Annotated in this window: 57 protein-coding genes (1 of these 57 cut by a window edge); 32 read left to right on the top strand and 25 right to left on the bottom strand. The window is 61.9% G+C overall.

The genetic code is table 11. The features are described 5' to 3' along the window. From JHD77_RS18010 to JHD77_RS17985, 6 genes are all read right to left on the bottom strand, one after another. Positions 1–595, bottom strand: partial view of a restriction endonuclease subunit S gene (locus JHD77_RS18010; protein WP_071557652.1) — the 5' portion only. The gene continues 131 nt to the left of window position 1, outside the view; 595 of the gene's 726 nt are visible here — the first part of the coding sequence; it begins with the start codon at positions 593–595; the stop codon falls past the left edge of the window. After that, positions 595–2,832, bottom strand: a complete 2,238-nt coding sequence (locus tag JHD77_RS18005; RefSeq protein WP_172042057.1) for a type I restriction-modification system subunit M — start codon at positions 2,830–2,832, stop codon at positions 595–597. Before JHD77_RS18005 ends, JHD77_RS18010 begins: the two co-directional genes overlap by 1 nt. Positions 2,833–2,914: 82 nt before the next feature. Further along, positions 2,915–4,681 (bottom strand): type I restriction-modification system subunit M/S, encoded by a 1,767-nt coding sequence (locus JHD77_RS18000; RefSeq protein WP_031756786.1) that lies wholly within the window; start codon positions 4,679–4,681, stop codon positions 2,915–2,917. Positions 4,682–4,716: 35 nt separating this feature from the next. After that, positions 4,717–4,971, bottom strand: a complete 255-nt coding sequence (locus JHD77_RS17995; RefSeq protein ID WP_031756789.1) for a hypothetical protein — start codon at positions 4,969–4,971, stop codon at positions 4,717–4,719. A gap of 361 nt (positions 4,972–5,332) precedes the next feature. After that, positions 5,333–6,634: a hypothetical protein gene (locus JHD77_RS17990; RefSeq protein WP_031756791.1), complete on the bottom strand. Its 1,302-nt coding sequence runs from the start codon at positions 6,632–6,634 to the stop codon at positions 5,333–5,335. 317 nt (positions 6,635–6,951) lie between these two features. After that, a complete protein-coding gene (locus tag JHD77_RS17985) occupies positions 6,952–7,851 on the bottom strand; it encodes a hypothetical protein (RefSeq protein ID WP_031756793.1) in 900 nt (299 codons plus the stop codon). A gap of 124 nt (positions 7,852–7,975) precedes the next feature. Here JHD77_RS17985 and JHD77_RS17980 point away from each other — a divergent pair, with 124 nt between their 5' ends. The 8 genes from JHD77_RS17980 (at position 7,976) to JHD77_RS17950 (ending at position 15,377) form a co-directional block, all read left to right on the top strand. Beyond that, the gene (locus tag JHD77_RS17980) at positions 7,976–8,680 is read left to right on the top strand and encodes a hypothetical protein (RefSeq protein ID WP_223697247.1); all 705 of its coding nucleotides are present in this window, start codon (positions 7,976–7,978) and stop codon (positions 8,678–8,680) included. Further along, the gene (locus JHD77_RS32405) at positions 8,673–9,623 is read left to right on the top strand and encodes a hypothetical protein (protein ID WP_126624947.1); all 951 of its coding nucleotides are present in this window, start codon (positions 8,673–8,675) and stop codon (positions 9,621–9,623) included. Before JHD77_RS17980 ends, JHD77_RS32405 begins: the two co-directional genes overlap by 8 nt. 365 nt (positions 9,624–9,988) lie before the next feature. After that, positions 9,989–10,600, top strand: a complete 612-nt coding sequence (locus JHD77_RS32400) for a Mu transposase C-terminal domain-containing protein (RefSeq protein ID WP_223697245.1) — start codon at positions 9,989–9,991, stop codon at positions 10,598–10,600. Continuing rightward, positions 10,597–11,502 carry an ATP-binding protein gene (locus JHD77_RS17970; RefSeq protein ID WP_031756797.1) on the top strand — a complete coding sequence of 302 codons (906 nt, stop codon included), beginning with the start codon at positions 10,597–10,599 and terminating at the stop codon, positions 11,500–11,502. The genes JHD77_RS32400 and JHD77_RS17970 overlap by 4 nt, the downstream gene beginning before the upstream one ends. A gap of 9 nt (positions 11,503–11,511) precedes the next feature. After that, positions 11,512–13,404 carry a TniQ family protein gene (locus JHD77_RS17965; protein ID WP_049950162.1) on the top strand — a complete coding sequence of 631 codons (1,893 nt, stop codon included), beginning with the start codon at positions 11,512–11,514 and terminating at the stop codon, positions 13,402–13,404. After that, positions 13,397–13,753, top strand: coding sequence for a hypothetical protein (locus tag JHD77_RS17960; RefSeq protein ID WP_031756800.1), 357 nt, complete (start codon positions 13,397–13,399; stop codon positions 13,751–13,753). Before JHD77_RS17965 ends, JHD77_RS17960 begins: the two co-directional genes overlap by 8 nt. A gap of 12 nt (positions 13,754–13,765) precedes the next feature. After that, positions 13,766–14,122, top strand: coding sequence for a DUF6957 family protein (locus JHD77_RS17955; RefSeq protein WP_049950163.1), 357 nt, complete (start codon positions 13,766–13,768; stop codon positions 14,120–14,122). 115 nt (positions 14,123–14,237) lie between these two features. Beyond that, the gene (locus JHD77_RS17950; protein ID WP_191519383.1) at positions 14,238–15,377 is read left to right on the top strand and encodes a hypothetical protein; all 1,140 of its coding nucleotides are present in this window, start codon (positions 14,238–14,240) and stop codon (positions 15,375–15,377) included. On the opposite strand, the gene JHD77_RS17945 is transcribed toward JHD77_RS17950, so the two are convergent. Then, complete coding sequence (locus JHD77_RS17945; protein ID WP_031756804.1) at positions 15,371–16,324, bottom strand: hypothetical protein; 954 nt, start codon at positions 16,322–16,324, stop codon at positions 15,371–15,373. The genes JHD77_RS17950 and JHD77_RS17945 overlap by 7 nt on opposite strands. A 128-nt stretch (positions 16,325–16,452) precedes the next feature. On the opposite strand from JHD77_RS17945, the gene JHD77_RS17940 reads away from it, so the two are divergent. From JHD77_RS17940 to JHD77_RS17920, 5 genes are all read left to right on the top strand, one after another. Next, positions 16,453–17,619 (top strand): competence protein CoiA family protein, encoded by a 1,167-nt coding sequence (locus JHD77_RS17940; protein WP_071557653.1) that lies wholly within the window; start codon positions 16,453–16,455, stop codon positions 17,617–17,619. 219 nt (positions 17,620–17,838) lie between these two features. After that, positions 17,839–18,921, top strand: coding sequence for a hypothetical protein (locus tag JHD77_RS17935; protein ID WP_031756807.1), 1,083 nt, complete (start codon positions 17,839–17,841; stop codon positions 18,919–18,921). A 23-nt stretch (positions 18,922–18,944) separates the two neighbouring features. Beyond that, on the top strand, positions 18,945–19,505 hold the full coding sequence (locus JHD77_RS17930; RefSeq protein WP_031756809.1) for a transcriptional regulator: 561 nt from the start codon (positions 18,945–18,947) through the stop codon (positions 19,503–19,505). A 287-nt stretch (positions 19,506–19,792) separates the two neighbouring features. After that, entirely contained in the window at positions 19,793–20,125 is a 333-nt protein-coding gene (locus tag JHD77_RS17925; RefSeq protein WP_031756811.1) for a YegP family protein, read from the top strand. A gap of 6 nt (positions 20,126–20,131) precedes the next feature. Next, positions 20,132–20,764 (top strand): hypothetical protein, encoded by a 633-nt coding sequence (locus JHD77_RS17920; RefSeq protein WP_126624882.1) that lies wholly within the window; start codon positions 20,132–20,134, stop codon positions 20,762–20,764. Between the two features lie 1,070 nt (positions 20,765–21,834). Here JHD77_RS17920 and JHD77_RS17915 read toward each other — a convergent pair. Continuing rightward, a complete protein-coding gene (locus JHD77_RS17915; RefSeq protein ID WP_003100265.1) occupies positions 21,835–22,608 on the bottom strand; it encodes a lysophospholipid acyltransferase family protein in 774 nt (257 codons plus the stop codon). 11 nt (positions 22,609–22,619) lie between these two features. After that, positions 22,620–23,156 (bottom strand): D-glycero-beta-D-manno-heptose 1,7-bisphosphate 7-phosphatase, encoded by a 537-nt coding sequence (gene gmhB, locus JHD77_RS17910; protein ID WP_003120688.1) that lies wholly within the window; start codon positions 23,154–23,156, stop codon positions 22,620–22,622. 330 nt (positions 23,157–23,486) lie between these two features. On the opposite strand from gmhB, the gene JHD77_RS17905 reads away from it, so the two are divergent. Beyond that, positions 23,487–25,193, top strand: a complete 1,707-nt coding sequence (locus JHD77_RS17905) for a di-heme-cytochrome C peroxidase (RefSeq protein WP_003111371.1) — start codon at positions 23,487–23,489, stop codon at positions 25,191–25,193. A gap of 56 nt (positions 25,194–25,249) precedes the next feature. Here the strand turns inward: JHD77_RS17905 and glyS are convergent, their stop codons facing one another. Beyond that, positions 25,250–27,304, bottom strand: coding sequence for a glycine--tRNA ligase subunit beta (glyS, locus tag JHD77_RS17900; protein WP_031637465.1), 2,055 nt, complete (start codon positions 27,302–27,304; stop codon positions 25,250–25,252). Beyond that, positions 27,304–28,251 carry a glycine--tRNA ligase subunit alpha gene (glyQ, locus tag JHD77_RS17895; RefSeq protein WP_003097276.1) on the bottom strand — a complete coding sequence of 316 codons (948 nt, stop codon included), beginning with the start codon at positions 28,249–28,251 and terminating at the stop codon, positions 27,304–27,306. The genes glyS and glyQ overlap by 1 nt, the downstream gene beginning before the upstream one ends. Positions 28,252–28,355: 104 nt before the next feature. On the opposite strand from glyQ, the gene JHD77_RS17890 reads away from it, so the two are divergent. The 4 genes from JHD77_RS17890 to JHD77_RS17875 all read left to right on the top strand — a co-directional run bounded on the left by JHD77_RS17890 (position 28,356) and on the right by JHD77_RS17875 (position 31,089). Beyond that, positions 28,356–28,907: a DNA-3-methyladenine glycosylase I gene (locus tag JHD77_RS17890; RefSeq protein ID WP_003097280.1), complete on the top strand. Its 552-nt coding sequence runs from the start codon at positions 28,356–28,358 to the stop codon at positions 28,905–28,907. A gap of 143 nt (positions 28,908–29,050) precedes the next feature. Further along, positions 29,051–29,938 (top strand): lysophospholipid acyltransferase, encoded by an 888-nt coding sequence (locus JHD77_RS17885; protein ID WP_003097282.1) that lies wholly within the window; start codon positions 29,051–29,053, stop codon positions 29,936–29,938. Between the two features lie 84 nt (positions 29,939–30,022). Then, entirely contained in the window at positions 30,023–30,289 is a 267-nt protein-coding gene (locus JHD77_RS17880; RefSeq protein ID WP_003100272.1) for a PilZ domain-containing protein, read from the top strand. Positions 30,290–30,435: 146 nt separating this feature from the next. Further along, positions 30,436–31,089, top strand: coding sequence for a 7-cyano-7-deazaguanine/7-aminomethyl-7-deazaguanine transporter (locus JHD77_RS17875; RefSeq protein ID WP_031756813.1), 654 nt, complete (start codon positions 30,436–30,438; stop codon positions 31,087–31,089). A 65-nt stretch (positions 31,090–31,154) separates the two neighbouring features. Here the strand turns inward: JHD77_RS17875 and JHD77_RS17870 are convergent, their stop codons facing one another. From JHD77_RS17870 to def, 6 genes are all read right to left on the bottom strand, one after another. After that, positions 31,155–31,427 (bottom strand): hypothetical protein, encoded by a 273-nt coding sequence (locus JHD77_RS17870; RefSeq protein ID WP_003107049.1) that lies wholly within the window; start codon positions 31,425–31,427, stop codon positions 31,155–31,157. Positions 31,428–31,719: 292 nt separating this feature from the next. Next, positions 31,720–32,037 carry a tetratricopeptide repeat protein gene (locus tag JHD77_RS17865; protein WP_003120685.1) on the bottom strand — a complete coding sequence of 106 codons (318 nt, stop codon included), beginning with the start codon at positions 32,035–32,037 and terminating at the stop codon, positions 31,720–31,722. A 148-nt stretch (positions 32,038–32,185) separates the two neighbouring features. Continuing rightward, a complete protein-coding gene (gene trkA / locus JHD77_RS17860) occupies positions 32,186–33,559 on the bottom strand; it encodes a Trk system potassium transporter TrkA (RefSeq protein ID WP_003107053.1) in 1,374 nt (457 codons plus the stop codon). 27 nt (positions 33,560–33,586) lie between these two features. Beyond that, entirely contained in the window at positions 33,587–34,891 is a 1,305-nt protein-coding gene (rsmB, locus tag JHD77_RS17855; RefSeq protein WP_023092224.1) for a 16S rRNA (cytosine(967)-C(5))-methyltransferase RsmB, read from the bottom strand. Continuing rightward, positions 34,888–35,832 (bottom strand): methionyl-tRNA formyltransferase, encoded by a 945-nt coding sequence (gene fmt, locus JHD77_RS17850; RefSeq protein ID WP_023089593.1) that lies wholly within the window; start codon positions 35,830–35,832, stop codon positions 34,888–34,890. The genes rsmB and fmt overlap by 4 nt, the downstream gene beginning before the upstream one ends. A gap of 54 nt (positions 35,833–35,886) precedes the next feature. Then, positions 35,887–36,393 (bottom strand): peptide deformylase, encoded by a 507-nt coding sequence (def, locus tag JHD77_RS17845; RefSeq protein ID WP_003107059.1) that lies wholly within the window; start codon positions 36,391–36,393, stop codon positions 35,887–35,889. A 138-nt stretch (positions 36,394–36,531) separates the two neighbouring features. On the opposite strand from def, the gene JHD77_RS17840 reads away from it, so the two are divergent. From JHD77_RS17840 to JHD77_RS17830, 3 genes are all read left to right on the top strand, one after another. Further along, positions 36,532–37,557, top strand: coding sequence for a LysM peptidoglycan-binding domain-containing protein (locus tag JHD77_RS17840; RefSeq protein ID WP_003097294.1), 1,026 nt, complete (start codon positions 36,532–36,534; stop codon positions 37,555–37,557). Between the two features lie 134 nt (positions 37,558–37,691). Continuing rightward, positions 37,692–38,780, top strand: a complete 1,089-nt coding sequence (gene dprA / locus JHD77_RS17835; protein WP_003123764.1) for a DNA-processing protein DprA — start codon at positions 37,692–37,694, stop codon at positions 38,778–38,780. Between the two features lie 40 nt (positions 38,781–38,820). Then, complete coding sequence (locus tag JHD77_RS17830; protein ID WP_003097300.1) at positions 38,821–39,378, top strand: L-threonylcarbamoyladenylate synthase; 558 nt, start codon at positions 38,821–38,823, stop codon at positions 39,376–39,378. Positions 39,379–39,387: 9 nt separating this feature from the next. Here JHD77_RS17830 and JHD77_RS17825 read toward each other — a convergent pair whose 3' ends face one another. After that, positions 39,388–40,365 carry an NADPH:quinone reductase gene (locus tag JHD77_RS17825; protein WP_003111202.1) on the bottom strand — a complete coding sequence of 326 codons (978 nt, stop codon included), beginning with the start codon at positions 40,363–40,365 and terminating at the stop codon, positions 39,388–39,390. 190 nt (positions 40,366–40,555) lie between these two features. On the opposite strand from JHD77_RS17825, the gene hemF reads away from it, so the two are divergent. From hemF to JHD77_RS17800, 5 genes are all read left to right on the top strand, one after another. After that, positions 40,556–41,473 (top strand): oxygen-dependent coproporphyrinogen oxidase, encoded by a 918-nt coding sequence (gene hemF, locus JHD77_RS17820; RefSeq protein ID WP_003097311.1) that lies wholly within the window; start codon positions 40,556–40,558, stop codon positions 41,471–41,473. 57 nt (positions 41,474–41,530) lie between these two features. Further along, entirely contained in the window at positions 41,531–42,355 is an 825-nt protein-coding gene (gene aroE, locus JHD77_RS17815) for a shikimate dehydrogenase (protein ID WP_003111201.1), read from the top strand. A gap of 110 nt (positions 42,356–42,465) precedes the next feature. Next, positions 42,466–43,452 carry a phospholipase gene (locus JHD77_RS17810; protein ID WP_003097316.1) on the top strand — a complete coding sequence of 329 codons (987 nt, stop codon included), beginning with the start codon at positions 42,466–42,468 and terminating at the stop codon, positions 43,450–43,452. Continuing rightward, on the top strand, positions 43,433–44,719 hold the full coding sequence (locus JHD77_RS17805; RefSeq protein WP_031756814.1) for a peptidylprolyl isomerase: 1,287 nt from the start codon (positions 43,433–43,435) through the stop codon (positions 44,717–44,719). The genes JHD77_RS17810 and JHD77_RS17805 overlap by 20 nt, the downstream gene beginning before the upstream one ends. After that, positions 44,716–45,318 (top strand): hypothetical protein, encoded by a 603-nt coding sequence (locus JHD77_RS17800; protein ID WP_003131389.1) that lies wholly within the window; start codon positions 44,716–44,718, stop codon positions 45,316–45,318. The genes JHD77_RS17805 and JHD77_RS17800 overlap by 4 nt, the downstream gene beginning before the upstream one ends. A 3-nt stretch (positions 45,319–45,321) precedes the next feature. Here JHD77_RS17800 and JHD77_RS17795 read toward each other — a convergent pair whose 3' ends face one another. The 3 genes from JHD77_RS17795 to betC are packed head-to-tail and all read right to left on the bottom strand — an operon-like array spanning position 45,322 to position 49,328. Beyond that, positions 45,322–46,872: a SulP family inorganic anion transporter gene (locus JHD77_RS17795; protein ID WP_031756816.1), complete on the bottom strand. Its 1,551-nt coding sequence runs from the start codon at positions 46,870–46,872 to the stop codon at positions 45,322–45,324. A gap of 4 nt (positions 46,873–46,876) precedes the next feature. Continuing rightward, a complete protein-coding gene (locus JHD77_RS17790) occupies positions 46,877–47,800 on the bottom strand; it encodes a choline ABC transporter substrate-binding protein (protein WP_023100067.1) in 924 nt (307 codons plus the stop codon). Positions 47,801–47,816: 16 nt separating this feature from the next. Then, on the bottom strand, positions 47,817–49,328 hold the full coding sequence (betC, locus tag JHD77_RS17785) for a choline-sulfatase (protein WP_031756819.1): 1,512 nt from the start codon (positions 49,326–49,328) through the stop codon (positions 47,817–47,819). A 112-nt stretch (positions 49,329–49,440) separates the two neighbouring features. Between betC and JHD77_RS17780 the strand changes: the two genes are divergently transcribed. Together JHD77_RS17780 and JHD77_RS17775 are read left to right on the top strand one after the other, a co-directional pair. After that, positions 49,441–50,355 (top strand): choline sulfate utilization transcriptional regulator, encoded by a 915-nt coding sequence (locus tag JHD77_RS17780; protein WP_003122286.1) that lies wholly within the window; start codon positions 49,441–49,443, stop codon positions 50,353–50,355. A gap of 10 nt (positions 50,356–50,365) precedes the next feature. After that, on the top strand, positions 50,366–50,743 hold the full coding sequence (locus tag JHD77_RS17775) for a DOPA 4,5-dioxygenase family protein (protein ID WP_003114635.1): 378 nt from the start codon (positions 50,366–50,368) through the stop codon (positions 50,741–50,743). Here the strand turns inward: JHD77_RS17775 and JHD77_RS17770 are convergent. The 4 genes from JHD77_RS17770 to trpB form a co-directional block, all read right to left on the bottom strand. Then, complete coding sequence (locus JHD77_RS17770; RefSeq protein ID WP_003097330.1) at positions 50,722–51,087, bottom strand: Hpt domain-containing protein; 366 nt, start codon at positions 51,085–51,087, stop codon at positions 50,722–50,724. The two genes, JHD77_RS17775 and JHD77_RS17770, sit on opposite strands and share 22 nt — an antisense overlap. 7 nt (positions 51,088–51,094) lie before the next feature. Then, positions 51,095–51,718 (bottom strand): response regulator transcription factor, encoded by a 624-nt coding sequence (locus JHD77_RS17765; protein WP_003111192.1) that lies wholly within the window; start codon positions 51,716–51,718, stop codon positions 51,095–51,097. Between the two features lie 185 nt (positions 51,719–51,903). Continuing rightward, a complete protein-coding gene (gene trpA / locus JHD77_RS17760) occupies positions 51,904–52,710 on the bottom strand; it encodes a tryptophan synthase subunit alpha (RefSeq protein WP_023085753.1) in 807 nt (268 codons plus the stop codon). After that, the gene (gene trpB / locus JHD77_RS17755; protein WP_003097340.1) at positions 52,707–53,915 is read right to left on the bottom strand and encodes a tryptophan synthase subunit beta; all 1,209 of its coding nucleotides are present in this window, start codon (positions 53,913–53,915) and stop codon (positions 52,707–52,709) included. Before trpB ends, trpA begins: the two co-directional genes overlap by 4 nt. A gap of 103 nt (positions 53,916–54,018) precedes the next feature. On the opposite strand from trpB, the gene trpI reads away from it, so the two are divergent. The 4 genes from trpI to JHD77_RS33105 form a co-directional block, all read left to right on the top strand. Beyond that, positions 54,019–54,906, top strand: a complete 888-nt coding sequence (trpI, locus tag JHD77_RS17750; RefSeq protein WP_049950165.1) for a trpBA operon transcriptional activator TrpI — start codon at positions 54,019–54,021, stop codon at positions 54,904–54,906. 100 nt (positions 54,907–55,006) lie between these two features. After that, a complete protein-coding gene (locus tag JHD77_RS17745) occupies positions 55,007–55,222 on the top strand; it encodes a dodecin (RefSeq protein WP_003097345.1) in 216 nt (71 codons plus the stop codon). A gap of 183 nt (positions 55,223–55,405) precedes the next feature. Continuing rightward, the gene (locus tag JHD77_RS17740; protein ID WP_003097347.1) at positions 55,406–55,633 is read left to right on the top strand and encodes a DUF1161 domain-containing protein; all 228 of its coding nucleotides are present in this window, start codon (positions 55,406–55,408) and stop codon (positions 55,631–55,633) included. A gap of 296 nt (positions 55,634–55,929) precedes the next feature. After that, a partial coding sequence (locus JHD77_RS33105; protein WP_425048951.1) for a hypothetical protein occupies positions 55,930–55,999 on the top strand: 70 nt, incomplete at its 3' end.

Below are 55,999 nucleotides of genomic sequence, written 5' to 3'. Positions count from 1 at the left end.
CAGAGCCGCCCATTGAACGAATTAAGGTATCTATTTGCGCTATTTTAAAATCAAGGAAACGAGCAATTATGGCTTGCTCCTCCATTGGAGGTTCAACTGCTTCAATCCGGACAAGATCGCTAGCGTTAATCGCTGGATAACTAACGCCAACAGAGTTGGCGACTACTTCTCCTACAAAACCATTTGATTGTAATAAATATCCAGCGAATCCAGAGTGAAGATTCTCTTTGGGTCGAATAACTGCAAATCCGGTTGAAACAATCATGTTTTCTGGTGGGTTCGAAATCGGTGCAATTGCTTTGAGATAAGTTCTCACTGTGGAAACGATGATGTCGCCGTGCTTTACTTTTCTTCGTGCTCGCGATGGGGACTTTTCAAATAGCATTGCTTCTGATTTTTCAATCCCGCCCGCTAGGGTGACACTCGAAATGTCTACGTAATCAATTTCGAAATCAGGATCCGCCTTCTCATCCAATGTATCGTCGTTATACGTTGCTACATTCTTAATCCGCTTGATTGACCAATGCTCAGGTATTTCTTTTAGCCATGCGCAATCGGTTGACTTGTACTTTTTGTACGGTGTGTAGGTCATCATCACAGCACCTCGCTCAGCATGGTCACAATTTCTTTTTCGAGCCGACTAATTTCACTTCCGATTTCGCTCAATGGCCGTGGTGGCTGATAAACGTAGAAGTGTCGAGTGAGGGGGATCTCGTAGCCCACTTTGGTCTTGCTGTGGTCGATCCAGGCATCGGGCACATGCGGCAGGACTTCAGCCTTGAGGTAGTTCTCGCAGTGGTCTTTCACCAGTGCCAACAGTTTGTCGTGGCCGGTTTCATTGTCGTAGCCCAGCGGCAGCGGCAATTCAATATCGTCCGGTAGGGCCACGACCTCGGTATCGCGCAGGTCGGCATCCGGTTCCGGGTTGCCTTTGGTGTCCAGACATATGTCGGCCTCGGGGTCACGCTCAGACAGTGCTGCCAGGATGGCTTTCTTGACCGGCGCACCGACCTTTATGGCTGCCTTTTTCAGGGCGGCTTCGATCACTGCGTAGAAGGCGGTACGATTGCGGTACAGCGCTTCACTGTCCATGCCTTCGAGTGCGGCTTTGATGGTCGCCTGTGTTTCTTGGCCTGCTGCGATTTCCGCGCGGTAGGCAGCCTCATCCTTACGCTTCTTGCTGCTGGCCAGATTAATGAAGGCACTCTGCTCGTCCAGCTTGGCTATGCGTTCAGCACTGGCCTGGAAGTTCAAACGCAGCGGGCGCTCAACAGTGATCTTGAGGAAGCCAAACTCGCGGTTCTCGAATATCTTGCTGCAAACCCGGAACTCGGGCTTGCCGTCCACCCAAACTTCGCTTTCCGCATCGTGGTCGTGCTCGGCGTACAGGCGCACCAGCTCCCTGATGTGGTCGTCCGAGAGCTCGTTGCGCTTATTGCCCAGGCTCTTGTCCATCTTCTTGAAATGGTGGGTTCCGTCGATCAACTGCACCTTACCTTGACGATGAGCGGGCTTCTTGTTGGTGACGATCCAGACATAGGTGTAAATGCCTGTGTTGTAGAACATCTGGTCAGGTAGGGCGACGATGGCGTCCAGCATGTCGCGCTCGATGATCCAGCGGCGGATATTGGACTCGCCCGATCCGGCGTCACCAGTGAACAGGGGGGAGCCATTGAACACGATGGCGATCTTGGAGCCGTCGCCACCGACGTTGTTGCCATCGATCAGCTTAGGCGGCTGGTGCATCTTGGAGATCATGTGCTGCAAAAAGAGCAGCGAGCCGTCGTTGATGCGTGGCAGGCCTGCGCCGAACCGTCCATAGAAGCCGTGCGTGTTGTATTCCTCGCGGACATAATCTTCTTCAGGTTTCCACTCCACCCCAAAAGGTGGATTGGCCAGCATGTAGTGGAATTTTTTGCCCGGATGCCCATCGTGCGGCACAAAACCATTGGTCTTGTTCTTGGCATCCTTGATGCCTAGGGTGTCGCCGTAGATCAGGTTATTGATCGGCTCGTCCTTGATCAGCAAGTCTGAACAACAGATGGCGTAGGACTCGGGGTTGTATTCCTGGCCAAACAACTCGATGTTTGCATCCGGGTTCAGCCCGTTTGTGACGCCGTCACCGCAGATGAACTTCTCTGATTCGGACAGCATGCCGCCGGTGCCCGCTGTGGGGTCATACACGCTGCGATAGATGCCTTTTTCGTAGATGCCGTCTTCGCCGGTGAACAGCAACTGCACCATGAGGCGAATGACTTCCCGTGGAGTGAAGTGATCCCCCGCTTCTTCGTTGGCTTGTTCGTTGAACTTACGCACCAGCTCTTCAAACAGATAGCCCATCTGTAAATTACTGATGGCCTTGGGCGAGAGGTTGATGTCTGCAGAGCAGAACTCCTTGATGATGAGGTAGAGCCGGTTCGCCTCGTCCAGCTTGGCGATCTCGGCCTCAAACTCAAACTTGTCGAAGATGTCGCGGGCGCGCGGCGAGAAGCCCTGGATATAGGCGAGCAAGTTGCCGGCAATGTTGGGTGCATCGCCCAGCAGTTTCTCAAACGTGAAGCCACTGGTGTTAAACAGCTCTTGCTTGCGGTCGGTAGCGGCGATACGTGAGAGCGCCTTCTCCAGCGCAGGGCCGGTGATGCCTTTGTCTTCCAGGCGTTTCTTTTCGTCCAGCACCTTCTGCTTGTTCTCAGCCAGCACCAGATCAAAGCGACGCAGCACAATTAGCGGCAGCATCACGCGACGGTACTGTGGCGGACGATAGGGCCCACGTAGCTTGTTGGCGATATTCCAGATGAAGCCGACTAGGTTTTGATGTTGAACGTTTTGCATGATCAGTTCCTAAAAGTGTTCGATTTTTTACGGATGTCTTCAGACCTTTAGCAGGTGGCTCATCCGTTCATTGTTTGGCGGGCTATTGGAGTGACCAGAACTCGCTGGTTAGCTCGGTTTGCTGGCGGCACAGGATTTCAATTTCTGTCTGGATTCGTGCCTCTTCATCGAATGCTTGCACCATGGCGTGCATGGTCGGCAAAGGAGGCACTGGAATTTCAATGTTCTTAAGGGTCGAAAGCTGAATGGAGGGGATGGTTGCCCCCACTGCTGCTTGATTAAGCAAGCCCTGCCCAATTGCGGATCGCAGAAGTATCAGCAGCGCTTTGGGAGGGTATTGATCGGGGAATCGGCTGCGCAAGAGCACTAACGATTGCCCTGCTACCCAGCTGTTCTGGCCAGGCGGCGGGACGTCGCCAGCTATGCCTGCCTTGCCTACGACACCTTTGAAAGTCATCAGAATGTCGTCAGGCTTGATGAAGTAGCTGTCTGCCTTGGGCGATTGCAGGTCGAACAATGCTTCTTTGCTGGCACTGCGGATATAGCCGAACGATGGAATGTCTTGGGCCAGTACCTCGTTGACCTCTGCACCCTCTGAGGTAGTGCTGTGTTGCCTGGGACGAAGGATTTCAAAGAAGTCCCCCAACTTGCGCAGTGGATAGCGCTTGAGGGTGTTGCTCAGCTTCTGTGCAGACTCATCCTGGACATAGCGACTGGCCTCAAGGCTGAAGTCGCTATGGGCTATCTCTTCAGCCGTCACATTCCTGGCAAATGGGGAGGCATCGTCGCTCGCTACCAGTTGCAGCAGTGCATCTATGTCCTTCAGATCCACGCGCCTTCTGCCGGAGGCCTCTATGAATGCCTCATGGTTGCCATTCACAAAGCGGATCGATTCATTTCGACGCTTGCTCTCTAGAACAAGGATATTGATTGGAATTTGCGTGTGGCTGAACAGCCCGCCGGGCAAGGCGATAATCGTGCGGATTTGGCCCCGACTGACTAGATCTTCGCGCAGCTGCCGCTCGATCCCCTTGCCGAATAGCACGGAGCTTTGAACTGTCAGAACAGCTAGCCCTTGTGTCTGTGCGAGCAGGTGACGGATTTGCAGCACATTGCCGACCTGGGTTTTTTCGGTGAAACGCTCCCAAAGATCGCCATTGCAGATTTCATTTGGGTATTTCACTCCCATCGGTGGGAAGCAAATGCTCGCATCGAACTGAACCAGCTTTCCTTGGTTGATAGCACTTGGGGCTCTCAAAGGGTCGGTTGCATGCAATTCCCAGTTCACCCCGCCTACCAGGTTGAGCACCTGAGCGCAGGTGCTTTGCACTTGCGACTCAACCCAGAGGCTTGCTCCGGTTCGAGCAATACGGGCAGCCAATTGACCAGAGGTTTCCCACGGTATGTAGATACTTTGGGCTTGGTCGACATGGGCCAGAGACACCATCAACTCGCAAAGGCTGGGCGAGTAGCTGGCGGTCTCACCGCGCGGATCGTTACTCCAATGCGCTGCGTCATCCAGCAGCAGTGTATCGAGCAGGCCTTGAGTCCCTAGCAATCGGATTTTCTGGGTTAAAACAGAAAGGTCGCTCGCCCCGTGAAGCCCTTTCCATGCACCTTCATCTAAGAATGGGTGGCGAGTGTGTTGCTGTACGCTCCGTAGAGCCTCCAGCTGCGCGGAGCTGTTCTGCTCGCAGAACACCTCGAAACGAAGGTGTTCTGGTAGTACCGGCTCCTTGGAGAGCTTCCACCAGCACAGCAACTGTAGGACGAGGGACAGAGCATTGTAGGGGGCTGTGCCAGTGCCTCGAATAGTGTCGAGCAGTTGCCAGAGGACTTTGTCGTTCATGGTTTTTTCCGTGCTTTCTGGGGAGCGTAATGCGTTCAGTGGCGCTGCGAGCAGTTGTAAGTTGTGATCAGCGCTTCACCATCGGCGACCACCACCACGCCACCTTTGTCGTTGATTTTCATCAGCAGGCGGCGTTCGCGATCCAGAGCCGCTAAGCGCTGCTTCGCTTCCTTCTTACCGAACACGACTTTGTCTTTCTCCTGCGAACCATGGGCCAGGACGTAATCGACCATGTCGAGTGAGATCCCGCACTGGGATTGGCGTGCCTTGCAGTGGTGGGTGGTGTGCATGGTGTTCTGCTCCATGGAGTGGTGACCATGGGCTCAGATTAGGTGAAAGCTTTCGGTGCGTCAAATAAGCAATTAATGCGTAAAATAAGCATTGGTGTAATTTTCTCTCTCTGTGTACTGAGAAAGCACCGTATTTTGCTGGGATAGGTAAGCTACGAAGGCCGTGTAAAAGAAGCAGCCATCATCGTACGCGGCAGGTTGCTTCTGAAGCGCTGGATGGTCTGTGAGAGAGCTTCTCCTACGGATGTTGGGCTACCAGAACACCCCAGCCGGCAGCCGCTTATGCCCCTTCTGGCATCCAGCACTCCAGCCAGCGAGGGGGCTGATTGACCATAACGTCCTATTACGCGCAGTGGCGCTGCTAATGCAGCGCACTAAAGGCCGGCACCGGATCCACAAAGCGGCCTCGCTCCGGGAACTTGACCGTGAAATTGTCGCGAATCAGCTTCAGCTCATGATCAGACGCCACGGACTCTTCCCAGCTCGGCAGATAACTGAGACCCATAGCTAGGGCGCGGTGCTTCAGGCGCTTGTACAGCGGGCGCTTGCCCAGGTAGGCGGCCAATAGCAGAGCTTCCCGCAGAATGTCTTTCTGGGTTTGGCCTGAGCGGTAGAGATCGAGGTCGGCAGCTGCTTCGAAATGCAGGAGCGCCGTGTCCAATTGTCCCGCCAGCACATGCCAGCGACCTTCCAGCCATTCCAGGTAGTAGGTGCTGATGCCTTCCGGGTCATGGTGGCCCAGAAGAACTCTGAATTGATCCAGGGCGTAGCGTGTGCGGGCCTGGTCGCCCAGAGATTTTTCCGTGGTGCGCTTCAACTGCTCAAACAGCAACAGGCCCCTTTCGACCAGTTCACGCTTATGTGCTGCGGCCTGGATATTCAGCATGGAAAGCATGACACCGATGTCGATGATGGGGATGTCGCTCAACACCTGTTGGAGCACACAGTGACGCAAGCGGACAAAACCCGAGGCGGCGCTATCTAACACGGTTAACGCTCGGGCGACGATTAGCCACTCGGTAAAGGCCCGCAGCAGCAAAGGGCAAGCTGGGAACTGCGCCTGCAATGTCTGATGAAGCAAGGCGGTGCTCTGAAGATCCGGCAGCTGCTCGCCCTGTCGCCAACGACGGATCGCTTCACGCCCGTTTTTATTCTCGCCAGAAGCATCATGATAAAGCTGCTGGCCCAGATGGTTGGGCGCTATTTCCAGCTCATGTTCTAGCCAGGCCAGGGTGACGCCTACAGGGTGATGCTGCTCATCCAAAAGCTGCGCCAGAGGCGGGCTGGGGATGGCCTTGTGCATTTGCAGGAGAAAGGAGCCGAGATACGGCGCTAAGAAATGCTCCGCCAAGACAGGCAGCGCCTGCTCTCGGGTTAAGGCGTCCAGTGCTATGGTCTTGATCAGTTGCACATAGCTTTCTTGCAGGGTCTCGACCGCCGAGGCAACAAATCGAGCGAATTGAGCATTACTTCTGCTGCTCAACGGCGCTTCGAGCAGTTCATCTCGCAGGCTGGCCAGCAACTGCCAGTCAAAATCGCCTTGCCTGGCGAGTTGATCGACCTGGCGGTTGCTGGCTTTCGTATCGAGTGCTTTGGCGAGGAGGCGATAGCACTCGCCCAAGCGGGGATACGGCGGGAGTGGAGCAATCTCTTGTTTCGCCATGACTGAGTAACTCTAATTCATTCCAATCCAATACCCGCTTCCCTGCGGGCAGTGTCCCGAGCATGAGGGCTTAGCGCTTCGGCCCTTGACCACGATTGCCACCGGATGGGCGGCCCGGCACTTTGCTCGGCCAGTTACCACCTGGGAAGGTATTGGAGCCCGCTGGGCGAGAGCTTTCTTTCACGCTGTTGCTGGAGGACTGGCCAGCGTTGGATTTGGTCATTTGACGAGTCATGTTATGTCTCCAAGGGAAGTAGCGAATCGGCTACGGTGCCCACGTTACGAGGGCGCCTTGGAAATCACTCGCGCGCGACTGGTCAAATTTTCTCTATCGGATTTAGGCTGCCGGACAGCTTGCGACCATCGCGCAGCGAAACCCCCTCCCAGGCACAGTCATCTTCTCCATCGACGTCTTTTTCGAGTATGCGGCGGCGGTTCAGATACGGGATCAGGCCCGACGAATCTGGATTTGGAATTGCTAAGTACAGCCAGCTGTTCAGTGCACCGATCTGTTCGGCACGTGCGACCAGTTCCTGAGCAAGCAGTGAGTCAGAAGAAAGCACCAGCCAAAGTCGATGGAAATAGCGTTTCACAGATGTAACCAGCTTGAGCAGCTCCTCTGCTGCGGGCCCTTCTTTCAACGAGCTGTCGCCCAAGCGTGGAATGACGGCTATGGGCTGTTGAGGGTCGTCGATCAAAATAAAATTACGCAGCGCTCGGAAGTTCTTCACCAGCACGAGCTCGCCTTCAGGGCTCCCGAAGAAGCCAGCCCCGGACTGTTGTGCAAGTTGAATGCAAAGCCGCTGATGTTCGACCACACGCTGGCGAGCGCGGGAGCGAGCCGTGATTTGCGCATGCCCGGATTCTGCGGCCAGGGAATCAATGGCCTGGCGGAGCTCTTTCAGGGTTACCTGGTTGTCCAGGATCGCGTTGAAGCGAGCGTGAGCTTCCTGTGCGTTTAGCTTGTAAAGACGCTCCAGGAACTCAGCATGAGCGTAACCGCATTTAACCTGCTCCACCGTAAGTGGGCTGTCAGTCATACGCTCAAGAAACGCCCCGGCATTGAGCATGCGCTTGATGACTTTCTCGTCGTAGTTCGAAGCTTCGGCTTCACGACGAATGAGTCGGTAGACGCTCTCGTCGCCCTGGTGCCCGTCGATCTTCGGGCGAAGAGCCTGATACAGGCCAAACCAGTGTGTTTGCGGCTTGCGTGGCATGCCTTGTTCTCCTCGTGCGGACTCCGGTCGCTACATCTTATTTGATACGTTTCTCCAAAAAAAGCTTGACCTTAATCCAGAGGATGGCTATACATAAAACACCCAGTATAGAAAAGTGTACTAAATGAAACGAGATGACCTGAGCCACGGCGTGACGCGCGATGTAGCGCGCCGCAACAACCGAGGGCGTAAGGCGTATGTCATGAAGTCGTTGAAAAGCGGCTTGGAAATCCGTCTGGAATCGCGCGACGAGCTGGCGCTGGCGAAAGCCCTGGATCTGGATCCGAGAGGCAGTCAATTGCGGGCGCAGGCAATGACCTTTGACCTGGTTCGGGGCGAGGTGCTGACCGCCCTACCTACCGCCAAGCACAGAGACAGTCGGTACTACACACCCGATCTTTCGGATGTGATTGATGGCATTGAGCATATTTTCGAGGTGAAGCCGAAGCGCTACTGCTCACAGCATAAAGGGCTATTTGAGCAAGTGAGCGATTTTTGTCTGCGCAACGGTATGAAATTCAGAGTTCTTTGCAAAGAGGACTTCACCGAAACGTTCTTGATCAATGTAGATTTATTGCATAAATTCGCCCGGCAATGCGCTCAGCAACTGCCAGCTTGGGCACAGCAAGTCAGCCAGATTAAAAATAAGACGGGGCACGTCAGAGACGTGCTCTGTGGATTGGCGCCGGAAAATTACTTTTTGCTGGCAGGTCTGTTGTCTGGTGTTTTGAGGATGGATCTAAATAAGGCGCTGATTCTATCAATGGATTTTGATGTCTATCCAGGGAATGGAAACTTGCAAATTCTGGAGGTTTATATCAGTGAATAATCCAATCCGGGAAAACGGGGTTGTGAATATTTCCGGGCAACCCTTCATTATCAAGTCGCTGCAAGTGGATTTGAAAGATATTGTCCTGCGCGGCAAGGGTGGCATTGAGCGGGTTATGGACTTTCAGCAGTTCTATAATGAACTGGCAACTGGAGTCATCAAGATCCCAGGGTATGCGACTGAGCGCCAAGGTAAGACTTGGGAGCCTTCAGAATATGCGGAAGCTATTTTCCGCAGAGACATCATCAAGTTAGTTGATAGCGAAGAATATCGGCGAGCAGCGCAAAGCGAAAAAAATGAGCTACTGGTTAAAGTTGGACTTGAGCACGAAAAAAAGGTGCCGTGTCCAAAAACCATCAGGCAGTACCAGAAAAAATATGCAAAAGGAGCTTTTGAAGCCCTGATTCCTAACTACCGCGCGCGTGGCGGTAAAGGTTGGAGGGTAAAAGCGGCAGCTAAAGAGCTCGTCCACGCAGTCATTCTGGAGACCTATGCCAAGGATGACAAGCTGAACCTAGCAGCGACAGCACGGATTGTGAATGATCGCTTGAAAGGCTCAGATTGTCTGGTTGAGGGTAACCAGACGATCAGCGTGAAGCTGGTCTCTCGAATGCTTCAAGAAATGCCTCGGGATATCGTCTTGGATGGGCGAATTGATCCTAGGACTTATCGCCTGTTGTCACGGCAAGCGGTAAATGAGTTTTACGTTGAGCATGCCTTTGAATTGGTGCAAATCGACGCCAAGACGATTGATATGTATGTTGTCGATGAGTTCGGTCGGCGATTTTCAAAAATCACCTTGTACTCAATGGTGTGTAGCCGTACAGGCTATCCCGTGGGCATTTATGTGACAGCCGGGACACCCAGTGAATACTCATTGCTCAAGCTGTTTGAATTTTTCTTTTCCCCGAAAGACGAAAAATTCAAAGACGCTTTGAATTAATTTCAGATTGGCCTGCGCCCTGCGGCTTGATTAAAGTTTTATTGGATAATGCGTCTGAGAATGCGGCGGGTGTGTCATTAGAGCTCGTCCGAGATCTTGGGATTGATATCCATTATGCCCGCGCCTATCGTGGGGACGATAAGCCACACGTAGAGTCGCTTTTTAATACCTTGGATAAGATGGTATTTCATAGAATGCCAGGATCTAAGAAAAGCGCTGAGAAAGAAATCAAGAATCGACATGAACGAGCAGAAAATGAGGCTTGCTACACCGTCGAGCAAGTGTACAAAGATGTTGTTAAGTTCATAGCTGACTACTACGTACATCAGCCTGTTGTGAAACTTGGGTTTCGCCATGGAAAGAACATGACCATTAAGCAGGCGATGGATGAAGAGCTCAAAAAATTTATGCCACCACCGCCGCCATCTCTTGAGCAGGTTCAGCGTTTGATTTTGCATAAGAATAAGACGACTCGTACTGTGCAGCACTACGGGATCGAATTCGAGGGCTTTCAGTACAACAGCTATGCCTTCAAGGAAGTGACGCGGGATTTTCTTCAGCAGCAAGTGACGATTCTGTTTAACCCTGCTGAATGCGCGGCGATTTATGCCGTTGATCCCCGTAGCGGTGAATTGATCAAGCTCGATTGCAAGATGCGCGACGTTCCAAATGTCTCGTTCGAGGTCATCAAAGAGATTCGTAAGCAGTATGAGCGTGACCCGCAGACCATGACGGGTCATGACTACCATCGTGTCTACGCAAGCTTGCTGATCAAATGGACGACAGACAGCACCCGGCGCCGCTCAAAGATTTCCGACCATAACCGTGCAGGTCAGAAAAAAGCTCGTGAGGGTTATCACCGTGACGTGCAAACCCAGCTTGACCAGCATGCGATAGCTCCGGTCGCACGCACTGTCATGTCGGTCGACTCGGATGATGACTTTGTGCCGGCCCCTGTCGAGGTCATCCAGCCATGAGCGGTATTTACGATCAGCTCGTTCAGCATGAGCGGTTTTCATCAGCTCTTGCTGTGATTTTGGCGGCTGTAGAACGTGCGCGTGATGAGGATTATCAAATTCAGCCGGTCGTTGGGCCCACGCGTGTGGGGAAGACAAGGGTATTGGCGCGTGCGATCCAAGAGGTCTTGCGCACCTCCCCTGTCGGATCGCAGAGCGTGATCTCGGTGGTGAGTCCCAAACATCTGACGGCACGAGCCCTGCCGGATGCTTGCCTGAGCAGCATTGGCATGAGCACCGGGGGCTTTAAGAATCATGTGGCGGCGACTGAGGCTTTTATCAAAGCAGCCAATAAGCGGAACACAAAGCTCATCATCTTTGATGAGTGCCAACACATGCTGGAGCGCGGCAGTAGCACCACGGTGCGGGCGGCGGCTGATTTTTTTAAGCTTTTCGATGGAAAACTGAAGGCCAGTATCGTCCTGGCCGGTTTGCCATCGCTTAATCAGCTGTTCCTGGAAAATGAGCAACTGGCTGATCGTGTCAGACGGCCATTCCAATTTTATCCGTATGACTGTCAGGGCCCTGATTACACGCATTTTCGGGCGGCGTTGGCGACAGCGCTGCAATACCTGACGAACAACGGTTGGCGCACGTTCGATCTCAAGGATGCCGAGTTTGCCAAGCGCATGTACATCGCGTGTGCGGGGCGTTTTGGCCTGATCGTAAAGCTCTTTCGTGAGGTCGAAGTCTGCTCAACAAGTGGAGAGGCGCTGTATCCCGAGTTTGCCAAAGCCTATGAGGCGGCAGTCATCGGGCGTTTGATCGACTTCAATCCGTTTGACCCCCGGATCACGGTACAGACCGAGCACATGGCCTTGGTGTACACCAAGGTCATGTCCGAAGCCGGCGTGAAGGTGTGAGGGCTCAGCATGTTGGCATTCCCCCTGACTCCCTTCGCTGATGAAAGCGTAAACGGCTACCTCCTGCGGTTGGCCGAGGAGAACTTCATGGACTCCTCTGCCGCCCTGCTCCGCGAGGCAGGGGTTCGACTCAAAGCCCGTTACAGTGAGACTGAGCTCAATGCCATCAGTGAGACGCATGGCTTGGATTGTGCGGGGATCCAACAGCTTGCCGGTTTCTCACAAGTCGTGGGATCGCTCGGGCAAGGACGATTTCTCCGTACCGCAGCGGTTCCGGTCTGTGTCGAGTGCTTGCGCGCGTCCGCCTACATCCGTCAGTCGTGGCATCACCAGTTGTTCATCGCATGCCCCGAGCATCAACGCGCACTGTTGGCAGTTTGCCCGGAGTGTTCGGAACCGCTCGACCTCAAGCGCCACTCGATTACAACCTGCCCCTGCGGGTACGACCTGACCACTGCGGATGTCACGCCAGCAGATCCTGCGAGCCTCTGGGTGGCCAGCCTCCTGTGGCCTGCCAGTGGCATTTCGCTGCCGGGACTGGAGGCTCTGCTCCAAGACGTTGATGCATTTCTGCTGTTTCTGGCAAATCTGACACTGACGGAGCCGCATCGGAAAAATGCTCCCATCGATACGGATAAAGCCTTGGCGGTGTGCCAAGCCAGTCATCAAATCGGCAGCAATTTGCTGCCTCGCTTCAGGGGCTTCGTCGAAGCCAAGATCGAAGCGGCCAATCAAATGGCGTCCAGCCGTTTCATGCTCAATCTTGGCAGCTGGTATCGCGAGCTGAATACGGAATTTTCAGGAGAGGTGTATGCACCAGTCCGCGAGATTGCACACCGGCTGATTCTTGAGCGGGCCAATGCGCCCATCAACCGCAAGCTGAAGCAGATCAGCGCTGACTGGCTGGGGCTGAAGGCAACCCTTACGGCAGCGGAAGCGGCACGGATACTGAAAAGCTCTCCGGATCGCGTAGTGGCATTCGTAAAGGCCGGCCTGTTGGATGGAACCATCTTGCAGGGCTCGACCAGCGAGTTCTGCATGGTCAAGCGCGCGGAGGTTGAGGTACACCAGCAAGCAGCGGCGGATTTCCTCTACGGTAAGGATTTGCTCAAACTTCTCGGCATCAGTCGGCGTACCCGAGATCGTCTGACGGAGACTGGCCTGTTGAGTCCGGTACCGGAGATGCAGCGCCCGCTGTTTGCACGGGGCGATTACCGAAGAAGTGAAGCGGTGGCACTGCTTGAGCGGCTGACCGAGAGCAGCTGCGAGATCGATGAGCCCAAGCGCAGCCTGTCATTTGCGGATATCAGTGGTAAGAGCTTTTCCAACGCACAAGCCAATGACCTGCTTAAGCGAGTATTTGCGGGTGATCTTCAACCGCTAGGCCGTGTGCGTGGCATCCAGGGGTTCGCGGCGTTTCGCTTTGATGAAGACACGCTTGCAGAAGTGTCGGCTCAGCATTCCACCGGTATTGAGTTCACCATCACTGACCTGACCAAAATTACGAAGTGGAAACACCAGACCATCAAAGGTTGGATTGATGCCGGCTACCTGCGGGCACGTGCTGAATCAGGCAAGAAATACCGGACATTCATCGGTTTGGCCGACCTGATCGCATTCCTTTCCACCTATGTGGTGGCAGCAGATACGGCAGATCGACTGGGCAGCCAGTCGGTCTGGCTTAAGGGGGCGATGAAGAAGGTTGGCGCACTGGTGACTGGCCCCAGTGGAGAGGTGGAGAGCGGGCTTTTGCTCTCGGTCGATGCGTTGGTGAACATCGTTTCTAATCGAGCCCCTACTTGGTCACGGCCATCTAAACCCAGCGCCCGCATGAGCCACAGCCCTGAACTGAAGGCGGTAGTGGATCAGTTTTGCCAGGCGACGGAGGTGCACTGTGCCTGACCGGATCAGCACCCGTCTGCCTGCGCGGACTCAACGCCTTTTACTCGAAGCGCTGCTGGAGCATTACCCCGACGAAGTCATTACTGGCTTCCTGGTGAACGCCACTATCAGCTGCAACTGCGTGCGGGGCCATGCCTACAAAGTCCGCCGTTATCCGGAGCATGCCGTGCTCACCTCGGGGGAGATCAGCCATGTCGTGCGCGATGGGGCGCGCTGGTTGATCCATACCGAAGAGTTCGACTGTTTCGTGATCGTGAATTTTGCACCCGGTGGGCTTCAGTCACTGCGCCATCTGATTGATCTCTATGAGACGGCCCGCATGGCGCACTCGCGCTGGTGCCTTCAATAACAGGAGGTAGATATGGACGAGCTGAGTGCGGTAACCGATCTGTTGTATGGCCGCGGTACACCCATGTCGGGGTTATCCCTGACTGACGAAGAAGCCATGGCCATGGTGCGTCAGCGCTTTCCCTTTAACGAGTTCTGTCTTGTACGCGATTGGCTGTGGCTGGATTTAGCGGTCACGCCAGCCGAGCGCGAGCAGCTGAGCAACACGGGGCGTCAGCCGGTGCTGGTGTATGCGCATACCGTCGTTTACGACAGTGCCAGGCGCTGGGACGCGGGGGACTTTGTGCGGACATCGCCGTTACACGTTTTGCATGGTGAGGGTCTGTTCCAGACCTGGAGCACGCTCTACGTGTTGCTCGGTGAGGGGTAGCGCAAACGTGTGGCGCTGGAGACGGTCGGGCGGATTTTCTGAGGGATTCGAACCGCACTTCGCATAAGACCGCATGGGGTAAATGGTCGCCAGCTCAACTTCACGGAGGGGCGCGATGTGGGAGCAAGTTGATCGAGACAAACTCTTTGCCGAGGTGTGGGCCGAGCCGATGCAATCGGTGGCCAAGCGCTACGGGCTGTCGGATGTGGGCTTGAAGAAGCTGTGCAGCCGCTTGCAGATTCCCACGCCACCCCGAGGCGACTGGGCCAAGTTGAAAGCGGGCAAAGCGGTAACCGCCCCACCAACGCTGCCGGTGTTCAAAGGCAATCCCCGCCACCTTCACCGCTTTGTGGCGCAACCGGTCAAACCGTCTGGTGAGGCCCCACCACCGGATGCGCGGTTGCTGCCGGTTCTGGCGTTTGAGCGTGACCCCGCCAATCACATCCGAGTACCGAGCCGGGGTACGCATTGGCATCCCCAGGTGGCCGCTACCCGCGATGCGCTCAACAGCGGCTACAAAGACAACCGAGGGATACCGATTCCAGGTGGTCGGGGGTTCGATATTTCTGTGTCGGTTGGCCAGCGCAAACGGGCATTCCGGGTGTTGAATACCCTGGTCAAAGCCTTGGAAAAGCGTGGCTACAGCCTGCGCCCTGGTGATCGGCACATGCAGGTCGAAATGTATGGTAGCCGCTTCACGCTAGGCATCTATGAGCCCACCAAACGCTCCAACTATGTTCCAACGGCGAAAGAGCTGGCGGCCAAAAGTCGTGGCGAACATAGCTATTGGCCGCGCTATCAGTACACCCCGTCGGGAACGCTCGAAATCCGTTGCGGCGATGGCCATGACGCGGTGGTCAAAGACACGGTGCGGCAATCCATCGAGGAGCAGCTCAATCTGGCGGTGGAGGTGATGGCTAGGCGGGCGATCAGCAGGCTTCGCTACCAGGAAGAGCAAGAGCGCTTGGCGGCGATCCGCGAAAAGCGCCGCCAGGAGGCATTGGCACAGCAAGCGATTCAGGACGCCGAGAAGAAAAGGCTGGAGCATCTGATTGCAGATGCGCAGCGCTGGCAGCAGGCGGAAACCATCCGGGCGTTTTTACGTGCCCAAGAAGCTCATGGTCAGCAGGTTGGCGGTTTGTCCGAACAGCAGCAGATGTTTCTGGCCTGGGCTCGGGCTAAAGCGAACTGGCTGGATCCCTTGGTAATGCAGCCAGACCCCATTCTGGATCAGAAGATAAAGATTCCTTACTGATCCTTCTCTTCGGGCATGGGGGGGCCAATGTACGCACCTCGTAGGGTCATCCGGTCAAAGCTATAGACATGGGCGTGTGGGCTTTCGACGCAGCGACCTACCAGGGGGAGTTGATGGTCTGGCTTGCCTGGTTGGAGCTCGATGGTGCTGCCGCAAACGGGGCAGTCAGCCGAAAAGCGCACCAGGCGCGTCCAGCGGTAGTTGTCATGCCGGAACATTTCCAGCTCGCAGCTGGTTTCTTTGAACGCGGACACCCAGTTAGGTGCTTTCACGACGCAGTCATCAATCACTTTGAACCAAGGTGAGTAGCCCTCGCGCCAGATGAATACAAATCCTGCCAGGCTGAGGCATAGGGTGATGAGGCTTCCCATCGTAATGGGCCCCTCACGTAGGCCCAGGCTCAGCAGCATGATTCCGAGTAGGGCAACCCAGAATGCACTGCCCAGAAGGATTGAGCTCAGAAAGCTGATACCTCTGACACTCAGGTTGCGCATTTCACCGCCACTCAGGAACAGGCGAGCCGCGAGCGATGGCTTGATTGCGCCCTTGGCGGAACGTCGGTAGATGATTGATGAGGCGGGTTCTACTTCAGGCGTTTTCTCTTCGTCATTTTGGGGTTCCAGTTCCAGCCAATACAGGCTGACCACCCCCCTGCCGCCACCTGGCGTATAGCCAAGTTGCAGGCGCGGCTCATCTGATTCTGACTGGGCCAGCTTCAGGGTGCGCCGCAGGATCGAGATTTTCGGCACCCAATTCTTAGGGTCTGAGTCTTTCTCCGCAGCATTACCGCAGCCGGCGAGCAGAGTCTTAGCCTCAAAGGTTAGTTTCTCTTGGTTGTCAGGGCGGGCAAGACAGCTACTGGTCATGAACAGCAGGATCTCGTAGGCCCGTCCGCGCGAGGGGTTCTCTGTGAGGTGATGCTTTAGACGCTGAAGAGCTTCGAACATGCAATTCCCTATGCTTCTGATTTTTAAGGATTTAAAACCTGGATTTCCGGAATAAGGCCATATCGGGAGGTTTTTTCTGCCGCGTATTTTCAGTCTTGAGACCTTCTTAACTCCAGCGGAAAAGTCTCATGACCATGACGATTGCAGTAGATGCCAGTGGCCGAGTTGTTTCGATTAACGAAGTAGTACGCGGTCTGGCTTGTGGCTGTCGGTGCATTGAATGCAATGAGGTCGTTGTTGCTCGCCAAGGGCTACAGCGGATGCACCATTTCTCCCATGCCTCACATAAAGCGCCCTGTGAGGTCACGCCAGAAAGCTTTCTGCACCGATACGCCAAGCAGTTGGTTAAAGAAAGCTTAGGGTTGCAGTTGCCTCCGCAGCCGGGGCATCGCCCAGATTCTCAAGACCAGAGCTCCTGGTGGGATTTTGAATCCGTCAAAGAAGAACCCTGGATGGGAGACTTTAGGCCCGACCTTGTCGCTGAGCTGACGGATGGCCCGTTGTTGATTGAGTTCGCCTGCACCTCGTTTGTTGATGAGGAGAAACTGGCGAGGATCGAGCAGTTGGGTATTCGCACCGTCGAGATCGATTTGAGTGGTTTGGTCGTAACGCCCTCAGCAGAAGGTTTGCTGGAGATAAAAAGATCCATCCTGCATGACGCGACCTTAAAACAGTGGCTCTACCCGCTCCCGGAAATCGTTGTTGGCGGCGATACGTTGCTGCCTGTTGATAGCGGTGTTCAGCAGGAGCCCAGGGTGCACTTGCCTGAGCGGCAGCGGTTCACGATTCAGGGCTTTTGGGTCGATCTGCGGGTGCTTGAGTTTGGTTCTGTGGTGGTGCGTTCAGTGGCATACAGTCCAGCTATCGCTGAGCTGCTCAAGCGACTGTCGCGACGATACGCAGGTCGCTATGTGGCCAAGTACAAGAACTGGATGTTTCCTGCGTGGACAAGGTCTGCGCTTCAGGATGAGCTTAAGGCACTGGCTGATGGTGATAGCCCTGGTTTGAGTAGAGCGGTTGATCCGTCTTCACGGGTACTAGAGGCGTCGTTCACGACTGAGAGTCAGCCGGACGTGAATGGTTACCTCGATGCGCGACTCATCCTCCGGCACTACCGTACAGGGCTTGCTCCTGGATGCCTGCCTTGCGGCGAATTCAAGGCTCGTCACTATGGCATTGGGTTGGACTGTGATGCGTTGGAAGATTTCTTCCGGGCCAGTGGCGTTGAGCTTCTTGGTGTTGAGGTGATTCGGATAGCTGGGAAGGCTGATTTCATCTACGTATTACGTCGATGAGCTGATCGCCCTGGCGTGAGGGATCACTACATCCTGGGTCAGACCGCTGCTTCAGCAGGGATCTGAGGCCTTGGCCAATGGTGTCTAACTGGTATCAGGTGCTCACTAAGTTATAGTGGCGTCCGCCCATTCTCTCTTGGCCTGCGCTGCTGAAGAGAGGGGTCATCGTCGAGGTTTGATAGAAATTCTGGATGCCAAACAGCCAAGGAGACTAGGTGGTTGATTGCTGATGTTGAGCGTTTTCTGCGGGAAAACCCTGGCACTAAGGCTAAGGACATCGCCAAGCATCTTGGGGTGGCTAAAGGGGAGGTCAATTCTCTTCTTTATAAGAGTCCTGATACGTTCGCCCAAGATGCTGACCATCGGTGGTCGGTGGTGAAGACTGTGCTGACCATTGTCCTTAAAAAGGAGGCGTGGGTGGACAGTGCCTCCTTTGAGGGGGCGCTGGCTGCCGCTGGTTCGCCCTTGGATTCTGCCTGCACAGACGCTGTGTTCGTTGTGCCCAAGGGCTGCAAGATCATGATTGATGCTGCGGCGCGAATGCTAGCGCTATGCAATCAGCTCGTTTTGGTTGGCAAAACGGTGTCGATTGATTTCAGTACCTGCAAGGCAACGCTGACCTACTTCAATCGGCTAGGTTTTTTTGACCACCTAGCCGGGGCCGTAGATGTGGTTCCGGAGCGTCCTTCTCAGTCTGGAGCGGCAACCTACCGTGGTAACAACGAAGGTGTGGTTGAGCTTGCCTCTATTGATCCTCGCATTCCCGATGAGTCGATCCCCAAACGTCTGAAAAACAGCCTCGTGAGGTGTGCAGGTGAGCGCTACTCGCAGTCTGCGTTTACGTTCATTTCTGAGCTATTTGGTAACGTGCGGGATCATGCAAAGTCAGAGATTCCGGGTTTTGCAGCTCTTCAGCACTACCCGAAAGGCCGCAAGATCCAGACAGTGATCTCTGACAGCGGGGTTGGCATTGTTGGAAGCCTTCAGCCCGTTTTGGAGCAGAGATACCCGGAGCTTTTTAAGAAACTCGACTTCTCGAAATCAGAGGCAGGGCCTGAGCTGGTCTTGCATGTATTCAAGCAGGGGCGAGTCTCAAGCTCTGATGAGGATGGGCGAGGGCTGGGCTTGAAACGAAGTGGTGATGTGGCTGCTAATTTCAATGCCACGGTTACGGTGAGGCAAAAAAATTTCGAGCTGACGATGGTCTACCGCGACTCTCAATTCAACCGCAGCCACCGGCGAACGGATATGCCTACCATCCTGGGAACCCACATCTGCTTTGACTTCTTAATTGACAGCTAAAGCTCTCTCGTTAAACTGAGCAAATGAATCAGAAATCACTCACTGTCAAGCTGAGAGACTTCACCGAAGACGACCATCCTTTTGGCAATGTCCAAGGAAAGGCAACCTTTGGGAAGCTGCTCGACTTCGTCGACGCCCATCCACAGTATTCCGTTTTTGGGATCTCCCTCTCTGGTATTGAAGCGACGGATGCATCATTTCCGAGAGAAAGCGTGGTAGCTGTCGCGAAGCTCTATAGGGGGGAGCGCGGCTTCTTCCTCAAGGACGTCAAGAGTCGAGACTTGCTGGACAACTGGAGCTACGCCGCTCAGGCCAAAGAGATTCCTCTGACTGTCTGGGCCGAAGACGGTTACCAAGTCATCGGGCCTGAGATCAGCTCTTCCACGAAGGAACTGCTGGATTGCGTGCTACCTCGGCGCGCAGTTACTGCCGCCAAGGTAGCCGAAGCACTAAACATTTCGGTCGCTAATGCCAGCACTAAGCTCAAGAAGCTCAAGGATCAGGGGTTCATCCTCAGAGCCGAAGAGACCGCCGAGTCTGGCGGAATTGAGTACGTATACCGAGCCATCGGTGAATCCGCTTAAACAGCTTTACAAATCCAGAATCAGGGTGTAGTTTTGTCTCGAACCCAGGCCCTTTTGCGGTACCTGGTTAAACTGGATCAGTTAAGCAGAGTGGTGATCGACATGGCAACTAACCCCCCGGCAGGTGATGGACATCGCAATGGCGCGGTACGTCAGCGTTCCCAGACCCAGACTCCGTCTGGTCATTGGGTCAAGCGTGACACGGAAACCGGTCAGTTCATGGACGTGAAAACGTCGGACAAGACGCCGTTCAAAGGCGTGCGGAAAGAGAAATAGGAGAACAGCTCATGAGCGCGAAATACGAGATTTTCCTGGGGACGGATCGTCAGTACTACTTCCGTTTGAAGGCGCCTAACGGCGAGAAGATCCTGGCCAGCGAAGGCTATACCACAAAGGCGAACTGCCAGAATGGTATCCAGTCGGTGAAGGTCAACTCCCCATATGATGCCAATTACAAGAAGCTGACAGCCGTTAACGGTCAGTACTATTTCACCCTGCATGCAGGTAATGGTCAGGTGATTGGCAAGAGTGAAATGTATACCTCCACCCAAGGGCGTGATGGTGGTATCGCGGCGGTTAAGGCTTACGGCCCAACTGCCCAAACCGTAGATCTCACCTGACCCACCATGCTTCTACAAACCCGCTTCGGCGGGTTTTTTTGCTTCGTACGGTTCAGCCCCGAAACGAAATTATTTTCTGAGGTGGGCTGGCTTCCAGAAATCGGGGCGATTCATAAGCGATCACATTTTGATACCAACGGCCAAGCACTTGGTCTCGGCGACTTTGAGAGTATTAACTCTGAATCCATTGCTGGAGGCCGTACCATGATTGCTGTTTTGCGTAGCCGAAAACCTGAGGACAGAAAGGATCCCCCGAAGCGTCTGGTCTACCTTTGCATGGTTGCTTTGGCTCCTTGTATGGCGCTCGTAGCCTTATGGAATCAAGGAGATTTGACGCTTGTCACAGCTTCGCTGACGTTGTCTGTTGGCGCGTTTCTCTATGTAAATTTAGAGGCTATCCAGATCTATTTGAAGCCTGCGTGGGCCCGTGAGTACCATGCCAAATTGGCTCCACTGACGGCGCGCCTAACCTGTTCAGGGCTTTCTGCTGATGAGCGTCGGCAGGTGCTACGCCGAATTCAGGATCTCAATGACCGCTACCATTTGGTCACCAGTCCAGCTATCACCTACATGTGGGTTAAGCGCATGGCATTTTCGATGGCGTGCATTGCGCGATTTTTGCGTGCGAGCACTCACTGACAGGTGAGTGTATCCAGCTCTGCTACCTAGCTTCGACTTATGGGCTAAATCTGCCTCCTCTCTGGGTTCCCTCAGTCGATTCGTGGAAAGCCATGCAGGTGATGTAGGAAAGCCGAGCTTCTAATCCCGCAACGGATGGGGATTCCCTAGGGCTGTCATCCTCTCTAATCTGGGCTCCATTGACAGGGTGGCAATCCGGATCAAGCCTGTAGGTATCTGACCTGAAGGTGGCGATTCAACCGGCTTGTAGTGGCCGATCTGCGGGGCGTACGGAAAATGCCATTTATTCCGGTCGTTTAGACGAAAAATGCCACTTTATCTGGCTCAATCGTGCCAATAATGGTGCCAATTTTTTGTAAGTCATTGATTTATATAGAGTTACGACTGCCACGTTTACCGCCCGTCGACACCAGTTGCGGTGGATCAGTGCTGTCCCGCTCAGTAGGCTTCGGCAGGTGAGATCTGTAATTTCTTAGCTTCAAGCCGGGTTGCGTGTGGTGTAAGGTAAGAGTATTGACAACCTGTCAATTGAGCGGAGATGCCGACAAGATACCCTGATATCGTGCCGCCTCCCGACAGGTTGTGGCTAGCTAGAAGCCCCGTCGTTACTGGCTTTGGAAAGTAACATTGTCCGACGGTAGGTTTTGGCCCATTTACTTTGGCCGACAGGGTTCATTAAGTCTGTCCGAAGTCGCCTCCAGCCCTGTGTTTTCGCCCCTTTGAGGACGGCTATCTTTGTCTCCCTCCACAGGTCGGCAGACCGACCCTCATGGAAACCCCGGCCTGGCGCCGGGGTTTTCTTTTTGCGCCAGGTAGCCTGGATACGGGCGCCAGGGGTGCCTTGCCAAGGTGTGGTCGAGCCCCGGTTGCTCGCCGGCATTGGCACCCTGGGCCCGGGCCTCCTGGCGGCGTTGCACCGCTCCTGTGGGCAGCGGACGCCGGTCGATTCGGTCGATCGTTGCCAACCGGCCTTGCTTTGCGCCTCGCGTGAAAACAAGAAGCCCCGCTATGGCGGGGCTTCTTTTATCGAATCGGCGCACAGTGCGCCTTGCAGGGGGCTTTGCGGCCCTTCACGAGACCACCGACGGCTCCGGATGGCTGACCCGCTGCTGGATGGGGCTGATCTCGGCCATGGTCTCGCTGACCCAGGCTTCAGCGCGCTGGTTTAGCTCGGCGATGGCGCGCGGGCCTTCGCCTTCGGCGTGCATGGCCGGGCCGATCACCACCTGGATGGTGCCCGGGTACTTGGCCCAGCCGGCCTTGGGCCAATACTGCCCGGCGTTGTGGGCGATCGGCAGTACCGGTAGCCCGGCGTTGACCGCCAGGGCGGTGCCGCCGCGGGAGAACTTGCCCATCTGCCCCACCGGAATACGCGTGCCTTCCGGGAAGATCAGCACCCAGGCGCCTTTCTTCAGGCACTCGTCGCCCTGCTTGGCCAGTTGCTTGAGGGCCAGCTTGGGCTGGCTGCGGTCGATGGCGATGGGCTTGAGCAGGGCCAGGGCCCAGCCGAAGAACGGCACGTAGAGCAGCTCGCGCTTGAGTACCTGGCTGAGTGGCTCGAAGAAGCCGGAGAGGAAGAAGGTTTCCCAGGTGCTCTGGTGCTTGGAGAGGATCACGCAGGGCTTTTCCGGGATGTTCTCCAGCCCGCGCACCTCGTAGCGGATGCCGGCGACCACGCGGGTCAGCCAGATTGCGAAGCGGCACCAGTTCTGTACCACGAAGCGGTAGCGGGCGCGGAACGGCAGGATCGGCGCGATGAAGAAGCTGAGGGTGCCCCAGACGAACGCGCTGGCGGACAGCAGCAGGTAAAAGAGGACGGTTCTGATGGCCTGCACTGTCGACATGTATTCTGACCTTACTGAAGTAATGCGCTGGCGACTGCCGCCAGATCGTCGAATATCAGGGTGCCCTCTGGCAAGGGCTTGCCCAGCGTACGTACACCTTTTCCGGTCTTTACCAATACTGGCTGACAATCGACGGCCCGCGCCGCCTCCAGGTCACCGATGCTGTCGCCGACAAACCAGATACCCGACAGATCGACCCCGTAGTGCTCGCCGATCTGCCGCAGCATACCCGGCTTCGGCTTGCGGCAGTCGCAACCGTCGTCCGGTCCATGCGGACAATAGACGATGAGGCCGACCTCGCCGCCCTGCTCCGCGACCAGTTCGCGCAAGCGCGCATGCATGGCCTCGAGCACTGCCAGGTCGTAATAGCCACGGGCGATGCCGGACTGGTTGGTAGCCACCGCGACGGTCCAGCCGGCCTGGCTCAGGCGGGCGATGGCCTCGATCGAGCTGGGGATGGGGATCCACTCGTCGAGGGTCTTGATGTAATCGTCGGAGTCGAGGTTGATGACTCCATCGCGGTCGAGAATCAGCAGGGAACGGGACATCGATGCGCAGTTGGCCATGAACGGAAAGGATCGATTCTACCTCAGCCAGCCGGAGCATCGCGGATGGATCGACGAGCCCCTATGCTGGACAATCTGTACTAGATTCAATAATGGCAATGGAATGGCAATCCCAGGCCAGGGAGTCATTTGGCACGCAGCAGTGGGTGTCTCGGAGTACGTGCGAACCCCTTGGCGGGTGGATCACCGGAGTAATGCAGTAAGCGCCTATCGCATGCCAGCACGGCCGACCGGCCGTGTTTCCACCACAGGTGGAGCGGGCATGACGACGGGGAGTTCCGGGGCGTCTGCCCGTTCCCAAGGACGGTAACCGTGAAACGCCTGAAAAAGACACTGCACCTTTCAAGCTTGTCCCTCGCTTCCCTGGCTCTTTCTTCCGCCGCCCTGGCGGCCGCTCCGGTCATGCTCGACCAGGGCAAGGAATGGACCGAAAGCCACCGCCAGGACTTCTACAGCCGCGACCAGGGCTCGCAGGTGATGCCCCTGCCCTGGCTCAAGGCGTTGCGACAGCCGGATGGAACGCCTTTCCTCGCCGACAGCCTGGCCCGCTACGGCTATTTGCCCAACCCCAAGGCGCCCGCGGAAGGCCTGCCGGTGGGCTTCACCGTAGCCGGCACGGGCGCCCGGCAGATGGTCGGCATGACCTGTTCGGCCTGCCATACCCGGCAGATCGAGGTGAAGGGCACTGCCTATCGGATCGACGGCGGTCCGGCGATCGTCGACTTCCAGGCATTCCTCGCCGACCTCGATCGGGCCGTGGGACCGCTGACCAGCGATGACGCCGCCTTCGACGCCTTCGCCAAGCAGATCCTCGGGGCCAATCCGCCTCCCGGTGCGCGCGACGCTCTGCTCGCGGCGGTGAAGGAATGGTACGAGCCCTATCACACGCTGATCGAGCGCGCGCTGCCCAAGGACACCTGGGGACCGGCACGGCTGGACGCGGTATCGATGATCTTCAACCGCCTTACCGGGCTGGATATCGGCACCGCGCCGCCCTACCTGATTCCCGACAACATCAAGGCGGCGGATGCGCCGGTGCGCTATCCGTTCCTGTGGAACGCGGCGCGGCAGAACAAGACCCAGTGGCCCGGGTTCGCCGCCAACGGCAACGACCTGCTCGGCCTGGCGCGCAATGTCGGCGAGGTCTACGGGGTATTCGCCACCTTCCACCCGCAGAAGAGCAAGTTCCACCTGCTGGGCATGGACTACCTGAAGATCAACTCGGCCAACTTCCACGGTCTGGGCAAGCTGGAAGACCTGATCAAGAAGATCGGCCCGCCGAAGTGGCCCTGGGCGGTGGACAAGCACCTGGCCAGGAAAGGCGCGCTGATCTTCGCCCGCAAGACCGACGAAGGTGGCTGCGTGGAGTGCCACGGCATCCGGATCAAGGACCTGGTGCTTTGGGACACTCCGCTGAGGGACGTCGGCAGCGACAGCCGCCAGCACGCCATCCTCGATGGCCAGGTGCAGACCGGCGTGATGGAGGGCGCGCGGATGCCGTTCGGCCAGCCGCTGAAGGCGACCGACGGAGCCTTCGATGTACTCGCCGTAGCGGTGGCCGGTTCGATCCTGCAGCACTTCGTGCCGATCCTCGGTGAGAAGCACGATGCCAAGGCGGCGGCGGTCAAGCCGGAAAGCGTGATGACCGACGAAACCCGGCAACTGCTGACCGCCTTCCAGAAGCCGGTGCGTACCCAGGCCGACCCCTACCCCTACGAGTCGCGGGTCCTGCAGGGGATCTGGGCGGCGGCGCCGTACCTGCACAACGGCTCGGTGCCGACCCTGGAAGAGTTGCTGAAGCCGGCCGCGGAGCGGGTGGAATCCTTCCCGGTGGGCTCGGCCTACGACGTGGACAAGGTCGGCCTCGCCGCCCAGCAGACCCAATTCGGTAGCTATGTGCTGAAGACCACCGGCTGCGAGCAGCGTGATTCCGGCAACAGCCGCTGCGGCCATGAGTACGGCACCAGCCTGTCGGCCGAGGAGAAGCGTGCGCTGCTGGAGTATCTGAAGGTCCTGTAGTGAAAAAGGCCCGGTGTCGCGAGGACGCCGGGCCTTTTCTTCGAGGCGGGACTGGCTCAGCCGAGCAGCGAGATGTCCGCCACCCCGAGGAACGACCCGCGCAGCTTGGCCAGCAGCGCATAGCGGTTGGCGCGCACCGCCGCGTCGTCGACATTGACCATCACATCGGCGAAGAACGTATCCACCGGCTCGCGCAAGGCCGCCAGGCGGGCCAGCGCGGCGCGATAGTCGCGTGCCGCTGCCAGCGGCGCGACTTCGCTTTCGGCGTTCGCCACGGCGCTGCCCAGGGCCTTCTCGGCGGCTTCCACCAGCAGGCTGGCATCCACGTTCGGCGGAACCTCGTCCTCGGACTTGGCGAGAATATTCGACACCCGTTTGTTCGCCGCGGCCAGGGCCTCGGCTTCAGGCAACTGGCGGAAGGCCTGGACGGCCTGTACGCGCTGGTCGAAGTCCAGCGGCGAGCTTGGCTTGAGCGCGCGCACCGACTGGTACACGGCCACGTCCACGCCTTCGTCCTCGTAGCGCGCGCGCAGGCGGTCGAACACGAAGTCCAGCACCTGCTCGGCCAGGCCGGCGGCCTTGACCTTGTCGCCGTATTGCTCGACGGCGGCGTTGACCGCGGCTACCAGGTCCAGGTCGAGCTGCTTCTCGATGAGGATGCGCAGCACGCCCAGCGCAGCGCGGCGCAGCGCGTAGGGGTCCTTGCTGCCGGTGGGAAGCATGCCGATGCCGAAGATACCGACCAGGGTATCGAGCTTGTCGGCCACCGCCACGGCGGCGCCGGTCAGGGTCGAGGGTAGCTCGGCGCCGGCGCCGCGCGGCATGTACTGCTCGTTGAGGGCCAGGGCGACGTCTTCCGCTTCGCCGCCGTGGGTGGCGTAGTAGTAGCCGGCGATGCCCTGCATTTCGGGGAACTCGCCGACCATCTCGGTCGCCAGGTCACACTTGGACAGGATGCCGGCGCGCGAGGCGTTCTGCGCATTGCCGCCTATACGTTCGGCGATGTAGGCGGCCAGGCCGGAGACGCGCTGGGCCTTCTCGAACACGGTGCCGAGCTGGGCCTGGAACACTACGTTGCGCAGGCGCTCATTGAAGCTTTCGAGCGGCTGCTTCTTGTCCTGCTTGAAGAAGAACTCGGCGTCGGTGAGGCGCGGGCGAACCACCTTCTCGTTACCGCTGACGATGTTCTCCGGCGCCTTGCTCTCGACGTTGGCGACGGTGATGAAGCGAGGCAGCAGCTTGCCGTTGGCGTCCAGCAGGCAGAAGTATTTCTGGTTGTCCTGCATGGTGGTGATCAGGGCTTCCTGCGGGACCTCGAGGAAGCGCTCCTCAAAGGAGCAGACCAGCGGCACCGGCCACTCGACCAGTGCAGTCACTTCGTCGAGCAGGCTCGGCGGCACGATGGCGCTGCCCTGTTGCTCGGCGGCCAGTTCGGCCACGCGCTTGGCGATCAGCTCGCGGCGCTCGGCGAAATCGGCCAGCACATGAGCGCCGCGCAGGTCTTCCAGATACGCTGCCGGGCTGGAAATACGCACATTGTCCGGATTGTGGAAGCGGTGGCCACGGGATTCGCGCCCGGCTTTCTGGGCGAGGATCTCGCACTCGACCACATCGTCGCCGAACAGCATCACCAGCCATTGGGTCGGACGCACGAACTCCTCGCGGCGAGCTGCCCAGCGCATCCGCTTGGGAATCGGCAGTTCGTTCAACGAGGCCTCGACGATGCCCGGCAGCAGGCCGGCGGCCGGTTGGCCGGCGATGGTCTGGCTGAAGCGCAGCTTCGGACCGCTCTTGTCGATCTGCTGCAGATCCACGCCGCACTTCTTGGCGAAGCCCAGGGCGGCCTGGGTCGGGTTACCGCTGGCGTCGAAGGCGGCCTGTAGCGGCGGACCGTCTAGGTTGACGGTACGGTCGGGCTGCTGCACGGCGAGTTGCTCGACCAGCACGGCGAGACGGCGCGGCGCCGCATAGAAACGCGCAGCGGCGTAGCCGAGACCGGCAGCCTTGAGGCCCTTCTCGATACCGCTGAGGAAGGCTTCGCCGAGGCTGTTGAGGGCTTTTGGCGGCAGCTCTTCGGTGCCCAGTTCGACCAGGAAATCCTTGGCGCTCATCATTCGGCCTCCTTCAGCTTGGCCAGTACTTCGTCACGCAATTCGGGGGTGGCCATGGGAAAGCCGAGGCGCGCGCGGGCCTGCAGGTAGCTCTGCGCCACGGCGCGGGCCAGGGTACGCACGCGAAGGATGTAGCGCTGGCGCTCGGTGACCGAGATGGCGCGCCGCGCATCCAGCAGGTTGAAGGTATGCGAAGCCTTGAGGACCATCTCGTAGGTCGGCAACGGCAGCTCCAGCGCGATCAGGCGGTTGGCTTCGCTTTCGTAGAAGTCGAACAGTTCGAACAGCTTCGGCACGTTGGCGTGCTCGAAGTTGAAGGTGGATTGCTCCACCTCGTTCTGGTGGAACACGTCGCCATAGGTGACCTTGCCGAACGGGCCGTCGGTCCAGACCAGGTCGTAGACCGAGTCCACGCCCTGCAGGTACATGGCCAGGCGCTCCAGGCCGTAGGTGATCTCGCCGGTGACCGGATAGCACTCGATGCCGCCGACCTGCTGGAAGTAGGTGAACTGGGTGACTTCCATGCCGTTCAGCCAGATTTCCCAACCCAGGCCCCAGGCGCCGAGGGTCGGCGACTCCCAGTTGTCCTCGACGAAGCGGATGTCGTGGACCAGCGGGTCGATGCCGATGGCTTTCAGCGAGCCGAGGTACAGCTCCTGGAAGTTCTCCGGGTTCGGCTTCAGGACCACCTGAAACTGGTAGTAGTGCTGCAGGCGGTTGGGGTTCTCGCCGTAGCGACCGTCGGTGGGGCGGCGGCTCGGCTGGACGTAGGCGGCGTTCCAGGTCTCCGGGCCGATGGCGCGGAGGAAGGTGGCGGTGTGGAAGGTGCCGGCGCCCACTTCCATGTCGTAGGGCTGCAGCACCACGCAGCCCTGCTCTGCCCAGTAGTTCTGCAGGGCGAGAATCAGGTCTTGGAAGGTGCGCACGGCGGGCGTAGTCTGGCTCACGAAATTCACCTGTGCTGAGGCTTCGATACAAAACGCGGAAGTATACCCGATTCCCGCGCCGGCTCGCCCGTCCCCCCGATCCCTGGAAAACCACGGAAAGCCTTATGCCACGCTGCTTCTGGTGCAACGACGATCCCCTCTACATGGCCTACCACGATGAGGAGTGGGGTGTGCCGCAGCGCGATCCCGACGCGCTGTTCGAACTTCTGCTGCTGGAGGGCTTCCAGGCCGGGTTGTCCTGGATCACCGTGCTGAAGAAGCGCGAGCGCTACCGCGAGGTGCTGTTCGGCTTCGACGTGCAGCGGGTGGCACAGATGAGCGACGCGGAGATCGACGAACTGATGCTCGACCCCGGCATCATTCGCAATCGGGCCAAGCTCAACGCTGCGCGGCAGAACGCCCAGGCCTGGCTGGAGCTGGACGACCCGGCTGGGTTCCTCTGGTCCTTCGTCGGCGGCCAGCCGAAGATCAACCATTTCGCCGGTCGCGCCGAGGTGCCGGCGATTACCCCGGAAGCCGAGGCCATGAGCAAGGCGCTGCGCAAGGCCGGCTTCAACTTCGTCGGGCCGACCATCTGCTACGCCTTCATGCAGGCCAGCGGCATGGTCATGGACCATACCCAGGACTGCGACCGTTACGCCCAACTCGTCGGCTAGCCGGGCGCTCCCTGACGGATGCGTTCGGATGTTCCACGTGGAACATCGGCGCGCAGCATAGCTGGTCGCCCCGCTTCCTTGGCTGCCGCCCTCGCCTTCTTCCTGGCGTACAATGCGCGTTCGAGTCGAGCGAGGAGTGTTTCGTGGAGAAATTCAAAGGTGCCCTGGTGGTGGGGGCCCTACGCCTGTTCGCGTTATTGCCCTGGCGTGCCGTGCAAGGCGTCGGGGCCGGCATAGGCTGGCTGATGTGGAAATTGCCGAATCGATCCCGCGAGGTAGTGCGGATCAACCTGTCCAAGTGCTTCCCCGAGTTGTCCGAAACCGAACTGGAAAAGCTGGTCGGACAAAGCCTGATGGATATAGGCCGTACCCTCACCGAAAGTGCCTGTGCCTGGATCTGGCCGCCTGAAAAGTCGCTGAGGTACATCCGCGAGGTCGAAGGCATGGAGGTGCTGGAGGAAGCGCTGGCTTCCGGCGATGGCCTGGTCGGCATTACCAGTCACCTGGGAAACTGGGAAGTACTCAACCACTTCTATTGCTCTTACGCCAAGCCGATCATCTTCTATCGTCCGCCCAAGCTGAAGGCAGTGGACGAGTTGCTGAAGAAGCAACGCGTGCAATTGGGCAATCGCGTCGCACCTTCCACTCCGGAGGGTATCCTCAGTGTCATCAAGGAAGTGAAGAAAGGCGGTTGCGTAGGGATTCCCGCCGACCCCGAGCCCGCGCGTACCGCTGGGCTCTTTGTGCCCTACCTGGGCACCACTGCATTGATCAGCAAGTTCGTCCCGCAGTTGCTTTCACGCGGCAAGGCGCGTGGAGTGTTCTTCCATGCGGTGCGCCTGCCCGATGGTAGCGGTTACAAGGTGATCCTCGAAGCGGCTCCGGCGGACATGTACGACAAGGACCTGGAAGTGTCTGTAGCAGCCATGAGCCGCGAGTTGGCGAAGTATGTACGAGCCTATCCCAGCCAGTACATGTGGAGCATGAAGCGCTTCAAGAACCGCCCGGATGGCGAGAAAAAATGGTACTGAGGAAAGGGCGTCGGAAGACGCCTTTTTCATATCCGGGTACTATGCTCAGCTCTGCCGCCTCCTCCGCAGGTCCCGAGGGACTCGATGGATAATCAACGACAATACCCACGAACCCCGCTCAAGTGCCGAATCCGTATCAGTCACCCGTTATTTGGCGAGCTGATGGCGCAGACACGCGACCTCTCCGACACCGGGGTCTATGTCAAACACCCGGAGCTGACCCAGCTCCCAACAGGCAGTGTCGTTACTGGCCAGGTACAGGATCTGCCGATCGACGCGCCGATCCTGCAGATGGAAGTCGTGCGAGTCGATGCGGAAGGCGTCGGCCTGCGCTTTCTCAGCGAAGCCTGAACGGTGATGTTCCACGTGGAACCCCAGGCATGAGCCACTGATCACAGAGTGGGCGAAACTGCTGCCGGTTATCGGCTAGAATGCGCGCCGCTCGGCATGGTGCCGGGCATGGGTTCCCTCACCCCATCGCGCAAAAAGGACAGCACATGTCAGCCTCTTCTCCGGCGGCCTGGCGCGGCACCCTGGCCGGCCTGATCGCCTTCCACATCTTCATCATCATCGCCAGCAACTACCTGGTGCAGTTGCCGATCACCCTGTTTGGCTGGCACACCACCTGGGGCGCCTTCAGCTTTCCGTTCATCTTCCTGGCTACCGACCTCACCGTACGCCTGCTGGGCAAGGGCCCTGCCCGGCTGGTCATCGCCCGGGTCATGATCCCGGCGTTGATCGCCTCCTACGTGGTCTCGGTGTTGTTCCAGGAAGCGGCGTTCCGTGGTTTCTCCGCGCTGCTCGAGTTCAACACCTTCGTCGCCCGGATCTCCCTGGCAAGCTTCCTGGCCTATGTGCTCGGACAGATCCTCGATATCCAGGTATTCGACCGCCTCCGTCGTTCCCGGCACTGGTGGACCGCGCCAGTCGCCTCGACCATCCTCGGCAACCTGCTGGACACCTTCACCTTCTTCTTCGTGGCGTTCTGGCGTAGCGACAATCCGTTCATGGCGCCGCACTGGGTGGAAATCGCCACGGTGGACTACGGAGTGAAGCTGAGTATCAGTCTTCTACTGTTCGTGCCGCTCTACGGCATGCTACTCAACGGCATCCTGAAGATGCTGCCGGGGCGGCCGCAGAGCAACGCTTGAGGCTCATCGAGGCAATCTGGAGGAAGGGCGCAACAGGCCGTGATGACCGTTGCGCCCTTCTTCGTTCAGGAGGTGGTAGCCCGGTGCGCGGCCGTGAGCAGCGTCAGGGCATCGCCGCCGAGCGTGACCAGGATGTGCGCCACGCGCTGAATGGGAACGCCCTGCCCCGTCCGCACTTCGATCCTTTCCAAGGCATGGAGGAGGCCGAGGAGAGCCCTGAGGCGCTCCTGTACGGATTCGAGCATCTCATTGGCGGAGGCGTTCCGGTGAACGTAGAGAATCGCTTGCTCGTATGGGTATTCGACATAGGACGGGACTGAACGCTCTTGCTTCGACATGTTGGCTCCGGAAAAGTAGTTGAAGTCAGGTGTCGCGTTCGGGCTTGGACCGAAGCGATGAGTCGAAGCTAGAGGGCCGGCAGCGGTCGCTCAATGGGGTTTTGGGCGTTCGGGATGCAGGCTACATCGTTGACAGAAGTTGCCTACGAATGTGTGGAACAGGTCTTTGTAAAAGTGTCGTCGGGGCGTGCTCGAACCGTTCTGCCAGCGCTCGATGAGCACGCCCGACCCGTCTGCCGGAACTCCGGCCGGCGGGTGGCGAGAACGCGCTGCGCAAGCCTTGGCCGGACGCTCAGGTTCTCGCCCTGTCGAGCTTGCGCAGGAACACCGTCATTTCCTTTTCGGCCTGCTTGTCGCCATGCGTCGCGGCAGTTGCCAGGCCCTGCTCCCAGGCCTGCCGGGCGCCCGCGAGATCGCCGGCAGCCTGGCGCGCCTTGCCCAGCAGTTTCCAGCCGGCGGAATACTTCGGGTCCTGCTCTACGCAGCGCTGGAGGTGTTCCGCCGCGCGTTCGGCGTCGCCCGCGTCCAGGTAGCCCTTGCCCAGGCCGAAGCGCAGCAGCGCATTGTCCACGCCTTTGGCCAGCATCTTTTCCAGACCTTCGATCATCATCCTGCCCTCTTCCAACGATGTCGGCCATTGTGCCCGGCTCCGGCCAGGCTTTGCACGGAACAGGGGGATTCGGCCGTTGCGAAGGAGGCACGCGGCCCCTTGGTGTTCGTAGGCCGAAGCCCTATCGCCGTTCGCGATATGGCGTGCCTCAGAAGAACGTCAGGCCGGCCTGGAACAGTCGCTCGACGTCGCGGATGTATTTCTTGTCGACCAGGAACAGCAGCACGTGGTCGCCGCTCTCGATGCGGGTGTCGCCATGGGCGATCAGCACTTCCTCGTCGCGCACCAGCGCGCCGATGGTGGTGCCCGGCGGCAGCTTGATCTCGTTGATCGAGCGACCGATCACCTTGCTCGACTTGGCGTCGCCATGGGCTACCACTTCGATCGCTTCGGCTGCGCCGCGGCGCAGCGAGTGTACGCTCTCGATGTCGCCGCGGCGAACGTGGGCCAGCAGGGTGCCGATGGTCGCCAGTTGCGGGCTGATGGCGATGTCGATCTCGCCGCCTTGCACCAGGTCGACATAGGCAGGGTTGTTGATCAGGGTCATCACCTTGCTCGCGCCGAGCCGCTTGGCCAGCAGCGAGGACATGATGTTGGCCTCGTCGTCGTTGGTCAGGGCGAGGAACACGTCGGTCTCGCCGATGTTTTCCTCCAGCAGCAGGTCGCGGTCGGAAGCGCTGCCGTTGAGCACGATGGTGCTGTCCAGGGTATCCGAGAGGTGCCGGCAGCGCAGCGGGCTGCGCTCGATGATCTTTACCTGGTAGCGGCTCTCGATGGCCTCGGCCAGGCGCTCGCCGACATTGCCGCCGCCGGCGATGATGATCCGCTTGTAGCTGTCGTCGAGCCTGCGCATCTCGCCCATTACCGCGCGGATATGGGCCTTGGCGGCGATGAAGAAGACTTCGTCGTCGGCCTCGATCACCGTGTCGCCCTGGGGAATGATCGGCCGGTTGCGGCGGTAGATCGCGGCGACGCGGGTATCCACGTTCGGCATGTGCTCGCGCAGCTGGCGCAGCTCCTGCCCTACCAGAGGGCCGCCGTAGTAGGCCTTGATCCCGACCAACTGCGCCTTGCCCTCGGCGAAGTCGATGACTTGCAGCGCGCCGGGGTGTTCGATCAGGCGCTTGATGTAGTTGGTGACCACCTGCTCCGGGCTGATCAGCACGTCCACCGGGATCGCCTCGTTGTCGAACAGCCCGGTACGGGTCAGGTAGGCCGGCTCGCGGACGCGGGCGATCTTGGTCGGGGTGTTGAACAGGGTGTAGGCGACCTGGCAGGCGACCATGTTGGTCTCGTCGCTATTGGTCACCGCCACCAGCATGTCGGCGTCGTCGGCGCCGGCCTGGCGCAGCACCGTGGGGAACGAGGCCTTGCCTTGCACGGTGCGGATGTCGAGGCGGTCGCCGAGGTCGCGCAGGCGGTCGCCGTCGGTGTCGACCACGGTGATGTCGTTGGCTTCGCTGGCCAGGTGCTCGGCCAGTGTGCCGCCGACCTGGCCGGCACCGAGGATGATGATTTTCATGGCAGGAAACGGCTCGTCAGGTTTCGATCAACGGGCGGATATCTTGATCAGCTTGGCATAGTAGAAGCCATCGTGGCCCTCCACCTGCGGCAGCAACTGGCGGCCGTGGGGCTGTTTCATGCCCCAGGGGCCGGGAAGGTCCAGTTCGCGGGCGCCGGGCGTACGGGCGAGGAAGGCGGCGATGCTGTCGCTGTTTTCCGCCGGCATCACCGAACAGGTGGCATAGAGCAGCACGCCGCCGACTTCCAGGGTAGGCCACAGTGCGTCGAGCAATTCACCTTGCAGGTGCGCCAGGGCGGCGATGTCTTCCGGCTTGCGCGCCAGCTTGATGTCCGGGTGGCGGCGGATCACCCCGGTGGCCGAGCACGGCGCGTCGAGGAGGATGCGCTGGAACGGCTTGCCGTCCCACCACTCCCCGGTGGCCCTGGCGTCGGCGGCGACCAGGCTGGCTTGCAGGCCGAGCCGCTGGAGGTTTTCCCGAACCCTTACCAGGCGGCTCTCCTCGAGGTCGACGGCGACCACTTCGGCCAGTCCCGGCTGGGTTTCCAGCAGGTGGCAGGTCTTGCCGCCAGGCGCACAGCAGGCGTCGAGGACACGCTGGCCGGGCGCGCTTTCGAGCAGCTCGGCGGCCAGTTGCGCGGCTTCGTCCTGGACGCTGACGCGGCCCTCCGCGAAGCCCGGTAGTTCGCGTACGTCGCGCGGCGCGGCGAGCTGGATGCCGTCGCGGCTGTAGTCGCAGGCGCGGGCCTCGATCCCGGCTTCGGCGAGTTCGGCCAGGTAGGCATCGCGCTCGCCGTGGCGCCGATTGACCCGCAAGGTCATCGGCGGGTGTGCGTTGTTCGCTGCGCAGAGCGCGTCGAGCTGCTCCGGCCAGGCCTGCTTGAGCGCTTTCAGCAGCCAGCGCGGATGTCCCAGGCGCGCTGAGGGATCGCGGTCGACCTCGGCCAGCAGCGTCTCGCCTTCGCGCTGCGCGCGGCGCAGCACGGCGTTGAGCACGCCCTTGGCCCAGCCCTTCTTCAGCTTGTCGGCGCAGCCGACGGTCTCGCCGATCGCGGCGTGCGGCGGAATCCGCGTGTAGAGCAACTGGTAGAGGCCGATCAGCAGCAGGGCGTGGATATCGGTGTCGGCGGCCTTGAACGGCTTCTGCAACAGGCGCGCGGCCAGGGCCTGCAGGCGCGGTTGCCAGCGCGCCGCGCCGAAGGCCAGCTCCTGGGTCAGGCCGCGATCGCGCGGGGCGACCTTGTCCAGTTGCGGCGGCAACGCGCCAGACAGCGAGGCGCGTCCGGCGAGCACCGCGGCCAGCGCCTGGCAGGCGGCGAGACGCGGGTTCATTGGCCGAGCACCTGGCCGGCGGCGAATTGCTCGCGGCGGCTGTTGTAGAGGTCGGCGAAGGCCAGTGGCTTGCCGCCAGGCAATTGCAGGCGGGTCAGGTGCAGGGCGCCTTCGCCGCAGGCGACCAGCAGGCCGTCGCGGCTGGCCTCGAGGATGGTTCCGGGCGCCCCGCTGCCCTGCCCCAGGCTGGCGCCGAGGACTTTCAGCGGCGCATCGGCGAGGCTGGTGTGGCAGACCGGCCAGGGGGTGAAGGCGCGGACCTGGCGCTCCAGTTCGACGGCCGGACGGCTCCAGTCGAGGCGTGCCTCGTCCTTGTTCAGCTTGTGCGCGTAGGTGGCCAGGGCGTCGTCCTGGATCTCGCCATGCAGGGTGCCGGCGGCCAGGCCGGCGATGGCTTCGACCACCGCTTTCGGGCCGAGCGCGGCGAGCCGATCGTGCAGGCTGCCGCCGGTGTCCGCGGCGGAAATCGGCGTGCTCACCTTGAGCAGCATCGGGCCGGTGTCGAGCCCTGCTTCCATCTGCATCACGGTGACGCCGCTCTCCGCGTCGCCGGCTTCCACCGCGCGCTGGATCGGCGCGGCGCCGCGCCAGCGCGGCAGCAGCGAGGCGTGGCTGTTGATGCAGCCCAGGCGCGGGATATCGAGTACCGCCTGGGGCAGGATCAGGCCATAGGCGACCACCACCATCAGGTCCGCGCGCAGGGCCGCCAGCTCCGCCTGGGCCTCGGCATTACGCAGGCTCTGCGGCTGCATGACCGGCAGGCCATGCTCCAGGGCCAGGCTCTTCACCGCGCTGGGCATCAGTTTCTGCCCGCGGCCGGCCGGCCGGTCAGGCTGGGTGTAGACGGCGACGATCCGATGTGGGGTGTCGAGCAGGGCCTTGAGATGCTCGGCGGCGAATTCCGGGGTTCCGGCGAAGACGATGCGCAATGCTTGGCTCATGCGGGGCTCGCTAAAAGAAAAAGGCTTGCCGGGGCAAGCCTTTGGGGGATGGGGTCACGCCTGCTGTCGATGCTGCTTTTCCAGCTTCTTGCGGATGCGGTCGCGCTTGAGGGTGGACAGGTAGTCGACGAACAGCTTGCCGTTGAGGTGGTCGCATTCGTGCTGGATGCATACCGCCAGCAGGCCTTCGGCGACTTCCTCGAAGGGGTTGCCATCGCGGTCGAGGGCCTTGATCCGGACCTTCTGCGGTCGGTCCACGTTCTCGTAGAAGCCGGGTACCGACAGGCAGCCTTCCTGGTACTGGTCCATATCCTCGGTCAGCGGTTCGAACTCGGGGTTGATGAATACCCTCGGCTCGGACTTGTCTTCGCTGAGGTCCATGACCACGATGCGCTTGTGCACGTTCACCTGGGTCGCGGCGAGGCCGATGCCCGGGGCTTCGTACATGGTTTCGAACATGTCGTCGATCAGCTGGCGCACCGCGTCGTCGACCACCTCCACCGGTTTGGCGATGGTCCGCAGGCGCGGATCGGGGAATTCGAGAATGTTCAGGATGGCCATATGCGTTTGTGATGCACTTGTGGAATCGATTGAAAATCCGCTGCTAAGATGGCGCGCAGCTTGAAAACGGCTTCAGACCGCGATTCTCGCGGGCTTCGGGCGTTTCGCGTATGTCGACATGATAAAGGGATTCACTGCATGAGGAAATCACTAGTCGCCCTTCTGCTCCTTGCCGCGAGCGGTCTGGCGCAGGCCCAGGTCGACCTCAGGGAAGGGCATCCGGACCGCTACACGGTGGTCAGGGGCGATACCCTGTGGGACATCTCGGGGAAATTCCTCCGCCAGCCATGGAAGTGGCCGGAACTCTGGCACGCCAACCCGCAGATCCAGAATCCCCACCTGATCTACCCCGGCGACACACTCAGCCTGGTCTACGTCGATGGCCAGCCGCGGCTGGTGCTGAACCGTGGCGAATCGCGCGGGACCATCAAGCTGTCGCCGAAGATCCGCAGCACGCCGATCGCCGAGGCCATCCCGACCATCCCGCTGGACAAGATCAACAGCTTCCTGCTGGCCAACCGCATCGTCGATGACGAGAAGACCTTCACCAGTGCGCCGTACATCGTCGCCGGCAACGCCGAGCGGATCGTCAGCGGCACCGGCGACCGCATCTACGCTCGCGGCAAGTTCGCCGACGGCCAGCCGGCCTATGGCATCTTCCGCCAGGGCAAGGTCTACATCGATCCGAAGACCAAGGAAGTCCTCGGCATCAACGCCGACGACATCGGCGGCGGCGAGGTGGTGGCCACCGAAGGCGACGTCGCGACCCTGGCGCTGACCCGCACCACCCAGGAAGTGCGCCTGGGCGACCGCCTGTTCCCCACCGAGGAGCGTGCGGTGAATTCCACCTTCATGCCCGGCGAGCCGAGCCGCGAGGTGAAGGGCGAAATCATCGACGTACCGCGCGGCGTGACCCAGATCGGCCAGTTCGACGTGGTCACCCTGAACCGTGGCCAGCGCGACGGGCTGGCCGAGGGCAACGTGCTGGCGATCTACAAGGTCGGCGAGACGGTGCGCGACCGCGTTACCGGTGAGTCGGTGAAGATTCCCGACGAACGCGCCGGCCTGCTGATGGTGTTCCGTACCTACAAGAAGCTGAGCTACGCCCTGGTTCTGATGGCCAGCAGGCCGCTCTCGGTAACCGACAGGGTGCAGAATCCCTGACTCGAAACCCCCGCCTCGGCGGGGGTTTCGCGTTTCTGGGGGAAGGAAATTTCATACGACGGTTTCCAGGATGGAAGCCGGACCCTTCCCCTCTTCCTGTCAGCGATGGACCTGCCTGCTATGGATGAGTCGCAATGAAGAACCATTCTCCAGCCGAACTGGAAGCACGGCTGCGCCTGCATGGCCTGCCCGAACTGGGACCCATGCGCTTCCTGCGCTTGATCGAGGCCTTCGGTTCGGCCTCTTCCGCGCTTGCCGCGCCAGCCGGCGCCTGGCGCACCCTGGGAGTGCCTGCCGAGGCCGCCGCCGCGCGGCGCAGCCCGGCGGTGCGGGAAGCGGCGGGTGAAGCCCTGCGCTGGCTGGAAGGTCCGCGCAGGCACCTGCTGATGTGGGACGACCCGGGATACCCGGCACTGCTCGCCGAAGTCGCCGATGCCCCGCCGCTGCTGTACGTCGAAGGCGCTCCGGAGACTCTGGAACGGCCGCAACTGGCGATGGTCGGCAGCCGCCGCGCCAGCCCCGCCGGGCTGGGCACCGCCCGGAGCTTTGCGCGCAGCCTGGCGCAGGGCGGCTTCGCCATCACCAGCGGGCTGGCCCTGGGCATCGATGGCGCCGCCCACGAGGGCGCGCTGGAGGCTGGCGGCGCGACCGTGGCAGTCCTCGGCACCGGCCTGCGCAGGCTCTATCCGCGGCGCCACGAGGCGCTGGCGCGGCGCATCGTCGAGGGTGGCGGCGCGCTGGTTTCGGAGCTGCCGCTGGACAGCCCGCCGCTGCCGGCAAACTTTCCCCGGCGCAACCGCATCATCAGCGGACTCTCGCTGGGTGTGCTGGTGGTCGAGGCAAGTCCCGCCAGCGGCTCGCTGATCACCGCGCGGCTGGCGGCGGAACAGGGGCGCGAGGTGTACGCCATTCCGGGTTCCATCCACCATCCCGGCGCACGTGGCTGCCACCAACTGATTCGCGATGGCGCGCTGCTGGTGGAAAGCGTCGGGCACGTGCTCGAAGCACTGCGCGGCTGGGCGCAGGCGGAGCCAGCGGAAGCGCCGGCGCAGCCCCTGCCCCACCCTTTGCTGGCGCTGCTGCGCGCCGCGCCCTACACCAGCGAAGGCCTGGCCGCCGCCAGCGGCATGACGCTGCCCGATGTGCTGGCGACGCTCAGCGAACTGGAACTCGACGGCCGGGTCGCCTGCGAGGCCGGCACCTGGGTGCATCGCTCCGGCTGAAACCGTACACTTCGCGCACCCTGTCCGCTGGAGTGAGTCGATGATCAGCAGCTTTCGTGCGCAATGCGCCGCCCGGGTCGTCCGCGAGGGCGGCGTGATCGCCTATCCCACCGAGGCGGTATGGGGGCTCGGCTGCGACCCGTGGAACGAGGATGCGGTGTATCGCCTGCTGGCGCTGAAGGCGCGGCCGGTGGAAAAGGGCCTGATCGTGGTGGCGGCGAACATCCACCAGCTCGACTTCCTTCTCGAAGACCTGCCGGACGTCTGGCTGGACCGCCTGGCCGGTACCTGGCCGGGGCCGAACACCTGGCTGGTGCCGCACCAGGAGCGCCTGCCGGAGTGGGTCACCGGCGTCCACGACAGCGTCGCCGTGCGGGTCACCGACCATCCCCTGGTACAGGAACTGTGCCATCTCACCGGTCCGCTGATCTCCACCTCGGCCAATCCGGCCGGGCGCCCGGCGGCGCGCACGCGGCTGCGGGTGGAGCAATACTTCCACGACGAGCTGGACGCTATCCTCGGCGGCGCCCTTGGCGGGCGCCGCAACCCCAGCCTGATCCGCGACCTGGTGACTGGACAGGTCATCCGCCCGGCCTGAGTACGCGCTTCAGGGCAACAGTACGGTCGAGCCGGTGGTTCGCCGTGCGGCCAGTTCGGTATGCGCCCTGGCTGCTTCGGCCAGGGCGAAGCGCTGGTTGATCTCGATGCGGATGTCGCCGCGCTCGATCAGGCCGAACAGCTCGTCGGCCATCGCCTGGAGTTTTTCCGGGGTATCGGCGTAGCTGCCCAGGGTCGGCCGGGTCACGTACAGCGAACCCTTCTGCGAGAGGATGCCCAGGTTGACCCCGGTCACCGGCCCCGAGGCGTTGCCGAAGCTGACCAGCAAGCCGCGCGGCGCCACGCAGTCCAGCGAGGTTTCCCAGGTATCCTTGCCCACAGAGTCGTAGACCACCGGGCACTTCTTCCCGTCGGTCAGTTCGAGCACCCGCCGCGCCACGTTCTCATGGCTATAGTCGATGGTCTCCCAGGCACCGTGCTGCCTGGCCAGGCGCGCCTTTTCCGGCGAGCTGACGGTGCCGATCAGCTGCACTCCAAGGGCCTTGGCCCATTGGCAGGCGAACAGGCCCACGCCGCCCGCGGCGGCATGGAAGAGAATGGTTTCGCCGCCCCGCAGTTCGTAGGTCTGGCGCAGCAGGTATTGGGTGGTGAGCCCCTTGAGCATCACCGCGGCGGCCTGTTCGAAGTCGATGCCGTCGGGCAGGTGGACCAGCTTCTCCTCCGCCAGCACATGCAGTTCGCTGTAGGCGCCCAGCGGGCCGGTGGCGTAGGCGACGCGGTCGCCGACCTTGAAACGGGTCACTTCGCTGCCCACCGCCTCGACCTCGCCGGCACCTTCGCTACCCAGTCCCGAGGGTAAGCCGGGGGCCGGATAGAGGCCGCTGCGGTAGTAGGTGTCGATGAAGTTCAGGCCAATGGCGCGATTGCGCACGCGGACTTCCCGGGGGCCCGGCTCGGCGGGTTGGTAGTCGCGGTATTCGAGGACTTCGGGGCCGCCGTAGGCAGCGAACTGGATGCGCTTGGCCATGCTGGAACTCCTGCTTCGTCAGGGTTTCGGACGGTCGCGCCGGGTGGGCGACCCTGGGTAAAGGCCTTCATCCAAGCCTTCCCCTTGACGGCCGTCAAGCGCCGGCTACCCATCCAGGGTGGTATGCTTGCGCCCTCGTTTCGTCGCCAGCCCGCGCCCCGCGCGGCCTCCCCGCTCCAAGGTGAACTCCGTGACCGACCGTATCGCCGCTGTCAAAACCTACCTGCTCGACCTGCAAGACCGCATCTGCGCCGCCCTCGAGGCGGAGGACGGCAAGGCCCGCTTCGCCGAGGACGCCTGGGAGCGTCCGGCCGGTGGCGGCGGACGGACGCGGGTAATCGGCGACGGCGCATTGATCGAGAAGGGCGGGGTGAATTTTTCCCACGTCTTCGGCGATAGCCTGCCGCCCTCGGCCAGCGCCCATCGGCCGGAACTGGCCGGGCGCGGTTTCCAGGCGCTCGGCGTGTCGCTGGTGATCCATCCGGAAAACCCCCACGTGCCGACGTCCCATGCCAACGTGCGTTTCTTCTGCGCCGAGAAGGAAGGCGAGGAGCCGGTCTGGTGGTTCGGCGGCGGCTTCGATCTGACCCCCTACTACGCCCACGAGGAAGACTGCGTGCATTGGCACCGGGTCGCTCGCGACGCCTGCGCGCCGTTCGGCGCGGACGTCTACCCGCGCTACAAGGAATGGTGCGACCGCTACTTCCACCTCAAGCACCGCAACGAGCCGCGCGGCATCGGCGGCCTGTTCTTCGACGACCTCAACCAGTGGGACTTCGACACCTGCTTCGCCTTCATCCGCGCCATCGGCGATGCCTATATCGACGCCTACCTGCCGATCGTCCAGCGCCGCAAGCACACGCCGTTCGATGAACGGCAGCGAGAGTTCCAGGCCTATCGTCGCGGTCGCTATGTGGAGTTCAACCTGGTCTTCGATCGTGGCACCCTGTTCGGCCTGCAGTCCGGCGGCCGTACCGAATCGATCCTGATGTCGTTGCCGCCGCAGGTGCGCTGGGGCTATGACTGGAAACCCGAGCCGGGCAGCGAGGAAGCGCGCCTGACCGAGTATTTCCTCGCCGACCGCGATTGGCTCGCCGGCCAGCCCTGACCCGCCCGCAGGGGACGAGTCCGCTCGTCCCGTCCCACTCCGGCAAAGGAACGACCCATGGACCGCTATTGCGTATTCGGCAACCCCATCGGCCACAGCAAGTCGCCGCTGATCCACCGCCTGTTCGCCGAGCAGACCGGCGAGGCGCTGGTCTATGACGCGCAACTGGCGCCGCTGGACGATTTCCCCGGGTTCGCCCGGCGCTTCTTCGAGCAGGGCAAGGGCGCCAATGTCACCGTGCCGTTCAAGGAAGAGGCCTATCGTCTGGTGGACGAGTTGAGCGAGCGGGCCACCCGGGCCGGGGCGGTGAACACCCTGATCCGCCTCGCCGACGGTCGCCTGCGCGGCGACAACACCGACGGCGCCGGCCTGCTGCGGGACCTGACGGCGAACGCCGGGGTCGAGCTGCGCGGCAAGCGGGTTCTCCTGCTCGGCGCCGGCGGTGCGGTGCGTGGGGTGCTCGAACCCTTCCTCGGCGAGTGCCCGGCGGAGTTGCTGATCGCCAACCGCACGGCGCGGAAGGCCGTGGACCTGGCCGAGCGGTTCGCCGACCTCGGCGCGGTGCACGGCTGCGGTTTCGCCGAGGTCGAAGGGCCTTTCGACCTGATCGTCAACGGCACCTCGGCCAGTCTTGCCGGCGACGTGCCGCCGCTGGCGCAGAGCGTGATCGAGCCCGGCCGTACCGTCTGCTACGACATGATGTATGCCAAGGAACCGACTGCCTTCAACCGCTGGGCCGCCGAACGCGGTGCGGCGCGTACCCTGGATGGCCTGGGCATGCTGGTGGAGCAGGCCGCCGAGGCATTCTTCCTCTGGCGTGGAGTGCGTCCTGCCTCGGCGCCGGTGTTGGAGACGCTGCGCCGGCAATTGGCAACTGTCTGAGTTGTCAGGCAGCATTTGAGACGTACGTCTCAAATCGGTTTCCATCTGACATGTAGGAATCACAAAACCGGGTTAAGACTTCAGGCTTCACTCACTCTCGAGCGCTGCCGATGAAAACCTTCGCCCGCCTGGCCGCCGGTCTCTGCATCTGCGCCATCGCCAGCCAGGCCAACGCCTGGTCGCAACCGACCCATAAGAACATCGTCAAGGACGCCCTGGCCTTCATGAACTCCTCCTACGCCACCGAGGAGATGCGTCAGGCCTACCGGTTCTACGTGAGCGCCGCCGGCAGCGAGGCGCAGGCCGGGGAGATCCTCGGCCAGGCGGCCTTCGACGTGGACGACTTCAAGGACACCCGTCTCGGTGGCTGGTGGGTCGGCTACGAACACGCGCCGCTGTGGGGCGCGGCTTCGGGCATCGTCAACTACACCTCGTACTGGCACTTCCTCAACCTGGCCCGCGACGGCGACTCCCATGGCAACCCCCACGGCGGCTACGACTACCGCTACCACAAGGTCGACGGCGGCATCGCCGACGTCGACTGGTACGCCATGGTCTACCTCTACAACCGCGAGCTGAAGCGCGAGGACTTCGACACCACCGAGGCGCACTACCGCCAGGGCACCCGCTCGGACTGGCAGGAGCACTACGGCGACTTCCAGACCGCCGCCTTCCAGCCGATCGACAACCTCGCCACCTACTGGTTCGAGCAGTTCCGCGCCGCGCCTTCGCTGCAAACCATCGGCTATGCCCTGCACGCCACCGGCGACGTGGCCCAGCCGCACCATGTGTGGATCACCTCGGCCAACGGCCATTCCAGCTGGGAAGGCTGGGTCGACGACCACTACGCCAGCGAGAAGCTCAACGACCCGGCGGCGGTGGCCAACCTGGTGGGGCGCTACGATCCGAGCAAGAGCATCCGCGACCTGCTCACCCAGACCGGCCAGGTCGCCTACGCGCGTCCCGAGCCGCTCTACGACACCAGCTACGAGACGCGCCTGCGGGTGGCGAAGGAGCTGATTCCCGAGTCCATCGCCCTGACCGTCACCGTACTGACCAAGGGCGCCAACAGCTTCGATGCACAGACTGCTCTCTGACCGCGCTCGGGGCTGGCGTCGCGCACTGTGCGGGGTCGCCTTCGGGCTGCTGGCGTGGAGCGCCCATGGCGTCCCCGCCAAGGCGCCGCAGGATCTGCGGATCGACGGCGAGGTGCTGCCGGGGAAAAGCGTCGACCTGCTCGAGCAGGCCCTGTCGCGGGTCAAGTTCAACACCGACCCGCAGCAGTTGCGCCGCGGCCTGGTGGAAAACCGCCTGCTGGCGCGCGCGGTGGAAGACCAGCTCACCGCGCAGAGCCGCGCCGATCTCGACGCCAGCGTGGAGATCGAGGCCGGCAACCTGCTCGAACAGGTATACGGCAGGCGCTACCGCGAGGACCTCGGGCCATACCTGCGCCAGCCCCGGGCCCTGAGCGCGGAGCGTTTGCGCGAGGTGCTGGCGCCGAGGAGCCGCGGCCTGGTGGAAAACAGCCTGCTGCTGGATGAGACGCAGCGCTGCGAGGCGGCCGGGGTCGAGCTGATCGGCTGGCAGTTTCCCGGCCAGCCGGCACAGGTCCTCGACCTGCTATCGCTGTACGAAGGCGACAACGTCCAGGGCCAGGTGGAATTGCAACAGGGCAACCTCGCCTACCTGGCGCGCCAGGTCCAGACCCGCATCCGCCGCGACTACCTCTGGTACCGCCTGGCCCGGGACGGCTTCGGCCCGGCAGAGCGGCAGGGCGTGAGGACCCTGGTGCGGGACAAGCTGGTGCGCCATCGCTATCTGCACCAGATCGGCCTCTACAGTGATTTCCACCATGAGTCCGATGCGCTGCGGGAACTCGCCGGCAAGGTCAGTGACAAGGACGCCGAGGCCTACTATCGGCGCAACCTGGAGCGTTACCGCAACGTCGCGCAGGTGCAGGCGGCGCATATCCGCCTGGCCGACCAGGCGAGCGCGGACAAGGTCTACGCCGAGTTGCGCAACGGCCTGGCCTTCGACGAGGCGGTACGCCGCTATTCCCTGGCCGACGACAGGGACCGCGACCCGCCCGGCGACCTAGGCCTGATACGGCCCCAGGACGGCCGGCTCGACCTGCTGCGCAAGACTGCGCTGATCCAGAAGGCCGATACGGTTTCCCAGCCGATGCGCATCGACGGCGCGTTCGAGATCGTCCGGGTGCGTAGCCGCGAGGATCGCCAGTTGCCCCTCGACGACCGCAGCGTGCGCTTCGAGGTGAACCAGGCGGTGGCGCGCGAGCAACTGGCAGCACAGTTCGAGACGCGCCTGCGCAACCTGCTGGCCGGCGCCAGGGTGGAAGGACTGTGAAGCGCTGGCTCGGCGTTGCCCTCGGCTGCAGCGGGCTGGCGATCGCCCTGGCCTGCGCCGGCGTGTTGCTGGCGCCCGCCGATATGGCCGCTTCCTCGTCTTCTCCGCCGCCAGCCAGGACGGTTGCGGCGCTGCCCGCGGTCGACGACCGTCCGCCGCCGCTGGCGCCGGTACGATCGCAAGCGGTGGCACCGGCGTACGAGGCGGAGCCGCCGGCGGCGGAACTGGATCGCGAGCAGGCGATCCAGTTCATGCAGATGCTGCGCGACGAGGGCGACCCGCGCAGCCCGCCGCTCGGCGGCCTGCAACCACGCCAGGGCGCGACGGCGCAGGAGCTGGCCGATCCGAAGCAGTACCAGGCCTTCGAGGAACGACAGACCCGCGAACTGGTACAGGCCTACACCAGCGGCGTACAGCAGATCCCGGAAATCCGCGCGCGGATCGAGGCGGCCGAACAGGGTGGCGAGCGCAGCGCCGAGGAAATCGACGAGGCTCGCGCCGCCCTTGGACAGTTGGAGATGATGCGCGACAAGCTGCAGCGGGAATCGCCGCAACTGCTGCCCGGCGACAGCGCACCGACATCGCCGGCGGCGCCCTGAGCGTCAGCCTTCGTAGTGCAGGCGGCGGCCTTCGTCGGCCTGCCGGCCCAGCGCTTCGCGGACCTGCGGGCGCGCGTGGCGCAATACCAGGCGGCGTCCCTCGGCGTGCAGGCGGCGGGCTTCCTGCTGCAACAGCACTGCGCCGGCGAAGTCGATGAAGTTCACCTGGCGGGCGTCCAGCACCAGCCGTGGCCTGTCACATTGGCGCATGAGGCGTTGCAGGTAGTCGCAGGCGCCGAAGAAGATCGAGCCTTCGATGCGTAGCACTTCTTCCTCGTCGTTGCGCTGGCGCAGTACGCGTGGTGTCGAGGTGCGCCGCAGGTAGAAGACCAGCGAAGCCAGCACTCCCGCGTAGATGGCGTTCTGCAGCGGCAACAGCAGCGTGGCCAGGGCGGTTAGGCCGGCCACCAGGCATTCGGCGCGGCCGCTGCGGTAGAGCGCGCGGAGCGCCGGGCGGTCGATCAGGCCCCAGGCGATCAGCAGGATGCCTGCGGCCATCGCCGGCAACGGTACATGCTCGATCAGGCGCGCACCGAGCACGGCCAGCAGTGCCACCCAGAGCGCCGAAAACGCACCCGCCAGCGGGGAGCGCGCACCGGCTTCCAGATTGAGCCCGGAGCGGGTGAAGGAACCCGCCGACAGGCTCGCCGACAGCCAAGGCCCGAGCAGGTTCGACAGACCCTGGGCGCGGACCTCCTGGTTGGCATCGAACGCGTCTCCCTGGCGCGCGGCCAGGGCGCGGGCGATCGACAGGCTGGTGACCAGCCCGAGCATGCCGCAGGCCACCGCCGCAGGTAGCAGGTCGAGGATCGATCGGGAATCGAAGACCAGCGGATTCCAACCCGGCAGTGCACTCGATAAGGCCTGCACATGGGCTACCGAGGCGAAGGTCCCGGGTAGCGCCCAGACCAGCGTGGCACCGCCCAGCAAGCCAAGCAGCAGGGCCGGCCAGTGCGGTCGCAGGCGCCTGACCAGCAGGCTGAGCGCGAAGCTGAAGCCGCCCACCAGCAGCGATGGGCCATCGAACTCGGCGAACCGCGCCAGCAGCCGCCAGCCGTTTCCCGGCGCTGCGCCCTCCCCGCTCGCGGCCAGGCCGAGAAGATAGGGCAGTTGGCCGAGGACGATCAGCAGCGCCGCGCCAAGGGTGAAGCCGAGCATCACCGAATGCGAGACGAAATTGACCAGCGACCCGACGCGCAGGACGCCGAGCAGCCACTGGAAGGCGCCGGCGAGAAAGGTCAGCAGCACGGCCTGGACGTATTGCGGGCTGCCCAACGGCGCCAGGGGGGCCACCGAACTGAACAGCAGCACCGAGATCGCCGCGGTGGGACCGCTCACCAGGTAGCGCGACGAGCCCCACAGGCAGGCGATCGCCACTGGCAGAATCGCCGCGTACAGGCCGTACTCCGCTGGCAGGCCGGCGATCAGCGCATAGGCCATCGATTGCGGCAGTGCCAGAATCGCGCCATTCAGGCCGACCCAGGCCTCGCGCCTGAGCGTGCCCCGGCGTAGCCCCGGTAGCCAGGCGAGGAACGGCAGCAGGCGCGTCCACATGGCGCTATGGCTGGCTGCGAACCGCGGCCAGGGCGTCGCCGCCGTCGCGGCTGGTCACCCCCTGCAGCCAGGCCTCGAGCACCCGCGGGTTGGCCTTGAGCCAGGCGCGGGTCGCCGAGGCCGGAGTCGCCGTGCCTTCCAGCGCGTCGCTCATCAGGCGGTTCTCCATGTCCAGGTCGAAGCGCAGGTTGGCCAGCAGCCGCGCCGGGTTCGGGCACTGCGCGGCGTAGCCCTTGCGTGCCAGGGTGTAGACCTGGCCGCGGTCGCCGAAGTACTGCTCGCCGCCTTCCAGGTAGCGCAGGTCATGGCGGATGTTCATCGGGTGCGGCGTCCAGCCGAGGAACACCAGCCAGCGCTGGCGCTTCTCGGCCCGGCCGAGTTCGGCGAGCATCGCCTGCTCGCTGGACTCCACCAGCTTCCAGTCGCCGAGGCCGAACTGGTTGGCGTCGATCATCTTCTGGATCGACTGATTGGCCGGCGCGCCGGAGCCGATCCCGTACAGCTTGCGGTTGAAGCGTTGCCCTTGCGCGGCGAGGTCTTCGAAGCGGTGTACGCCGGCGTCCCAGACGTAGCGCGGCACCGCCAGGGTGAAGCGGGTGCCATCGAGGTTGCGAGCGAGGCGTTCGACCTGGCCGCTGGCGACGAACTTGTCGTGATAGTCCTGGTGCGCGGGCATCCAGCCGCCGAGGAAGGCGTCCACCTGGCCGTCGCGCAGGCCGCCATAGATGATCGGCACCGACAGGGTATCGATCTTCACCTGGTAGCCGAGGCTTTCCAGGAGAAACGCGGCGGTGGCGTTGGTCACCGCGATATCGCTCCAGCCTGGATCGGCCAGCCTGACGCGGGCACAGGCGGGGTCTTCGGCGTATAGCGAGGCGCTGCCCAGGAACAGGGTGGCGGCCAGCAGGCAGGTGGGAAGCCGGTTCATGGAAGTGCCCTCGTGCTCAGGGTTGCGGGAAGCGCGCGCGGCGCTCGAGATCGTCCAGGTCGATATGGTTGCGCATGTACTGCTGGCTGGCGTCGACCCACGGCTGGTGGTCCCAACTGGCCAGCCGCCCTCGCGCCAGCGCGGCGGCCACCAGGCGTCGGCGGCGCTGGCTGTCGAGTACGGCGCGGGTGATCGCGGGGATGTCCCAGCGTCGCCGGGCCTCGTCGAGGAACGCCTCGAACGTTCCGCGATGGGCCGGACTGGCGGCGAGGTTCTCGCGCTCCTGCGGGTCGTTGCGCAGGTCGTAGAGCAGGCAGGGGTCCTGCTCGGAGTAGATGAACTTGTAGTCGCCGCGGCGGATCATCATCAGCGGGCTGAGGGCGCCCTCGGCGGTGTATTCGCCGATCACCTCGTCATGCCCGCTGCCATCGCGCAGGTGCGGCAGCAGCGAGCGGCCTTCCAGCGGCAGGCGTGGATCGACCTGGCCGCCGGCCAGCTCCACCAGGGTCGGCAGCAGGTCCACGGTGGATACCGAAGCGCCGATGCGGCGCGGCGCGAAGCGCGCCGGCGCATGGACCAGCAGCGGCACGCGCGCGGCCATCTCGAACCAGTGCATCTTGTACCAGAGGCCGCGCTCGCCGAGCATGTCGCCATGGTCGCCGGAGAACACCACGATGGTGTCGTCGGCCAGCCCGCATTCCTCCAGGGTCGCCAGCAGCGCACCGATCTGCGCGTCGACGTAGCTGCAGGCGCCGAAGTAGGCACGCCGGGCGGCGCGGATGCGCTCCTCGGGCAACGGCTTGTCCCACAGGTCGATGACCTTCAGCAGGCGTTGCGAATGAGGGTCCTGCTCCTCCTGGGCGAAGCGCTGGCGCGGCAGCGGGATGTCCTCGTCGCGGTAGAGATTCCAGTAGCTCGCCGGGATGCTGTAGGGGTCGTGCGGATGGGTCATCGACACGGTCAGGCAGAATGGCTGGCCGGCGTGCTGGCGAACATGGTCGTAGAGGTACTGGCGGGCCTTGAACACCACCTCCTCGTCGAAGTCCAGCTGGTTGGTGCGCACGCAGGGACCGGCCTGCAAAACCGAGGACATGTTGTGGTACCAGCTCGGGCGCACCTCCGGCTCGTCCCAGTTCACCGCCCAGCCATAGTCCGCCGGATAGATGTCGCTGGTCAGGCGTTCCTCGTAGCCGTGCAACTGGTCGGGACCGCAGAAGTGCATCTTGCCCGACAGCGCCGTGCGATAGCCGAGGTTGCGCAGGTAGTGGGCGTAGGTGGGGGTATCGGCGGCGAAGTCGGCGGCGTTGTCCCAGGCGCCGATGCGGGTAGGCAAGCGACCGCTGACCAGGGTGAAGCGCGACGGCGCGCAGAGCGGGCTGTTGCAGTATGCCGAGTCGAACACCACGGCCCGTTCGGCGAGGCGCGAGAGGTGAGGCATGCGCAGCACCGAGCGCGGATCGTGAAGCGGCAGCAGCGGCGCGGCCATCTGGTCGGCCATGATGAACAGGATGTTCGGCGAGGTCTTCATCGGGCGGCTTATCCCATGCGATTGGGTTATGCGATAGTGCTGCGTCGATCATCAGTGCATCGAAATCCCTGGTAAACCGCATGGGGCTGGATGCGTTGGATAAGCCTGGCTTATGGGAGAACGCCTCATGCCGCTGTCCCTCGACCTGCTCCGGGTATTCGAGTCCGCCGCCCGCCAGCTCAGCTTCACCGCTGCCGCCGAGGAGCTGGGGACCACCCAGCCTGCGGTCAGCCAGCAGATCAAACGCCTGGAGAAGGAGCTGGCGACCCCTCTGTTCCAGCGCGTTCATCGAGGCATCGTGCTCACCGACGCCGGCCAGCTCCTGCTCCGCCACGTGGCCGCCGGCCTCGAGACGATCGATGCCGGCATCGCCGCGCTGGGCGCGCGCCAGCGCCACGAGGTGCTCCAGGTGGCCACCGACTACGCCTTCGCTGCCTACTGGCTGATGCCGCGCCTTCCCCGCTTCCACCAGGCCCATCCGCACCTGGACGTGAGCCTGGTGACCAGCGAGCGCGGCCTGGCCGGCCAGCGCGGCGATATCGACGTGGCGATCCTGTTCGGCGACGGTCGTTCCAAGCACGGCGAAGCGCACCGGCTGTTTCGCGAGGAGGTGTTCCCGGTCTGTAGCCCGCGGCTGGTCGAGGGATTGCAGTTGCCGCTGGCCAAGGCGCACCTGGCGCGCCTGCCGATGCTGCATCTGAAGCCGGCGCAGCACGCCCGCTGGTTCGACTGGCCGGCGTTGTTCGAAGCGTTGGCCATCGATCGGCAGCCGATTCCGGCGGTGCTCAGCTTCGACAACTACACCTTGCTGATCCAGGCGGCCATCGCCGGCCAGGGCGTGGCCATCGGCTGGCGCCACCTGGTCGACGGCCTGCTCGAACAGGGGCTGCTTTGCCGGCCCATTGGCGAGAGCTGCCTGTCGCGATACGGGTACTATGCGGTATTGCCGGAGCGCAAGCGGCGCCAGCGGCTGGTCGACGGTTTCGTCGACTGGCTGCAGGCCGAGTTGCAGGCCGGCGGCGCTTGAAGAGGTGACGATGAACGAGTATTCCACCCCCCGCATCCAGGGCTTCCATGCTCACGTCTATTTCGATGCGCAGAGCATCGAGCGAGCCCGCGCCCTTTGCGAAGAGGCGGCGCGGCGCTTTCCGCTGAAGATGGGGCGGGTCCATGAGCGGCCGGTAGGGCCGCATCCGGACTGGAGCTGCCAGCTGGCGTTCGCTCCCGAGGTGTTCGGCGAGCTGGTGCCCTGGCTGGCCATCCATCGGCAGGACCTGGTGGTGTTCATCCACCCGGTCACCGGCAACGATCTGCTCGACCATCGCGACCGAGCCATCTGGATGGGAGCCATTCGCCCGCTGGACCTGTCGATCCTGGACGAAGGCCCGCAACGCTATGACTTCGCCGTGCCTTGAGGCGCGGTCATCGTCATCCAGTCGTGCAGTTCGCATTGCAGCTCGCCCAGTGCCGTCACCAGGTCGTCGACGGCATCGGCGAGCTTGCGCACGGAGCTTTCGCCGCAGGCGATCTCCAGTTGGTGGCAGGCGCGTTCCACGGCGTGGGCGTGGATCAGCGAGGCCATGCCCGCCAGGCGGTGCGCCAGCTCGTTGAGTTCCTGGGTCTGCTCGCGCTCCTGGGCGCGCCGCAGCTTGCGGGTGTCTTCGTTGTTGCTGGTCATCAGCTGCGCGACGAGCAGGCGGCTGATCTCCGGTTGGTTGGCGCGGTCGCCCAGGGCGGCGGTCAGGTCGAACGTTCGCATGGGATCCTCAGATCAGCTCGTGGCGGCGGGCGAAATCGATCAGGCCGGCCAGGGAATGGGCGTTGAGTTTCAGCATGATGCGTGACTTGTAGGTGCTCACGGTTTTCTCGCTGAGGAACAGCTGCTGGGCGATGGCCTTGTTGGTATTGCCGTTGGCCAGGTACTGCAGCACGGTCATCTCGCGGTCGGAAAGGCTTTCCAGCATGCGGGCCTCGTTGTCGCGGCTCTGCTGGTTGATGCTGCGCAACGCCCCGGTGGGGAAGTGGATGTAGCCGGCCAGCACGGCCTTGGCGGCGAGCAGCAGCTCGGAGAGGTTTTCCCTTTTGCTGACGAAGCCCATGGCGCCGGCCTGCAGGCATCGCGGGGCGAACTGCGCCGGATTCTGCCGGGTCAGGACCAGGACCTTGGTGTCCAGCTTCAGGGACTTCAGGCGGGCTATCACTTCGAGACCGTCGATCTTGGGGATGCCGATGTCCAGGATGGCCAGGTCGGGAGACTTCTTGCGGGCTACCTGCAGGGCTTCGGCACCGTTGTCGGCCTCGCCGACGATGGTGAAACCGTCGCGCTCGAACAGCAAGCGCACGGCCAGGCGGATAGCGGGATGATCATCGACGATCAGCACCTTACTCATGCGAACCTTCTTTGAATGCGTTGGCTATTTGGGTGAGGCGCTATTCAAGGCTTCGGCAGAGTCGGCGGACAATAAGACGTTTCTGAAAGTGACCGTGAATTTTTCCTCACGGTTCTGGCAGCGTGCAACGCAAGGCCAGGCGCAGCGGGTTGCCTGCGCCTGGCGAATGCCGCTGTCAGGGTCTGTCAGCGTGCGTTGCGCACGCCTTCGGCCAGCTCGCCGCACAGGGCGAGGACATCCTTGACCGCCTGGGCATTGTCGCGGGCCTTGGCGATCCGGTCGATCAGCGCCGAGCCGACCACCACGCCGTCGGCCAACCGCGCGACCGCGGCGGCGTGTTCGGCGCTGCGGATGCCGAAGCCGATACCGATCGGCAGGTCGGTATGCCGGCGCAGGCGCGCCACTGCTTCCTCGACGTGCTCCAGGGTCGCCGCGTTGGCGCCGGTGACGCCGGCCACCGACACGTAGTAGACGAACCCGGAACTGCCTTCGAGCACCGTCGGCAGGCGCTGGTCGCCGGTGGTCGGGGTGGTCAGGCGGATGAAGTCGAGGCCGGCGGCCTGGGCCGGGTCGCAGAGGTCTTCGTTGTGCTCCGGCGGCAGGTCGACCACGATCAGGCCGTCCACCCCCACCTCCTTCGCCTCGGCAATGAAGCGTTCGACGCCGTAGTGGTGGATCGGGTTGAAGTAGCCCATCAGCACCAGGGGCGTCTCACTGTCGCCGCTGCGGAATTCGCGGACCATCTGCAACGTCCTGGCCAGGGTCTGGCCGCCGTCGAGGGCGCGGATGTTGGCCAACTGGATGGCCGGGCCGTCCGCCATCGGATCGGTGAACGGCATGCCCAGTTCGATCACGTCGGCTCCGGCCGCCGGCAGGCCTTTGAGGATTTCCAGGGAAGACGCGTAGTCCGGGTCGCCGGCGGTGACGAAGGTCACCAGGGCGGCGCGGTTTTCCTGCTTGAGCTGGGCGAAGCGGGTCTGCAGGCGGCTCATGCTTTCGACTCCTGTTGCATGTGGTGCATGACGGTCTGCATGTCCTTGTCGCCGCGACCGGACAGGTTCACCACCATGATGTGCTCCTTGGGCAGGCTGGGCGCACGCTTGAAGACCTCGGCCAGGGCATGGGAGCTTTCCAGCGCCGGGATGATGCCTTCGAGGCGGCAGCAGGTGTGGAAGGCCTCCAGGGCTTCGTCGTCGGTGATCGAGGTGTACTCGACGCGGCCGGTGTCGTGCAGCCAGGCGTGTTCCGGGCCGATGCCGGGATAGTCGAGGCCGGCGGAGATGGAGTGTGCGTCGATGATCTGGCCATCCGCGTCCTGCAGCAGGAAGGTGCGGTTGCCGTGCAGCACGCCGGGAACCCCGCCGTTCAGGCTGGCCGCGTGCTTGCCGGTGTCGATGCCGTGGCCGGCGGCTTCCACGCCGACGATCTGCACCCCGGCGTCGTCGAGGAACGGGTGGAACAGGCCCATGGCGTTGGAGCCGCCGCCGATGCAGGCGACCAGCGAATCGGGCAGGCGCCCTTCCTTCTCGGCCAGTTGCTCGCGGGTTTCCTTGCCGATCACCGCCTGGAAGTCGCGGACCATCGCCGGGTACGGATGCGGGCCGGCGACCGTGCCGATCAGGTAGAAGGTGCTGTCGACGTTGGTCACCCAATCGCGCAGCGCCTCGTTCATGGCGTCCTTCAGGGTACCGGTGCCGGCGGTCACCGGGATCACCTCGGCGCCCAGCAGCTTCATGCGGAAGACGTTGGCCTGCTGCCGGTCGATGTCGGTGGTGCCCATGTAGATCACGCACTGCAGGCCGAAACGCGCGGCGACAGTGGCGGTGGCCACGCCGTGCATGCCGGCGCCGGTCTCGGCGATGATGCGTTTCTTGCCCATGCGCCGGGCCAGGAGGATCTGGCCGATGCAGTTGTTGATCTTGTGCGCGCCGGTATGGTTCAGCTCCTCGCGCTTGAGGTAGATCTTCGCCCCGCCGCAGTGCTCGGTCAGGCGCTCGGCGAAGTACAGCGGGCTCGGTCGACCGACGTAGTCGCGCTGGAAGTAGGCCAGTTCCTCCTGGAACGCCGGGTCGTCCTTGGCCTTCTCGTACTCGCGGGCGAGGTCGAGGATCAGCGGCATCAGGGTCTCGGCGACGTACTGGCCGCCGAAGCGGCCGAACAGGCCCTTGGCGTCGGGGCCGTTGCGATAGGAAGTCATGGAGGGCTCCAGGAAATGACGTATGGGCAGAATCTAATCCCCCCGCCGGGTAAAAGAAACCGATAAGATTGCTCAAACCTGTCAGGAAAACTCACGAATAGCCATGAGCCGCGACCTCCCTTCCCTGAATGCCCTGCGCGCTTTCGAAGCCGCTGCCCGGTTGCACAGCATCAGCCTGGCGGCCGAGGAACTGCACGTTACCCATGGCGCCGTGAGCCGGCAGGTGCGGTTGCTCGAGGACGATCTCGGGGTGGCCCTGTTCGGCAAGGATGGGCGCGGCGTAAAACTCACCGATTCCGGCGTTCGCCTGCGTGACGCCTGCGGCGATGCGTTCGAGCGACTGCGTGGCGTCTGTGCCGAGCTGCGCCGGCAGACCGCCGAGGCCCCGTTCGTCCTCGGCGTACCCGGCAGCCTGCTGGCGCGCTGGTTCATCCCGCGGCTGGACCAGCTCAACCGTGCCCTCCCTGACCTGCGCCTGCAACTGTCCACCAGCGAGGGCGAGTTCGATCCGCGTCGTCCCGGCCTGGACGCCATGCTCTGGTTCGCCGAGCCGCCCTGGCCGGCGGACATGCAGGTCTTCGAACTGGCGCCCGAGCGCATGGGTCCGGTGGTCAGCCCGCGCCTGGCGCAGGAAACCGGCCTGGCCCAGGCGCCCGCCGCGCGGCTGTTGCAGGAGCCGCTGCTGCATACCGCCTCGCGACCCCAGGCCTGGCCGGCCTGGGCCGCGAGCCAGGGGCTGGCGGCGGAGGCGCTGCGCTATGGCCAGGGGTTCGAGCATCTCTACTACCTGCTGGAAGCGGCGGTGGCGGGCCTCGGCGTGGCCATCGCCCCGGAGCCGATGGTCCGCGACGATCTCGCCGCAGGCCGCCTGGCGGCGCCCTGGGGCTTCATCGAGACCGATGCGCGCCTGGCCCTGTGGGTACCGGCGCGCCTCCACGATCCGCGTGCCGGGCGCCTGGCGCAATGGTTGCGGGAGCAGTTGGCAGGCTGAGCGCTGGCGATTTGCTGCACTTTTCCGGCTCGGCTAGTGTCCATTGAACAGAGGCGCCCGTCGGGCGCGAAGAACCAGGCATCGTCCGGGGAGAGAGTTCATGTCCAATCACCACACCTACAAGAAGATCGAACTGGTCGGCTCGTCCAAGACCAGCATCGAGGACGCCATCAACAACGCCCTCGCCGAAGCGGCGAAGAGCATCCAGCATCTGGAATGGTTCGAGGTGGTGGATACCCGCGGGCACATCGAGAACGGCGCCGTCGGCCATTACCAGGTGACCCTGAAAGTAGGGTTCCGTATCGCCAATAGCTGATGGCACCCTGGAAACCTGTCCACGATCGCCTGCGCCCTGGAAAGGCCGCCGTGTCTTTCCGCTTCGCCGGATCATGCACAGGCTATGAGGGCGGCGTGCCTCCATGGGCGGCGCGCTCGTCTCAACCTTGCCGCATTTGGCAAGCCTGACCCGTTCGGGTCTTCATCCATGCAACGAGGGAATGTGTTCATGAAGAAGTTGATGTTGGCAGTCGGCCTGTTTGCCGTGGCGGGCAGCGCATTCGCCGCCAAGCCCTGTGAGGAACTGAAAGCCGAGATCGATGCGAAGATCAAGGCCAACGGCGTTCCTGCCTACACCCTGGAAATCGTCGACAAGGGCAGCGTCACCGACAAGAAGGTAGTCGGCACCTGCGACGGCGGCACCAAGGAAATCGTCTACCAGCGCGGCTGATGCAGCGCCTGCGACGAGCAGTATCCGGGGCCGGCTTTCCCATGGGAGCCGGCCCTTTCTTTTTGCCGCGATGAGTACCCTGCCAACGATGGGTCTTGTTGCAGTTCGTCGAGAAAGCGTGCCATCTAACGGATTAATCCAAAAGTCTGTGTTAGGTTTTTCGGCACGCCCAGATGGCCTTGTGCCTTACTTCCGGATTGTCCGACTCATGGAAGACGGATTTCGGAATATTCCTGCTTACCCGCTGTAGCCGCTGGGCCAACATCGCGCCTTTCTGTATTTCAAGGAATGAAATCGTGGCTCTCCATCGCCTGACCTTTATCTTCCTGTGCCTGCCCCTCATGGCCAGCGCCGCCCCCTTCACCT

It is taken from the genome of Pseudomonas sp. P20, assembly GCF_016463925.1.
In the GTDB taxonomy this organism is placed as follows: domain Bacteria; phylum Pseudomonadota; class Gammaproteobacteria; order Pseudomonadales; family Pseudomonadaceae; genus Pseudomonas; species Pseudomonas aeruginosa.
Note: the sequence above shows the minus strand (reverse complement) of the source record. Positions and strands in the feature narration are given on the sequence as shown.

Bases quoted from the DNA above. Each gene is read 5' to 3' on its own strand.
- JHD77_RS32400 (WP_223697245.1), top strand. From the start codon at position 9,989: ATGACCATTAAGCAGGCGATGGATGAAGAGCTCAAAAAATTTATGCCA.
- trpB (WP_003097340.1), bottom strand. From the start codon at position 53,915: ATGACTTCCTATCGCAACGGCCCCGACGCCAAGGGCCTGTTCGGCCGC.
- aroE (WP_003111201.1), top strand. From the start codon at position 41,531: ATGGACCGCTATTGCGTATTCGGCAACCCCATCGGCCACAGCAAGTCG.
- glyS (WP_031637465.1), bottom strand. From the start codon at position 27,304: ATGAGCGCCAAGGATTTCCTGGTCGAACTGGGCACCGAAGAGCTGCCG.
- JHD77_RS17805 (WP_031756814.1), top strand. From the start codon at position 43,433: ATGCACAGACTGCTCTCTGACCGCGCTCGGGGCTGGCGTCGCGCACTG.
- JHD77_RS17795 (WP_031756816.1), bottom strand. From the start codon at position 46,872: ATGTGGACGCGCCTGCTGCCGTTCCTCGCCTGGCTACCGGGGCTACGC.
- JHD77_RS17775 (WP_003114635.1), top strand. From the start codon at position 50,366: ATGAACGAGTATTCCACCCCCCGCATCCAGGGCTTCCATGCTCACGTC.
- JHD77_RS17770 (WP_003097330.1), bottom strand. From the start codon at position 51,087: ATGCGAACGTTCGACCTGACCGCCGCCCTGGGCGACCGCGCCAACCAA.
- JHD77_RS17930 (WP_031756809.1), top strand. From the start codon at position 18,945: ATGAATCAGAAATCACTCACTGTCAAGCTGAGAGACTTCACCGAAGAC.
- JHD77_RS18000 (WP_031756786.1), bottom strand. From the start codon at position 4,681: ATGAACGACAAAGTCCTCTGGCAACTGCTCGACACTATTCGAGGCACT.
- JHD77_RS17790 (WP_023100067.1), bottom strand. From the start codon at position 47,800: ATGAACCGGCTTCCCACCTGCCTGCTGGCCGCCACCCTGTTCCTGGGC.
- JHD77_RS17965 (WP_049950162.1), top strand. From the start codon at position 11,512: ATGTTGGCATTCCCCCTGACTCCCTTCGCTGATGAAAGCGTAAACGGC.
- JHD77_RS17945 (WP_031756804.1), bottom strand. From the start codon at position 16,324: ATGTTCGAAGCTCTTCAGCGTCTAAAGCATCACCTCACAGAGAACCCC.
- rsmB (WP_023092224.1), bottom strand. From the start codon at position 34,891: ATGAACCCGCGTCTCGCCGCCTGCCAGGCGCTGGCCGCGGTGCTCGCC.
- trpI (WP_049950165.1), top strand. From the start codon at position 54,019: ATGAGCCGCGACCTCCCTTCCCTGAATGCCCTGCGCGCTTTCGAAGCC.
- JHD77_RS17870 (WP_003107049.1), bottom strand. From the start codon at position 31,427: ATGTCGAAGCAAGAGCGTTCAGTCCCGTCCTATGTCGAATACCCATAC.
- JHD77_RS17840 (WP_003097294.1), top strand. From the start codon at position 36,532: ATGAGGAAATCACTAGTCGCCCTTCTGCTCCTTGCCGCGAGCGGTCTG.
- JHD77_RS17995 (WP_031756789.1), bottom strand. From the start codon at position 4,971: ATGCACACCACCCACCACTGCAAGGCACGCCAATCCCAGTGCGGGATC.
- JHD77_RS17765 (WP_003111192.1), bottom strand. From the start codon at position 51,718: ATGAGTAAGGTGCTGATCGTCGATGATCATCCCGCTATCCGCCTGGCC.
- JHD77_RS17950 (WP_191519383.1), top strand. From the start codon at position 14,238: ATGTGGGAGCAAGTTGATCGAGACAAACTCTTTGCCGAGGTGTGGGCC.
- JHD77_RS17810 (WP_003097316.1), top strand. From the start codon at position 42,466: ATGAAAACCTTCGCCCGCCTGGCCGCCGGTCTCTGCATCTGCGCCATC.
- JHD77_RS17745 (WP_003097345.1), top strand. From the start codon at position 55,007: ATGTCCAATCACCACACCTACAAGAAGATCGAACTGGTCGGCTCGTCC.
- JHD77_RS17985 (WP_031756793.1), bottom strand. From the start codon at position 7,851: ATGCCACGCAAGCCGCAAACACACTGGTTTGGCCTGTATCAGGCTCTT.
- JHD77_RS17830 (WP_003097300.1), top strand. From the start codon at position 38,821: ATGATCAGCAGCTTTCGTGCGCAATGCGCCGCCCGGGTCGTCCGCGAG.
- JHD77_RS17915 (WP_003100265.1), bottom strand. From the start codon at position 22,608: ATGTCGACAGTGCAGGCCATCAGAACCGTCCTCTTTTACCTGCTGCTG.
- JHD77_RS17865 (WP_003120685.1), bottom strand. From the start codon at position 32,037: ATGATGATCGAAGGTCTGGAAAAGATGCTGGCCAAAGGCGTGGACAAT.
- JHD77_RS17970 (WP_031756797.1), top strand. From the start codon at position 10,597: ATGAGCGGTATTTACGATCAGCTCGTTCAGCATGAGCGGTTTTCATCA.
- JHD77_RS17880 (WP_003100272.1), top strand. From the start codon at position 30,023: ATGGATAATCAACGACAATACCCACGAACCCCGCTCAAGTGCCGAATC.
- JHD77_RS17990 (WP_031756791.1), bottom strand. From the start codon at position 6,634: ATGGCGAAACAAGAGATTGCTCCACTCCCGCCGTATCCCCGCTTGGGC.
- def (WP_003107059.1), bottom strand. From the start codon at position 36,393: ATGGCCATCCTGAACATTCTCGAATTCCCCGATCCGCGCCTGCGGACC.
- JHD77_RS17875 (WP_031756813.1), top strand. From the start codon at position 30,436: ATGTCAGCCTCTTCTCCGGCGGCCTGGCGCGGCACCCTGGCCGGCCTG.
- betC (WP_031756819.1), bottom strand. From the start codon at position 49,328: ATGAAGACCTCGCCGAACATCCTGTTCATCATGGCCGACCAGATGGCC.
- JHD77_RS17890 (WP_003097280.1), top strand. From the start codon at position 28,356: ATGCCACGCTGCTTCTGGTGCAACGACGATCCCCTCTACATGGCCTAC.
- JHD77_RS18005 (WP_172042057.1), bottom strand. From the start codon at position 2,832: ATGCAAAACGTTCAACATCAAAACCTAGTCGGCTTCATCTGGAATATC.
- JHD77_RS17925 (WP_031756811.1), top strand. From the start codon at position 19,793: ATGAGCGCGAAATACGAGATTTTCCTGGGGACGGATCGTCAGTACTAC.
- JHD77_RS17940 (WP_071557653.1), top strand. From the start codon at position 16,453: ATGACCATGACGATTGCAGTAGATGCCAGTGGCCGAGTTGTTTCGATT.
- fmt (WP_023089593.1), bottom strand. From the start codon at position 35,832: ATGAGCCAAGCATTGCGCATCGTCTTCGCCGGAACCCCGGAATTCGCC.
- JHD77_RS17980 (WP_223697247.1), top strand. From the start codon at position 7,976: ATGAAACGAGATGACCTGAGCCACGGCGTGACGCGCGATGTAGCGCGC.
- JHD77_RS17825 (WP_003111202.1), bottom strand. From the start codon at position 40,365: ATGGCCAAGCGCATCCAGTTCGCTGCCTACGGCGGCCCCGAAGTCCTC.
- JHD77_RS17920 (WP_126624882.1), top strand. From the start codon at position 20,132: ATGCTTCTACAAACCCGCTTCGGCGGGTTTTTTTGCTTCGTACGGTTC.
- JHD77_RS17780 (WP_003122286.1), top strand. From the start codon at position 49,441: ATGGGAGAACGCCTCATGCCGCTGTCCCTCGACCTGCTCCGGGTATTC.
- trpA (WP_023085753.1), bottom strand. From the start codon at position 52,710: ATGAGCCGCCTGCAGACCCGCTTCGCCCAGCTCAAGCAGGAAAACCGC.
- dprA (WP_003123764.1), top strand. From the start codon at position 37,692: ATGAAGAACCATTCTCCAGCCGAACTGGAAGCACGGCTGCGCCTGCAT.
- gmhB (WP_003120688.1), bottom strand. From the start codon at position 23,156: ATGTCCCGTTCCCTGCTGATTCTCGACCGCGATGGAGTCATCAACCTC.
- JHD77_RS17955 (WP_049950163.1), top strand. From the start codon at position 13,766: ATGGACGAGCTGAGTGCGGTAACCGATCTGTTGTATGGCCGCGGTACA.
- trkA (WP_003107053.1), bottom strand. From the start codon at position 33,559: ATGAAAATCATCATCCTCGGTGCCGGCCAGGTCGGCGGCACACTGGCC.